At 33.8% G+C, this 42,373-nt stretch carries 38 protein-coding genes (1 of these 38 running past the window's edge); 29 read left to right on the top strand and 9 right to left on the bottom strand.

Translation table 11 applies throughout. The features are described from left to right. The first annotated feature begins 322 nt into the window (after window positions 1-322). The 5 genes from ACZ098_RS14550 (at window position 323) to ACZ098_RS14530 (ending at window position 6,447) form a co-directional block, all read left to right on the top strand. Window positions 323-1,348, top strand: coding sequence for a hypothetical protein (locus ACZ098_RS14550; RefSeq protein ID WP_487312494.1), 1,026 nt, complete (start codon window positions 323-325; stop codon window positions 1,346-1,348). Between the two features lie 167 nt (window positions 1,349-1,515). Continuing rightward, window positions 1,516-3,972: an FG-GAP repeat domain-containing protein gene (locus ACZ098_RS14545; RefSeq protein ID WP_487312493.1), complete on the top strand. Its 2,457-nt coding sequence runs from the start codon at window positions 1,516-1,518 to the stop codon at window positions 3,970-3,972. Window positions 3,973-4,179: 207 nt separating this feature from the next. Then, a complete protein-coding gene (locus tag ACZ098_RS14540; RefSeq protein WP_487312492.1) occupies window positions 4,180-5,088 on the top strand; it encodes a leucine-rich repeat domain-containing protein in 909 nt (302 codons plus the stop codon). A 212-nt stretch (window positions 5,089-5,300) separates the two neighbouring features. After that, window positions 5,301-5,738, top strand: coding sequence for a protease inhibitor I42 family protein (locus tag ACZ098_RS14535; RefSeq protein WP_487312491.1), 438 nt, complete (start codon window positions 5,301-5,303; stop codon window positions 5,736-5,738). Between the two features lie 232 nt (window positions 5,739-5,970). Next, the gene (locus tag ACZ098_RS14530) at window positions 5,971-6,447 is read left to right on the top strand and encodes a hypothetical protein (RefSeq protein WP_487312490.1); all 477 of its coding nucleotides are present in this window, start codon (window positions 5,971-5,973) and stop codon (window positions 6,445-6,447) included. Here ACZ098_RS14530 and ACZ098_RS14525 read toward each other — a convergent pair. Beyond that, window positions 6,437-6,586, bottom strand: coding sequence for a hypothetical protein (locus tag ACZ098_RS14525; protein WP_487312489.1), 150 nt, complete (start codon window positions 6,584-6,586; stop codon window positions 6,437-6,439). The two genes, ACZ098_RS14530 and ACZ098_RS14525, sit on opposite strands and share 11 nt — an antisense overlap. 307 nt (window positions 6,587-6,893) lie before the next feature. Here ACZ098_RS14525 and ACZ098_RS14520 point away from each other — a divergent pair, with 307 nt between their 5' ends. Next, on the top strand, window positions 6,894-8,123 hold the full coding sequence (locus ACZ098_RS14520; RefSeq protein ID WP_487312488.1) for a Shedu immune nuclease family protein: 1,230 nt from the start codon (window positions 6,894-6,896) through the stop codon (window positions 8,121-8,123). Window positions 8,124-8,290: 167 nt separating this feature from the next. Beyond that, on the top strand, window positions 8,291-9,034 hold the full coding sequence (locus ACZ098_RS14515; RefSeq protein ID WP_487312487.1) for an HNH endonuclease: 744 nt from the start codon (window positions 8,291-8,293) through the stop codon (window positions 9,032-9,034). A gap of 394 nt (window positions 9,035-9,428) precedes the next feature. Here ACZ098_RS14515 and ACZ098_RS14510 read toward each other — a convergent pair whose 3' ends face one another. From ACZ098_RS14510 to ACZ098_RS14475, 8 genes are all read right to left on the bottom strand, one after another. Continuing rightward, window positions 9,429-9,650, bottom strand: coding sequence for a hypothetical protein (locus ACZ098_RS14510; protein ID WP_487312486.1), 222 nt, complete (start codon window positions 9,648-9,650; stop codon window positions 9,429-9,431). A gap of 9 nt (window positions 9,651-9,659) precedes the next feature. Then, entirely contained in the window at window positions 9,660-10,055 is a 396-nt protein-coding gene (locus tag ACZ098_RS14505) for a DUF5675 family protein (protein WP_487312485.1), read from the bottom strand. Window positions 10,056-10,154: 99 nt separating this feature from the next. Next, complete coding sequence (locus ACZ098_RS14500) at window positions 10,155-10,910, bottom strand: hypothetical protein (protein ID WP_487312484.1); 756 nt, start codon at window positions 10,908-10,910, stop codon at window positions 10,155-10,157. A gap of 754 nt (window positions 10,911-11,664) precedes the next feature. Further along, window positions 11,665-12,414, bottom strand: a complete 750-nt coding sequence (locus tag ACZ098_RS14495; protein WP_487312483.1) for a hypothetical protein — start codon at window positions 12,412-12,414, stop codon at window positions 11,665-11,667. Window positions 12,415-12,799: 385 nt separating this feature from the next. Then, window positions 12,800-14,188 (bottom strand): efflux transporter outer membrane subunit, encoded by a 1,389-nt coding sequence (locus ACZ098_RS14490; RefSeq protein ID WP_487312482.1) that lies wholly within the window; start codon window positions 14,186-14,188, stop codon window positions 12,800-12,802. An 8-nt stretch (window positions 14,189-14,196) separates the two neighbouring features. Beyond that, complete coding sequence (locus ACZ098_RS14485; RefSeq protein WP_487312481.1) at window positions 14,197-17,346, bottom strand: efflux RND transporter permease subunit; 3,150 nt, start codon at window positions 17,344-17,346, stop codon at window positions 14,197-14,199. Window positions 17,347-17,375: 29 nt separating this feature from the next. Then, window positions 17,376-18,482, bottom strand: coding sequence for an efflux RND transporter periplasmic adaptor subunit (locus ACZ098_RS14480; protein ID WP_487312480.1), 1,107 nt, complete (start codon window positions 18,480-18,482; stop codon window positions 17,376-17,378). Between the two features lie 7 nt (window positions 18,483-18,489). Further along, the gene (locus ACZ098_RS14475; RefSeq protein WP_487312479.1) at window positions 18,490-18,978 is read right to left on the bottom strand and encodes a GbsR/MarR family transcriptional regulator; all 489 of its coding nucleotides are present in this window, start codon (window positions 18,976-18,978) and stop codon (window positions 18,490-18,492) included. A gap of 317 nt (window positions 18,979-19,295) precedes the next feature. Between ACZ098_RS14475 and ACZ098_RS14470 the strand changes: the two genes are divergently transcribed. From ACZ098_RS14470 to ACZ098_RS14365, 22 genes are all read left to right on the top strand, one after another. Next, a complete protein-coding gene (locus ACZ098_RS14470; RefSeq protein ID WP_487312478.1) occupies window positions 19,296-20,354 on the top strand; it encodes an NAD(P)-dependent alcohol dehydrogenase in 1,059 nt (352 codons plus the stop codon). Window positions 20,355-20,663: 309 nt separating this feature from the next. Then, on the top strand, window positions 20,664-21,347 hold the full coding sequence (locus tag ACZ098_RS14465; protein ID WP_487312477.1) for a DUF2695 domain-containing protein: 684 nt from the start codon (window positions 20,664-20,666) through the stop codon (window positions 21,345-21,347). A gap of 307 nt (window positions 21,348-21,654) precedes the next feature. Beyond that, the gene (susR, locus tag ACZ098_RS14460; RefSeq protein WP_487312476.1) at window positions 21,655-23,298 is read left to right on the top strand and encodes a SusR family glycan utilization regulator; all 1,644 of its coding nucleotides are present in this window, start codon (window positions 21,655-21,657) and stop codon (window positions 23,296-23,298) included. A gap of 278 nt (window positions 23,299-23,576) precedes the next feature. After that, the gene (locus tag ACZ098_RS14455; protein ID WP_487312475.1) at window positions 23,577-26,525 is read left to right on the top strand and encodes a SusC/RagA family TonB-linked outer membrane protein; all 2,949 of its coding nucleotides are present in this window, start codon (window positions 23,577-23,579) and stop codon (window positions 26,523-26,525) included. Between the two features lie 10 nt (window positions 26,526-26,535). After that, the gene (locus ACZ098_RS14450) at window positions 26,536-28,005 is read left to right on the top strand and encodes a RagB/SusD family nutrient uptake outer membrane protein (RefSeq protein ID WP_487312474.1); all 1,470 of its coding nucleotides are present in this window, start codon (window positions 26,536-26,538) and stop codon (window positions 28,003-28,005) included. 13 nt (window positions 28,006-28,018) lie between these two features. Beyond that, on the top strand, window positions 28,019-29,734 hold the full coding sequence (locus tag ACZ098_RS14445; RefSeq protein WP_487312473.1) for a SusE domain-containing protein: 1,716 nt from the start codon (window positions 28,019-28,021) through the stop codon (window positions 29,732-29,734). 32 nt (window positions 29,735-29,766) lie between these two features. Then, window positions 29,767-31,191 (top strand): glycoside hydrolase family 30 protein, encoded by a 1,425-nt coding sequence (locus ACZ098_RS14440; RefSeq protein WP_487312472.1) that lies wholly within the window; start codon window positions 29,767-29,769, stop codon window positions 31,189-31,191. A 15-nt stretch (window positions 31,192-31,206) separates the two neighbouring features. Further along, window positions 31,207-32,667, top strand: coding sequence for a glycoside hydrolase family 30 protein (locus ACZ098_RS14435; RefSeq protein ID WP_487312471.1), 1,461 nt, complete (start codon window positions 31,207-31,209; stop codon window positions 32,665-32,667). An 18-nt stretch (window positions 32,668-32,685) separates the two neighbouring features. Further along, on the top strand, window positions 32,686-33,486 hold the full coding sequence (locus tag ACZ098_RS14430) for a T9SS type A sorting domain-containing protein (protein WP_487312470.1): 801 nt from the start codon (window positions 32,686-32,688) through the stop codon (window positions 33,484-33,486). Window positions 33,487-33,816: 330 nt separating this feature from the next. Continuing rightward, window positions 33,817-34,485, top strand: coding sequence for a DUF4272 domain-containing protein (locus tag ACZ098_RS14425; protein WP_487312469.1), 669 nt, complete (start codon window positions 33,817-33,819; stop codon window positions 34,483-34,485). 179 nt (window positions 34,486-34,664) lie between these two features. Next, window positions 34,665-35,222 (top strand): hypothetical protein, encoded by a 558-nt coding sequence (locus tag ACZ098_RS14420; RefSeq protein ID WP_487312468.1) that lies wholly within the window; start codon window positions 34,665-34,667, stop codon window positions 35,220-35,222. Window positions 35,223-35,415: 193 nt separating this feature from the next. Then, window positions 35,416-35,907, top strand: a complete 492-nt coding sequence (locus tag ACZ098_RS14415) for a hypothetical protein (RefSeq protein WP_487312467.1) — start codon at window positions 35,416-35,418, stop codon at window positions 35,905-35,907. A 151-nt stretch (window positions 35,908-36,058) separates the two neighbouring features. Then, on the top strand, window positions 36,059-36,508 hold the full coding sequence (locus ACZ098_RS14410; protein ID WP_487312466.1) for a hypothetical protein: 450 nt from the start codon (window positions 36,059-36,061) through the stop codon (window positions 36,506-36,508). 135 nt (window positions 36,509-36,643) lie between these two features. Further along, window positions 36,644-37,366 carry an SMI1/KNR4 family protein gene (locus ACZ098_RS14405; RefSeq protein ID WP_487312465.1) on the top strand — a complete coding sequence of 241 codons (723 nt, stop codon included), beginning with the start codon at window positions 36,644-36,646 and terminating at the stop codon, window positions 37,364-37,366. A gap of 160 nt (window positions 37,367-37,526) precedes the next feature. After that, window positions 37,527-38,048: a hypothetical protein gene (locus tag ACZ098_RS14400; protein ID WP_487312464.1), complete on the top strand. Its 522-nt coding sequence runs from the start codon at window positions 37,527-37,529 to the stop codon at window positions 38,046-38,048. 176 nt (window positions 38,049-38,224) lie between these two features. Then, complete coding sequence (locus ACZ098_RS14395; protein ID WP_487312463.1) at window positions 38,225-38,914, top strand: hypothetical protein; 690 nt, start codon at window positions 38,225-38,227, stop codon at window positions 38,912-38,914. Between the two features lie 187 nt (window positions 38,915-39,101). Continuing rightward, window positions 39,102-39,827 (top strand): DUF6794 domain-containing protein, encoded by a 726-nt coding sequence (locus ACZ098_RS14390; RefSeq protein ID WP_487312462.1) that lies wholly within the window; start codon window positions 39,102-39,104, stop codon window positions 39,825-39,827. Window positions 39,828-39,997: 170 nt separating this feature from the next. Then, window positions 39,998-40,336, top strand: coding sequence for a hypothetical protein (locus tag ACZ098_RS14385; protein ID WP_487312461.1), 339 nt, complete (start codon window positions 39,998-40,000; stop codon window positions 40,334-40,336). Between the two features lie 165 nt (window positions 40,337-40,501). After that, window positions 40,502-40,819, top strand: a complete 318-nt coding sequence (locus tag ACZ098_RS14380) for a hypothetical protein (protein ID WP_487312460.1) — start codon at window positions 40,502-40,504, stop codon at window positions 40,817-40,819. A 30-nt stretch (window positions 40,820-40,849) separates the two neighbouring features. Beyond that, complete coding sequence (locus ACZ098_RS14375; protein ID WP_487312459.1) at window positions 40,850-41,269, top strand: hypothetical protein; 420 nt, start codon at window positions 40,850-40,852, stop codon at window positions 41,267-41,269. A gap of 410 nt (window positions 41,270-41,679) precedes the next feature. Next, window positions 41,680-42,030: a hypothetical protein gene (locus tag ACZ098_RS14370; protein WP_487312458.1), complete on the top strand. Its 351-nt coding sequence runs from the start codon at window positions 41,680-41,682 to the stop codon at window positions 42,028-42,030. 323 nt (window positions 42,031-42,353) lie between these two features. After that, on the top strand, window positions 42,354-42,373 hold the beginning of the coding sequence (locus tag ACZ098_RS14365; RefSeq protein WP_487312457.1) for a hypothetical protein. It continues 658 nt past the right edge of the window; the window shows 20 of its 678 coding nt (coding positions 1-20); the start codon lies at window positions 42,354-42,356; its stop codon lies beyond the right edge, outside the window.

Below are 42,373 nucleotides of genomic sequence, written 5' to 3'. Positions count from 1 at the left end.
AATTGATAAGTCTATTAACTTTGCGGGCTTGATGGTTCACTTTGTCAGTTTTGGTTGTTAGCATAAAATTACGAATAATTCAATGCACAAATCTAAAGGCTGGGCTTGCGCTTGCTATTTTGTCTTCGTGGAGAATAATCTGGTGGCTACAATTCTGTCTTTCAAAGAAATTCAGTAGATTTGTTTGGTCAGTGTTCGCAGCAGCAACAGACGCAAAGCGGCATTACGTTAAACAACCCAATTGTTAAAAAAACTTTCGCAAATACAATATTTAGCAGACACTTATGAAAATTGAACCTTAAAAACTTAATATACATCAAATATGAATGAAGAATTAATTCCGACAAATCAAAACGAAAATGCAGCTACTGTCTATAATCAGACTTTAGAACAGTTTAAATCGCTATTTTATCTTGTAAAAGGCAAAAGAGACACTCAAATTAAACTTTATTCAGATAATAAGTCATTTTCTAAATCAGCAATAATTGCATTGAATGAGAAAATTCAAGAAAAATTATCTATTCATACGATTCCAAACAAATTATTAACAATTACAGTAACTCTTTCAAAAAACCATATAAAATCTTTTGGTAATTGGAATGAATTTTTACAAGAAAAATGGGATACAGCTCAAACAACAGATAGCATTACGTTGGACTGGGATTTTGAAATGCTTATACCAAATAGAGTTCACACGTTACCACAAACACATAGTTTAAAAGTTAGATTAGGACAAGGTCTAAAACCAAATGAATTTTTTCAAATTATGATAGTTGGTGGCGATGAGTCTGAACTTGAAGAAAGTCAGGCACAAATGGTTGCAAAGGTAGATTTTGTTAACGCAACAATAGCGACAGAATTATTAGAAAAAGTTAATGATTGGTATGAAGCATTACCTCAAAAAACAGATGAAAATAAATTAAATGTTTGGCTAGGTAACCAGAGTAATAAGATCTCGCTACTTACTGAAACTTTTATTATAATTTCTGGTTTAGCACTTTTTTTCCCGATTGGTGAATATTTTATTTCAAAAACTTCAAAACTAAATGATTTATCATTTATTTTGACTTATAACTTTTATGCTATTTGCGGAATATTTTTATCTTTCACAATATTTTCTAGAATAGGTCAGTTCTATGGAAGAAAAATAAATCGAAAAATTGATAGACTTCGTGGAACACCATTATTTGAAATGACGAATGGTGATAAAAATGAATTAACAGAAATACTACAAAAAAATAAAAGTTTAAGGAATGAAATTTTTATGAAACTTTTTATTTCTACTATAAGTTCTTTAATACTAGCTACTTTGGGCTATGGAATAAAATATTTATTGGAAAATATTTAAGCGTCTGCTAACAGCTGTTTCAAGAAATGGCGAGGCACGGGATTTATCAGAAATTGGAAAGGTTTTTAATTAAAAGTTTTGTTTATATTTGTGAAGGCTTGGTCTTGGTTCATCGCAACTTCTTAAAGGCGAAACGTTAGCAACAAATTTTAAATACCAAACTACATATGAAAGTATCATTCTTTTTTTTAATTTTTGTGGCATTTCAATTGAATGCACAAATTGGTTTCCAAAATGGTTCAGTTTTAATTGATTTAACTCATTATTCTTCGGATATTACATCTATTACATCATCTGATTTAAACAATGATGGTTTTAAAGAGGTAATTGTTAGTTCTAGATATGATAATACTATAATGTTATACATAAACATTAATGGTAATATACAAGAAAACCAAAGACAAATAATATATGATAATTCTCAAGCAAATTTTGATGCAACTTATAACATTACGTCAACAGATTTAGATAGCGATGGGTTAAAAGATATAATAGTTGTAAGTGGATTTGAAGATAAAATATTTTGGTTTAAAAACTTAGGTAATTATAATTTTGGTTCTGCAATTATAATTAATTCTGCAATAGATAACCCTAAAGTAGTAATTTCTCAAGATATAGATAACGATGGAGACAATGATTTAATTGTTGGTTCATATAATAGCAAAGATGTAACATTATTTAAAAATAATGGGAATGGAACATTTTTAAATCAACAAATAATCTATACATTATCTAGTGGGGTTAATAGTATTATATTAAAGGATTTAGACAATAATGGTTACAAAGACATCATAAGTGGACAAAATGATGGTAGTATTTACTGGGTAAAAAACATTGATGGAGTAAATTTTAGCACAACAAACTATATAACAGGTTCAGCCGATAATGGAACAGGCTTTGATTTTATTGATATTAATAATGATACATATTTAGATATTATATTTTCATCAAATTATGATGATAAATTGAGATATTCATTAAATCAATTTGGTAATACATTTAATACAAATCCTGTTATTGTTGACAATAATATTATTGACCCTTATCAAGTTAAAACAATTGATTTTGATAATGATGGTATTCTTGATATTTTAATTTCAACTTATTCAGATGATAAAATTGGATGGTATAAAAATAATAACAATGGAACTTTCTCAAATTTTATACAAATAACAAATAACATATTTAATCCCAAAGATTATATAATTGAAGACTTAAACAATAATGGCGTTTATGAAATTATAAGTTCTTCATATGAAAGTAATATTTCTTCAAGACAAAAATTATCAATATTTGAGAAAGATACTTTTGGTGTTTATAATGAAAAAATAATCAACTTTTACTTTGGAGCTGTGAATTCAGTTAAAATAGCAGATTTAAATAATGATGGGAATAATGATATAATCTCAGCTTTTGGTTCAATTCTTTGGAATGAAAACAAAGGAAATAATGTTTTTACATCTCAAAAATTAATTAGCTCTATTAACTTGACTTCATTTGTTTATGACATCGAAATTAAAGATTTAAATAATGACAATTTTTTAGATATTGTTGGTGTAACAAACAATGGTCTACAGGTATATAAAAATAATGGAAACGAAACCTTTGACTTAGTATACAACTTGCCTTTATCAAACTCATCACGCGAAATTGAATTGGCAGATATTAATAACGATGGTAAATTTGATATTATTTTGACTTTTTCTGGCGGAGCTAATCCCTTAGCCAAAATTATTAATAATGGAAATTTTGGTTTCCAATCAATGATAAGTATTAATTTTTCTAATTATGGATATAAACCAAATAAAATTAGATGTAGTGATATAGATAATGATGGGGACAAAGATATTGTAACAAGTTCAACTGAATACTCAAAAATACAATTACTTAAAAATGATGGAACAGGAAACTTTTCTTACAACCTTATTCAAGAATCTATTTCTACAGACCCGATAGATTTGGCAGATGTTGATAATGACGGTGATTTAGATATTATAACAGCAGGAAGTTATAGTTATGGAAATCAAAATTTATCTTTACTAAAAAATAACGGAAATGGGATTTTTCAATCGCCTAGTATTTTAGATTCCCAAAGTTGCAAATCTATCAATTTAGCAGATATTAATAATGATGGAAATATTGATATAGTTGTTACTTCTTATGAATATTATTCTCCTTATGATGAAAAAATTTTCTATTATTTAGGTAATGGTACAACTTTTGCAAACAAAGTTATTATAGAAAGTTTGGGTGATGCTTTAAGTCTTAATAAGAATTTGTGTTTAGGAGATTTGAATAATGATAATAAAATTGATATTGTTTCAAGTTATTATTTTATAAATACTGTAAAATACTTTTTAAATAATTCAACTTTATCAATAGAAAAATTTGATATAAATAAAGACAATTTCATAATTTTTCCTAATCCAAGTAATGACAAAATAAATTGGTTAAATGAGCTTGGTATAAATAGAATAATAATTTATAATTTAATAGGTGAAGTTATTTTGGATAAAACTGTCAATTCTAGTAGTATTGATATTAGTTACCTTGGAAAAGGTACTTATATTGTTAAAGGTATCTCAGATAAAAGTATATATTATTCAAAATTAATTGTAAATTAAATCTGTTGCTAACAGCAGTTAAATAAGATTTGGGTTTTAGGCTGAATTTAATCAGGTTTTGTGCCTAAAAAATAAGTCTTTAACCGAAAGATTAAGGCATCCTTTTTCCCAATCCTCGTGTAGCTGCGGAACGTTCTACAACCCAATTTTTACATAAACTTTCGTTAATATAATAGTTAGTGGCAAGGCTACCGAAAATGCTCAAAAATGAAGAACATTTGTACAATATTATTATTGCTGAATTTTTCAATTCACTCTTTCTCTCAAGACAAGTTTTTTTGTCCAACTTATGTTTACGAAGGATTTATAAAAACCGACAAAGATGAAAAACTAGAAATAAAATTGAATTTTTTAGTCCTACTCGACTCTACTTTAGTTGGCTCATATTATTACAAACCTCAAAACGGTTCGCTAAAACTAGTTGGACAACTTAATAAAAATAACACATTTAATCTTGTTGAAAGAGATATAAACGAAAGCATAACTGGTATTTTTAACGGACAAATAACTGTTGATAAATCAAAAATCTCAGGATTGTGGACAACACCTAATAAAGACAAAACATTCAACTTTGAACTAAGTCAAGTTAAAGGAAAATCTTATTGGGATTTTATACAAAAAAACAGAGATTTATTTGAATATAAAGATTTGAAACAAGCGATAAGAAAGAGAGAAAAAGTATTAAGCATTGACGTTGCAAGTCAAGGTTTAAAGAAACTACCTGAAAAACTTTATAAATTGACAAATATAGTTTCAATTAATCTGCTTGGAAATCAATTTACTGAATTCCCATCGGTTTTAAGTAAATTGAAAACTCTTGATGAAATTTCTTTAAGTTCAAATAGATTAACCAATGTTGGAGCAGAGATTGGAGAATTGAAAAATTTGAGAATATTGATAATGAATAATAATCAACTTAAATCTTTGCCGAAAGAAATTGGAGAATTGACAAACTTACTCTATCTAGAAATTGGAAATAATGAGTTGAAGAGTTTACCAAAAGAAATTAAATATCTAACAAGTTTGCAAGAATTACACATCGAAAGAAATAAATTAAGTGAAACAGAAAAGATAGAGATTAAAAAATTACTGCCAAATTGTATAATACACTTTTGACAGAAATAAGCCCAGCCACTAACAGCCGTTTCTCGCAATTGCGAATTTTGTAGTAAGTTCACGTTTCGCAAGAAATTTTATCTTTGATAGAAAATAATCGGTTCCGAAGTTCGCAACCTCGCCAAGCGCCGGAACGATAACACAAATGTTACAGAAACTTTCGCAAAAACATTAGTTGGCAGTAATGTTACCTCAGAATACTACAAAATGAAATGCTTAAAAGGAAATATTTGAAAATATTCGGAATATTAATTGCAATCATAATTCTGATTGGCACTTTTTATTACATAAGATTTTGCAACTATTACAAAAGTGGTGAGAATAAAAACTTTGAATTAAAAGTTGGTGAAACTTTGGAAATTAGATTATATGAAAATGGTTCAACAGGCTATTCAAATTGTTGGCTAAACGAAAATAAAAGCAAAAAATTAAAATTAGTTGACCGAAAATATGAAAATAGTCTATATGCAAAACTTGGCTATGATGGTGCTGGAGGAATAATAACACTATTTTTTAAAGCCCAAGAAAAGGGAATTGATACAATAAAAATAGCGAATTGTCCACTTGGTCCAGAAAATAAAAACTGTAGTAATTATTCTGAAAAAAATACAGAAACTGAGAATGAATTTATGATTGAAATAAATGACTAATAATTGAAAACACTACTGCCAAAAGCGGTTTCAAGAAATGGCGAGGTTCGAGATTTATCAGAAATTGGAAAGGTTTTTAATTAAAAGTTTTGTTTATATTTGTGAAGGCTTGGTCGTGGTTCATCGCCACTTCATGAAGCCGCAGAACGTTAAAAAATCCAATTATTACATAAACTTTCGCAAATACAATAGTTATAGCCAATACCTAAAAAACTGAACTAAAACCAAAAGTATGGAAGAAATTAAAGAAGGTTTTGAAATGAATTATAAATTAACTTATCATTCTGAACGCCAAAAAAGAGTTTGGGATTCATTAGTTTATGGTCATCAAAGAATTGACATATTAATTATTGCATTATCAAGTGCAGGAATTTATGTATGCTTAGAAACCTTAAAATATCTTTACGAAAAAAATTTATGCGTTAATCCAATTATAAAAATTTCCGCTTTCCTCCTATTGTTAACAATAATTTTGAACCTTATATCACAATGGTTTTCAACTAAGATTCACTTTAATGATTATGAAATTTGTGAATATTGTATTACATTATCTGAGGAAGATATTCAGAAATGTCTTGATGAAATAAATAAAAGAGAAAAAATAATACTCAAATATGATAAACTAGCAAATTATGCAACTATAGGTAGTTTTATACTTTTAGTAATAGGATTATCAAATTTGTTGATATTTTTTACATTTATTTTTTAGTTGGAGGAGTAACCGGCACTCTTGGCAATGACCTTCCTGGATCTTGTTTAGGAATTGGTGCTGATGGAGAATTAGGTCTACTTGGATTTGGATTGTTAGGTCTTGGAGAATTCGGATTTGGTTTATTATCACTTCTCATGCTTCTATTATTAAATTAGTTTAGTACACAAATATATAAATTTTGATTAAAGTACTGGCTATAACACTTGTTTTGCGCTATTGCTGGGCTTACGCTTGCTGTTTTGTTCTTCGTGGAAAATAATCTGGTAGCTACAACTCTATCTTTCAAAGAAAATTTGTAGGTTTGTTTGGTTCGTGATTGCAGTAGCAACAGACGCAAAACACGGTAACGTTAAATAACGCAATTGTTACATAAACTTTCGCAAATACATTAGTTATAGGCAATTTTAGAAATCCGCAGTGAATTCACAACTAAATTCTACGATATGAAACAGTTTAAAGAGACTGAAAAATTATTACTTTTTGAAGAGATTAAAGGGGATATTAAAAAAATTTACCGCCAAAATAAAGAAGATATTGAAGAAAAGAAAGTTTTAATATTTGCTTATGTAAAAGGAAATATCGAATTAGAATTTGAAAGTGATACAATTAAAAAAATTATAATTGAAAATTCAGAAGAAATTCCAGCTTTTCTGAGTTCATATGGTTACGGTTTTTCAGAAAAAAGTCTAAATAATTTTTTTAGGTATAACTTCACAAGCGATGAAATAGATAAAATTGTTTTAAGTCAGACTAAATCTTCAACTAAATCTGGAAAATCATTAATTTTTAACTACTATGATATTGAAACGCTTTTGTCGTCAATTAATCAAGAACAAAGAGCTTGTAATGACACAAAAAAGATTCTAATAAAGAATTTAATCGTACAAGCATTTCCTAAAATAAATTTTGACTTTCAAGAAACAAATAATAACAAAGAATTAATTCTGCGAAACTTAAATGATAAATTAATCGAAAAATTAACTGCATCAGAAATACAACATATCGGAGATTTTTATGTGAAAGCTGCAAGAAAATTTAAAGCTAGTCACATAATAAAAAAAATGACTGCCGGATTATTTAAAAATGCGCAAATTCTATCGTTACAAGAAATTATCTTAAGATATGAAAAATTATTAAAAGAAAATCCAGCTGAAAGTGAATGGCAAAAATTTTTCGATGAGTATATAACATTATTTGATAGTCGCTATGTACATAAAATTAATTACAAAAATATTGCAACTGGGCTAACAAAATACCCAGATTTAGTTTTAGTTGACATTTATGGTTATATAGATTTTTATGAACTTAAAAAAAGTGGTACAGAATTAATTCAATACGATAAAAGTCATAGAACTTGGTTTTGGAGCAAGGATGTTTCAATGGTTATCGCTCAAGCATCAGATTATCTTCAAAAATCAAAAGAGAATGCATTAAGTTATGCAAAAGCAATAAAAACTGAAACCGAAACCGAAACTGAAGTTGGTCTTGAAGTCAATATAATTAATCCAAGAGCAATAATTGTTATTGGTTCAACAAGTCAATTAGACACAGAAAAGAAAAAGCATCATTTTAAAAATCTTCGTGAAAGTTTAAAAGATATTGAATTTGTTTTGTATGACGAACTATTAGAAAGACTAAAAAACCTTTTAGACTCAATTAAAATCGAAAAATAAAAACTTAAGGCGGTTTCAAGAAATGGCGAGGTATGGGATTTATCAGAAATTGGAAAGGTTTTTAATTAAAAGTTTTAGTTATATTTGTGAAGGCTTGGTCTTGGTTCATCGCCACTTCTTGAAGCCGCAAAACGTTACCTGCCATATTTAAACACGTATCTATAAAAATGGACGAATTACAAGATTATAAATTCAACGAAATATATGATTTAGCTGCTCTAATTGATTCATCAGCAAAATATGAGAGTTCATTTTTTAATTATGATAGAAATTTATTTATAAATCGAGCTAGCAAGTTTTCGAAGAAAACACTTTTACATCTTTACATTACCTCGACATCATTAAATCATTTTAGAACACAATTTGGAAAAGAAAGTGATTTTTTTCATGAGGATGGCGTCATGGATTCTTGGTATAATTCTTTTGAAGAATATAATATCAATTTATCAAAATTCAACTTTGAAGGCAAACAAACCATTTATGACTGGTTCAAAAAAAATGAGAAAAAATTTGAGCAGCTTTTTGACAAAATGGCTGATGAACTTTTTTACATTCTTTTCTCTAACAGAGGATTTCTTTTAAATTTTAATTATCTAGTTTCTGAAACTGTTTGCGATAATATTTTCCCTGAAAAGGATTTAAATCCAAAAGGAAAAATAAAAAGAGTAAACATTCCGCAATGGGTTAGAAATGCAGTTTATCACAGAGACAAAGGGCGTTGTGTATTTTGTAATACTGATTTAACAAGGTTAATAAACATTTTAACTTCTAGTAACTTTGACCATATGATTCCTTTAGATTTAAATGGCGCGAATGATCCATGTAACATTCAATTGAGTTGCGAGAAATGTAATAAGTCGAAAAAAAATAATGATGGCTCAACAAGCACGCAGTATATTCCGTGGTGGTAAAAATACGGCAGGTAACAGCCGTTTCTCGCAATTGCGAATTTTGTGTAAGTTGACGATCACGTTTCGCAAGAAATAGTATCTTTAACAGAAAATAATCAGTTCCGAAGTTCGCAACCTCGCTAAGGGCCAAAACTTTACTCAATAAAAACACACAACTACAAAAAAAAAGCCAAATCTTCCGACTTGGCTTAAAAAGTGGCTTAAAAAAAAGAACACTTTTAAATTAAAACATTATTTTTTGTGCTTCCTGCTGAGGTATTTCAGAAGTATTGAAATTGAAAAACTAACTACCGCACCTACCGCTGCTAAAACGACAGTCTTAACAAGGTCGTCAGAATTCAAATTCGGTACCATACTCAAAAAAGTACCTCCAGCAGTACCAACCAATGTTGGATTAGTTGGTGGATGCACCATCGTCTTTAGTCAATTGACTAACCGCAGAAACCACACCGCCAACAACTGCAAGATAACCCCCAAGCGAGGTCACAAGCACAGGCAAGGCAACAGGCGCCGACACAACAGCACCACCAACAGCTACCAAAGCCAAACCGATATTTCGAAGCACTCTAAAAAACCGTGGCGTGGGAGCAGTAATTCTACTTACTATTTTTTTCATAATCTTAAATTAAGAGGTTATAATTAATTCGACACAAGCATTCCGATCTAAGAATGGGTAAAGCAATGCTTTCAAGGCAGCAAACGCTTTTCGGGATTGCAAACCCAATCCTGCGCCAGAAATTTTGGTGACAGGGGCAATACAGCCGTGCAATTCATGCAACGCATTATTGGCGGGATGAAATAAAATCAAACTGCGTTGGGGTACGCCCACCACCTCCAAATGCCATTTGAATTGCGCGCTGTAGCGCTTTCGTATAAAATACTTCCCTTCCGGAATGCAGGAAACCTTCTTTTCATTCATCTTCCAAGGCAATTCAATCGTGTTACAAAGGAACTGACCATTACATTCGAGTGTTCCATTCGTTCCTTCAGGGAAATAAGTTCTAGTTAAAAGTACATACATAGTACACTAACTGCATAACGTGCATTCAAGCCTTCGCGCCGCGAACACGTTCAAATCCATAACTGAATTTTTCAAAGCAAGTTCCCGACCTGCGAACGACTAAACGCCACTAATTTCAATAAGAGACAAGGCATTAAACGACCCATTTTTCAACGGATACTGAACCCCATTAATCTCCTGATAAAATTCAACGCCAAGCGCCAAAAACAAAGGATTCGTGCTCGCTGCGGTAACCGTACTAACCAACGATAGTACAGCAGTAGCAGCGTCATTGTAAGGCAAAATTGCACTAGAGCTTTCGGCCACTACAAAGGTCCCTGCCTCAAAATCAATGGCAGCTCCCGAAGAAACAATTTTAAAATGCGTGGTGCCACCCGGTGCACTAACCATCTTGTTCGGGATAAAGGACGGAATAGAAACACTCAAAGTTCCCAACACGCGATCAATACTTCTGGTAAAAGGTGCATACAAAGTCGTAGCCAACTTACCATTGATATTAAATTCAAAGCCAGTCAAAAGCTCCAATTCGCCATCCAACACATTCCGCAACCCGCGAAGACTAACTGCATCTTCTTGCAGCACCTTCACCATTTCACGGGTCAACCTACTCACCATTCTGAAGTCAGAAGCAGTGATCAACAACGTTCTAAATGCAGTGCGCAAGATTTTACCCGCTACGCCTGCCCTACCAAATTCCGAACCATTCTCACGCGTCCGCTGAAAAGCAGCATCGTTCATAATTCTACTCTTGTCGACACCGCCCTTTTCTCGAGCCAAGTGTCCATCTTTTGATTTGTAAAAGGAAATACCTCCTATGGTTCCTTTCAACTTAAGAATTCCGGTCTGTTTTGCCATTTTCATTAAGATTTTAAATTCAACATTCAGAATGTTAGGTACATTCCTTCAAACCTCATAAATCCTTCCTTGATGCATCTCCGTTAACAGATTTAATACCACAAAGTTGTAACATTACCAACAACCAAAAAAACGTTTGGTTCCACAACAGACTAAAAAGGCCTATTTTGTTCACTTTCATTCTTTTTTGACCCATACAAAAAGTAGAGCGTCGAACCTTGAAAGGTTAAAAAGCGACTGCAAACGACCATTATTTTGTAAAAAAAAAAGAAGACAGTAATAAAAAAAAACGTACATTTGATGGTATAAACAAAGAGGTAATAGTACGTGAAAGCCGACCAAAAAAGAGTTTGCATTTACCCAAAAGACGTTCAAAGAATTACTGGAAAAAGTTATCGATACGCTCGATTACTGCTCATAGAGATCAAAAAAGAACTAAAGAAAGAAGACCACCACTTCTTGACAATTGAAGAGTTCTGCCAACACAAAGGTCTCAACATAGAGCTAGTACTTCCATTAATTTTGGGGTAACAACTAAGGCAAAGTTCCTTAGCACTTCAACTCACAGTAAGACAACCAGTTCAACAAGCAGTTCAAAAAATAGCCGCCGAATAGCAAGATAAACAGGAAAACATAAAAAAAGCCCCAGCAAAATACAATGCAAGGGCTTGGTTCAAAAAACTAGTAAACTTCAAATTGCAGCAGGACAAGCATCCAGCAATACGAAATACTAAAAAATAAGGGCGCTACTACGTTACAATACGTCCAACAAATGCAACACATTATGAGCACCATTATGAAGCGGATAACGCACACCATTAACTTCCTGTGAAAAGGCAATCAAAATAAAATAAAGGGAAACCCCCAATCCACTAGGCACAGCTACCGGTGTCAAAGTAGGTTGCTGCGCCGTCATATCGAGTACAGCAGTAAGAGCCGGACTATAACAAACTTCAAACAAACCAGTTTCAAAATCAAGTTTCGCATAAGCACTCTGCAACGTATAATGCGTAGCACCATCGGGAAGTTGCAGCTGTTCAACCGAAAGCAAATTCGCAATACCAACGGCTCCAGTAGCAACGTCCAAATCAAGGGGAGCACTCAAAATACTAGATAACGGCGAACGAGCATTAAAATCAAATCCTTTCAACAACTGCTTGCCACCAGCAGGTACCAAACCCTTAGCAACAGTCCGCTGTCCTCGAACACTCGTACCATCCAACTTTTTAATTTGAGCAAACACCGAAAACAACCGATTACTCAACCTGCGGTCCTTTGCTTTCAAAACCAGCAGACTTACTGCACTGCGAAGCCGCTTAGCGGCAAGCACACAGTCACTAAATTCCTGATTATTCTCTCGAGTTCGAACGTATGCAGCTCCTTTAGCAACCTTTTGCTTGCTTACACTACTCTTTCGTTTCACCAAAAATCCAGCGTCACTTTTATAAAAAGTAAGAGTGTCAATCGTGCCTCGAATTTGTAAAATTCCATCTTGTTTTGCCATATCATATCCATTTTAAATTAAACAATCCACCAAAAGTAAAAGGATAGAAATTCATACAAAACTACTTGGTTCCATAAACGACCAAAACAGACCATTTTATCCCTTTTTGTACTACAATCAACCACCAGTAGAATTGAATGAAGCTAAAGTACAGTTAGTGTACAGCTACTGTAGGGATAGTATAGGGATACTGTAGGGATACTGTACGGATAGTGTAGGGATAGTGTATGGATAGTGCATGAATTGTGAACGAAATTCAAGAACAATACAACATACCGTTATGCTATACTATAAGCCAAAAGTACAAGCTTACTACAACGAACAATTGCGCATAAAAAAGCCTGTACTAATCAAGGTACAGGCTTTTTCTATTGTGAAAATAAAATTAGTTGCCGCCACCCAAGGCTTTATAAAGTTGAATTACGGCGTTCATCTGCTTGTATTTATTATCAATGTAATTGATTTCGGTGTTCAATGCATTGTCTTTAGCAGTCAACACTTCTAAATAAGTAACCAAACCATATTGCAACAACTCATCAGAATAACCTGCGGCCGTACTCAAGGCATCCAATTGATTCTTTCGAATAACCAATTTATCCGTTTCATTGGCATACAAAGCCAGTGCATCCGAAACTTCTTTTCCAGCAACCAGAATTGCTTTTTCATACTGCAAATACGCTTTCTGCTGGTTGGCTTTCGCAACTTCCAAACGGGTTTTATTCTGACGTTGCATAAAAATAGGCTGAGCCAAACCCGTAATTACAGTAGCAAACAAAGATCTGGAACTGAACCATTCTTGCAAATCCAAACTTTGCAAACCACCAGTAGCATTCAGAGTTAATGCAGGATAAAAATAACTTCGTGCAACATTCGTTTGCTCAAATGTAGTTCTGAAATTCAATTCGGCCGCGACTACATCAGGTCGTTTGCTTAACAAATAGACAGGCAATCCCGCCGAAACTGTGGCATCAATCTTTTGAGATTCAAAAGTGGAACGTTGTATTGCTCCTGATGTTTTACCCAATAAAATGGAGAAAGCATTTTCTGTAATCTTTCGATTGTAGTTCAAATCTTTCAAAATAATTTCAGTAGCATATTGCTGCGCTTCGGTTTGTTTTACCGCAACTTCATTCACATTTCCAGCATCTTTCAAAGCTTTAATCACTGCAACACTTTCAGTTCTGTTCTTCATGGTATTGGTAACCACAGCAATTTGTGCATCGAGTGCCAACAATTGAAAATAAAGCGATGAAATACTAGCAATCAATTCTGTTTGAACCGCTTGTTTGGCTGCATTAGTTTGCAAATATTGCGCTACAGCGCCTCGTTTTGTACTTCTAATTTTTCCCCAAATATCAGCTTCCCAAGAGACTTTTGCCGATAATTCATAACTATTTAAAGTACTGAACAAACCGCCAAACTGACTGTTTCTAGACAATTCTTGGTGCGTATACGTAGCATTTGCAGAAACTGACGGAAGATAACCTGCTTTGCCTTGCTTCATCGTAGCTTCAGCAGCAGTAATATTCTGAATGGCAATTTGAAGATCTAAATTGTTTTGTAGGGCATCAGTAATGTGCTGTTGCAAAATAGCATCAGTAAATAATTTATCCCAAGAAACCATAGCCAATGAGGTGGTATCAGCACTTTCGGTTCTAAACAATTTGTCCGTAGTAACTTGTGGTGTTTGATAGTCCTTAGCTACAAAACACGACTGCAGTAAGAACAACAGTGCAACTAAAACTACACTTTTTATGATAGAGTGCTTTTTCATATTTTCAATTATAAATTTTCATCGTTTTGTGAAGAGGCAACTGGTACTGGTTTTGAACTTATTCGCTCTTGCAAGTTCTGGAATACCATAAACAATACTGGAATGACAAAAACTCCCAAAACAGTTCCAATTAACATACCTCCAATGGCGCCAGTTCCAATGGCATTGTTTCCAACTGCTCCTGCTCCTTTGGCCAACATCAACGGCATCAATCCCAAAATAAAGGCAAAGGACGTCATCAAAATAGGACGCAAACGCGATGTTGCTCCTTGCACTGCTGCTTGGGCAATCGTCATGCCTTTTCGCCTAGCATCGGCGGCAAATTCTACAATCAGAATAGCATTCTTGGCCAGTAATCCAATTAACATAATCAATGTGATTTGAAGGTAAATATTATCACTTACATTAAAGAAATAAGCAAAAATATACGCGCCTGCCAATCCAACAGGAAGAGAAAGTAATACTGCAAATGGCAACATATAACTTTCATATTGTGCGGCCAATAAGAAATAAACAAAAATCAAACACAGCATGAAAATAAAACCGGTTTGTCCTCCAGCACTAATTTCTTCACGAGTCATACCCGAAAACTCATAACCGTAACCAATAGGTAAGCTGGTACTCGCAACTTCTTGAACTGCTTTAATCGCATCACCAGTACTGAATCCTGGTTTAGGCGCACCAGTAATTTTTACTGATGTAAATAAGTTAAATCGATCAATAGCCTGCGGACCAAAGACTTTCTCCAATTTGACAAACTGTGAAATAGGTGCCATTTGACCAGTGTTATTTCGAACCATCACACTGTTTAACGATTCTGGATCAGCTCTAAATTGCGGTTCCGATTGATAAATAACGCGGTATTGTTTTCCAAATTTATTGAAGTTGGAAGCATAAACACCACCATAATATCCTTGCATGGTTCCTAAAACATCGCTTACCGTTAAACCCGAATTTTTAATCCTAGCAACATTCAAGTCAATTCGATATTGCGGATAGTTCGGAGAAAATGAAGTGGCAGCATATTGAATTTCCGGACGCGCATTTAATGCAGCTAAAAATTTGTTATTAACCTCACTCAATTCCTTGATTGTACCTCCTTTTTGATCTTGCAGTTGGAATTCAAATCCGTTGGTAAAACCAAATCCTACTAGTGTGGGACGCGCAAAAAATAAAACTTTTGCATCTTTAATCGTCGCAGCACGTTTGAATAATTCTCCGACTATAGCCGAAATTTCTTGGTTCTTTTCCGGTCGATCTGCCCACGGTTTCAGTTTCAAAATTACCATTCCGTAATTACTTCCAGTACCACTAATCAAACTTCGTCCCGAAATACGAAGCATTTCTTTTACTTCAGGTAGATCTTTTACTTTATTTTCAATCTGTAATAATACTTCTTCTGTTCGTTCCAATGAAGTTCCAGGTGGAAGCGATACATCCGATAAAATAGCACCAGTATCTTCACCCGGTACAAAGGCTTTCGGAGTCACATTCAATAGCAATACAAAGATTCCAGCAAAAACGGCGATTCCTAGAAATCCAACCCATTTATTTTTAATAAAAAACTCAACTGATCGTTTGTATTTAGTTGTAGTCGTTTCAAAAGCAGTATTGAATGAAGTATAAAACCGTTGTAAAAATCCTTTTTTCTTTTCTTCATGATCGTGTGCTTTTAAGAAAATAGCACATAAAGCTGGCGAAAGTGTCAAAGCATTTACAGCCGACAATACAATGGCAACTGCTAAAGTTAAACCAAATTGCTTATAAAAAACTCCAGCCGAACCACTAATAAAAGATACCGGAATAAATACCGCAGACATGACCAAGGTTATCGAAATAATGGCACTACTGATGTCGTTCATCGCGCTATGAGCAGCTTTTCTAGGGTCTTTTTCTCCAGCTTCCATTTTGGCGTGAACGGCTTCGACTACCACAATGGCATCATCAACTACAATTCCGACCGCAAGAACTAATGCGAATAACGTCAATAAATTAATCGTAAATCCGAACATACTCAAGAAAAAGAACGTTCCGACAATCGCGACTGGAACCGAAATCGCTGGAATTAATGTAGATCTCCAATCTTGTAAGAAAACAAAAACCACTAAAAATACCAGTAAAAACGCTTCAATTAAAGTATGAATTACTTTGGTAATCGATTCCTCTAAAAAGTCGTTCGCATTGATTAAGGTAGCATATCCTACTCCATTTGGAAAACTAACTTTAGCATCGTCCATCACTTTTAACGAACCTTCAATAACTTCTTGCGCATTCGAACCTGCCGTTTGTGCAATGGCAATGGCTATAGATTTGTTTCCATTGGTTTTAGAACTTCCAGCATAATTTACCGCACCAAGTTCTATTTTGGCAACATCACCCAATTTTAAAACTTCGCCGCTTGGAGTGGAACGCACCACAATTTCTTCAAATTCTTTGGTACTTTGTAAACGACCTTTATATTTTAAAGTATATTGAAACGACTGATTACCGCTTTCACCTAATTGTCCTGGCGCCGCTTCAATATTTTGTTCCGCCAATAATGTGGTAATATCGGAAGGAACCAAGCCGTAGCTTGCCATAACCGATGGTTTCAACCAAATACGCATCGAATAATCTCTTTGTCCAAATATTACAGCATCTCCAACCCCAGCAACACGTTTAATTTTTGGTAAAATATTGATGTTGGCATAATTCTGAAGAAAGGTATCATCATAATCAGGGTTTTCACTGTATAAGGATAAAATTAGAATGTTATCACTTTGTCTTTTCGAAGTGGTTACTCCTGATCTTGTAACTTCCTGTGGCAATAAGGGTGTTGCTCTTGAAACTCGATTTTGAACATTTACCGCTGCCAAATCAGGATTCGTACCCAATTTAAAGTAAACGCTTATTGCTGCCGAACCATCATTGTTAGAAGTAGAAGTCATGTACGCCATATCTTCCACTCCATTGATTTGTTCTTCCAACGGAATTACAACAGAATTCATTACAACTTCAGCACTTGCACCTTGATAGTTTGCAGAGACGGTTACAGTTGGCGGCGCTATTTCTGGGTATTGCGATACGGGAAGTGAAATTAATCCCAAAACTCCCAATATCACGATGATAATGGAAATCACCGTTGACAATACAGGTCTGTCAATAAATTTTGAAAACATAATGTGTTATTTCAAGTGTTAGTCTGTAATTATTTTTTAGGAGTTTCTAACGATTTCAAATCGACTACTTCTGGTTGAATTGGCGTTCCTTCGGTAATGATTCCAATGCCTTCTACCAAGAATTTATCACTAGTTGTCAACCCTTTATCTACCACAAAAAACTTTCCTCCTGGAACTTCACGTACTTCAATCGGAACAAATTTTACTTTGTTGTCTTTATCAACAATCAAAGCAATTCGCTTGTCTTGCAATTCCAATGTGGCATTTTGCGGAATTAAAATTACATCCTTCAAATTGGTAGGTATTTGAATTACGCCACTTTCGCCAGAACGCAACAATCGGTTAGGATTTGGGAATTTTGCACGTACATTAAACGAACCTGTTTGTGTATTGGCTTGACCACTAAACGTTTCAATTCTTCCTGATTGTTCGTAAGCTGAACCATTACTTAAAACTAAGTTCACGGCTGGAATTTTTCCAATTTTATCTTGAAAGGTGGTTCCAGCAGCATTCATCATGATGTCCAATTGCTGTTTCTCGTTGATAGAAAAATAGGTGTAAACCGAACTCACATCAGATACTCGCGTCAACGGTTCGCTTGTAGCACTACTCACATAGCTTCCAATACGCAACGGCAATGTTCCTACAATTCCGTTCACAGGGCTTTTAATCGTGGCATAATTAATACGTGCTAGAATACTTTGATACGTACTCACCGCACTTGCTAAATTGGCTTTGGCAGTTTCCAGTTGTACATCGCTAATAATTTTACGATCTACCAAAGGTTTTAATCGGTTTACTTCTACTTGTGCAGCGGTTACTTTCGCTTTTGCTGCGCCAGCATCTTGGGTCGCCGACAACGTTTCCAATTTAAATAAGATTTGTCCTTTGCGCACTTCCTGACCTTCATCTACAAATATTTTTTCGATATATCCATCCACTTTTGCGCGAATTTCAATGTCGGTAACACCTTCGATTGTTACAGGATATTCTGCAAGTAAAGTAGTATTAGTTTTTTCGGCTAAAACCACTTTATAGGGCATTACTGGTGCTTCTTTAGGTGCTTCCTCAGTTTTTTTACATGAAAATAAACTGACAGATACAATCACAAGGCTAAAAAAATAGTGCTTTTTCATAGGATTTTTATTGTGTTGATTGATTTTGAGTTTCTATTGATTTGAATTTACTTATTGTGGTTTTTAAAAGTTCTTCTACCTGAATCAAATGCTCTTGGTAGGCAACCATATTGTGAAAATTAATTTCCTCTTTCACGCAAGAAATATTCTTTTGTCGGTATTGTTTCAATTGGTCTAACAATGTTTTTTCCTCGTCAATTAAAGTAAGGTAATTTATTAACCGCTGACTTAAAGGCGCAGCTTTAAAATATTTTTTTCGATCACCAACAAGAGTAAAATATTCGATTCTATTTGTTTTTAATAACAAATTCAAATTCGTAGAAACCGAACTTTTACTTGCTTGCATCAGCTCGATCAATTGTTCAAATGTCAAACCAAACTTACAACCATCAATGATTAATGTCGATAGTATGCGTCCTGCAAGCGGCGGAATGTTATAAATGTGTTCAAAATGAACTCCAAAAGATTCAATTAATTCATTTTTTTCAGTATCCATGAATACAATTTTTTGGCAAAAATAAATTTAGTTCGCTAAACACCGAACTAAACGAACATAATTTTTTGTTAAATTTTAAACGATTGTTTAATAATTATGGAAGGTAAAAACAATACAACTAGATAAAATAAATTAAGTAATTTGTTACAAACTACTGTAAAAGAATATTTTACAAAATAATTGAAAAAGATGAAAAAATACTATTTATGAAAATGTTCAAAATATAACCTAATAGTAAAATATAAGAACGAAATTAAATAACAGAAGTTTCGTAAATTAGCCTAAATAAAAAGTACTAATTTAAAAATAATTGCAAAATGACAACATCGAATACAAAAGCATTTGGAACTCAAGCACCTGATGCTCCTTTATTAGAAATGAATATTGCACGACGTGAAGTTGGAGCAAAAGATATCGAAATTGATATTTTATATTGTGGCGTGTGTCATTCAGATCTGCATACCGCTCGAAATGATTGGGGTTTTACTTCCTATCCAGCAATACCAGGACACGAAATTGTGGGAAGAGTGACCAATATAGGTAGTGAAGTTACCAAATTAAAAGTAGGCGATTTAGCCGGGGTTGGCTGTATTGTAGACTCATGTCATACATGTGAAAGTTGTAAAAAAGACTTAGAACAATACTGTTTAACTGGATTCACAGGAACTTACAATGCTCCAGACACCCATCTTGGTGGTATGACGTATGGTGGTTATTCTGAAAAAGTAGTAGTTGACGAACACTTTGTACTAAAAGTACCTACTAATTTAGATTTGGCAGCCGTTGCACCGCTATTGTGTGCAGGAATTACAACATGGTCGCCATTACGCCATTGGAATGTTACTAAAGGAAGTAAAGTAGCCGTGGTTGGGCTTGGTGGATTAGGACACATGGCAATTAAACTTGCAAAAGGTTTGGGTGCCGAAGTTACCTTGTTCTCTAGAACACCAGATAAAGAAAAAGATGCTTTAGATCTTGGCGCCGATGCGGTAATTATTTCGACCGATGCTAAACAAATGCAATCTGTGAGCGGTAAATTTGATTTAATTATTGATACCGTTCCTTATGTTCACGATGTGAATCCGTACATTGCTACTCTTGGAATTAGTGGAACATTAGTATTGGTTGGCTACCTTGGAGGATTGGAACCTTTTTTACAAACAGTTCCAATGATTTTAGGAAGAAAAGCAATAGCTGGTTCTGTGATAGGAGGAATTGCAGAAACACAAGAAATGTTAGATTTCTGTGGAAAACACAACATTGTTTCAGAAATTGAAATCATCAAAATGCAAGATATAAATGAAGCCTACGAGCGCATGCTGAAAAGCGATGTTCGTTATCGTTTTGTAATCGATATGGCTTCGTTGAAAGGATAATTTATTGATTAAATAGTAAAATCCCAAATTCTATATAATGTAGCATTTGGGATTTTTTTTTATCAGTTGGTAGAAAGACACTTTTGAAATAGTAAAAACTTTGTTATTTTAGCTCTAATGATTTATCATGCAATAAAATCCGTTTTGTTTACATTTAATTACATCATCACTGTTTACACTAACTATTCAAGTGTCAAAATACAAAAATATCCTTTGTAAGAGATAGCAAGTAAAAAGAGTAGTATTAAAAGTAACAGAAGATGTTTTGAGTTTTACTTGAAAAAAATATTTATTATAATAACCTAAATTATGGTAGTTTTAACAGAAAATCAAGCCCATATATTGATGCAGTTTATTGCAGAAAAACTAGCAAACACCTCTTGTAATAATAAATTAAAGTTTGCTAAGCAATGGGCCATGACTCATAATGTAGACCAAGATGATTTTGAAGATGCCATGATTGAACACGGCTGTGGTTGTGATTGCGAAATTCTGTTAAACTTGCCTGAAGAAGGTGTAATTGAAATAGATGAAATAGTACGAACGACTGATGAGGTCAACCCTTTTAAAATACCAAGTCTTTTTATTGAAGACACGTTGCGCACTTATACTAAAGCATTATTTACAAGCGAAGATTTAGATTATAACAGGTATACCAAACCAAATGAATTACTAATTCCGGCGCCTTATGGTCATAAACCCAAAAAGAAAATTGCCAAAAATGATTGGTTTTTTTTAAGTACGAAAAGTGAATTACCCAATATAATTGGATTTGTAAAAGAAATTGAACCTGTAACAGCAATTGAATTTGCAAAACAAGTTCGAGCAACTGAGATAAGCTGCTTACATAAATTTTCTCCTAGAGCTGCTGCCTACTTTTTATCGAGAATCGATTTAATTCCCGTCGGTACTGGAGCATGGTGTCACTTCTTGGAACGTACAGGAATTGGTGGCTTCAGTGCCGATTTAAAAATTAACAAAGTGGTCCGTTAAAGTGGTTCGTACTTGAATGAAAATTCGATTGTACCAAATTTCAATCAAACCTAGTACTTACAAAAACAGCTAATAAGGTCAGGCTTAAATTATAAGACTATAGCTTTTTGGATGCAATTTAAAAACTTTAAAAATAGTAGTTACATTAAAAAAAGAGTATTTAAGTTTGATTTTTAAAGTACAACTTTTAGTGCAACCATTTTACTAACAATTTTAAATATCAAGATTCAACTAAATAATTTAACTTTGAATCAGTAATTTCGATCAAAAAAAAACCTCCCAACCAATCGATACTATTTTCAAGATTATGAAGAACAAAATACTAATTGCTACCATCTTCCTTTTAAACATGCACCTCCTTCAAGCCAATAACGAAGTGGACTCGCTATTACAAGTGTTAAAAAATGAAATAATTAAAAGCAAAAACTACATCAAACTTAAAGAAAATAGAATAAAAAATTTAGAAGCACTAGCCAACGATACCAACGCCAGTTTGACCAATCAGTACTTTATTACCAACAAAATAATCGATGAATACCAATATTATAGCTTCGACAAAGCACTACTTTTCACCGAAAAAAATTTAGATATTGCTAAAAAAAGTAACGATCAATATAAGATAACCGAATCGCAACTTAAACTTAGCAGATTACTCACCGACTCGGGAAGGTATAAAGAATCCTTAGATATCTTGAAAAGCATTAAGCGAAAACATTTAAGCAATACCCTTTTAAACGACTACTATTTTGTTCATAAAGAAGCCTATTCTGGATTGAATTTTTACACGATGGTGAAAAATAGCAAACTTGTTTATTCCGAACTGTATAACAAATATCAAGATTCACTTTCTAAACGACTTGGTGTAACTTCTACAGATAATTTAGCGCTACTAGAAAAAAAATACCGAGACCAACGCAACATCAGTAAAGCACTTGAAATTAATTCACAAAGATTAAAAAGTTGTACACTAGGTACTCGAGAATACGCTATGGTTACTTTTGAACGCTCCATTCTGTACAAGTTTGAATCGGATGTAGAAAATCAAAAAAAGTATTTAATTCTATCGGCAATTTCTGATATCAAATCTAATGTAAAAGACAATGCCTCTTTAACAGAGCTAGCCATGATTTTGTACTCAGAAAAAGATATTGATTTGGCTCATCAGTTCATTTCCTTCTCGATGGAAGATGCTAAGTTTTACAATTCACAACTACGTTATGTAAACATATCCAATATTCTAACCTCAATAACGAAAGCCTACGACGTGCAAAGTAACGAACAGAAGTCGCAACTCAAAGGTTTCTTAATTGTAATCAGTATTTTGGTTTTACTCTTACTTGGCGTGGTAGTATATGTATACAAACAAAATAAAAAAATATCTTTAGCCCGAAACAATCTCAAAATGGCTAATAAACAACTTACTTCTTTAAACAAGCAATTGCATCTGAATAACGAAGACTTGAACAGTTTATACAGTCAACTTACTAAATCTAATGAAGTAAAAGTACATTACATTGGGACTTTCTTAAATCTGTATTCCGAATACATCGACAAACTTGATGTATATAGAAAGCTGGTTACCAAATACATTGTGACCAACAAAACCAATGATTTATTGGAACTAACGAAATCCAAACAAGTAATCGATTCGGAGTTAAAACTATTTTACAAAAACTTTGACGAATCGTTCTTAACCATCTACCCTAATTTTATATCCGAATTCAATGCTTTGTTAAAAGCAGACGAACAAATAACTATCAAAAATAATGATGAGATTTTAAATACCGAACTGCGCATCTATGCACTCATCCGATTAGGAATAACCAACAGTAGTAAAATTTCTGAAATTTTAAGATACTCGGTGAATACAATTTACAATTACAGAGTCAAAATTAAGAATAGCGCAAACGATAGAGAAGAATTTGAGAATTTAGTAAAAAAAATAGCTTAAAATTGTATTTTTAACTTCTACCGAACCTTAAATTAACCGTAAAATAACAAGATAAAGTATGTAAATCACTACTTTTTTTTGTGCTACGTATTTTATTAATTAGTTATATATCAATTAATTAAAATTTAACAACATTGTATTTTATCCACTTTTTTATTACTTAAAAAATTTTCAACATACAACACGATGTATTTTTGTGATTACGATATTTTAACCTAAACTAAATCGATTTAGTTTGTGGATATCAAAAAATAATCCTAATCAATAGATAGTGTTTTATGAATCTAACCAACCAAAAAATTAACTTTTTTTCAATAGCATTTCTGCTATTATCCTTTACCGTTTTTTCGCAAGAAAAGAGCATCAATGGTACTGTAAAAGATGGACTCGGATTACCCATTCCCAGTGTATCAGTACTGTTAAAAAATTCGCAAATTAGCACAACTACTGATGTTGATGGTAATTATCAAATCAGCGTACCATCAGAAAACGCAGTACTAGTATTCAGTTTTGTTGGTATGAAAACTGTTGAAGTCGCTGTTAACGGAAAAAGCACCATAAATGCAACATTAGAAGATGATGTGCAAACTTTAAACGAAGTAGTCGTTGTAGGGTATGGAACGCAGAAAAAGAAAGATTTAACAGGATCTGTTTCAATTGTAAAAAGCGACGATTTAAAGAACAGAACCAACACTCAAATAGGCAATTTACTTCAAGGTCAAGCCACTGGTGTTCAAGTACTAAGTAGTTCAGGAAAACCTTCACAAGGTCTAAGTATTCGTATTCGAGGAACTAGTTCTATAAGTTCTGGAAGCGAACCTTTGTATGTTGTAGATGGCGTTCCTACCAACGACACTAGATCGATAAATCCGTCAGATGTAGAAAGTATCACCATACTTAAAGATGCCGCTTCTGCTGCTATTTATGGTGCTAGTGGTGCTAATGGTGTAGTATTAATTACCACTAAAAAAGGAAATTCTGCCAAACCTAAGTTTACTTACGAAACCTATACAGGTTTCTCGCAAGCTTGGAAAACATTACGTGTTCTAAATGGAGAACAATACCGCGATTTGATGGAAGAAAATGGTCAAACACCGCCAGGAGGTTGGGCATCGTATACCAACAATACCGATTGGCAAAAAGAAATTTTCCAAACAGGCTATTCCCACAACCATCAATTTTCAGTATCTGGTAAAAGTAACGAAACCAACTACTACCTTTCGGCAGGTTACTTAACGCAAAATGGTGCGGTTAAAAGTGCCGAATTGAAACGTCTTAATTACAAAATCAATCTGGACCAAAAAATCAACGATTGGCTGTCCGCAGGAACAAGAATTGCTTATACGAAATATTCTGATGTGGATATTAAAGACAATACCAACGTGAACGCAGGTGGTGTTCTATTAGGAGCTTTAACAACCCCATCGGTAATTGGTGTTTTTAACCCTGATGGTAGTTTTACTAGCAATCCGTTTCAAAACTGGGAAAACCCGCTTGCAAGCACCGACGGCTTGGATCGAGGTTATGAAAACAGCCGCTTTTTGGCGAACTTATTTTTACAAGCCAAATTTTTGAAAGATTTTACATTCAAAACCAATTACGGTATTGACAACAGTAACGGCGTCTATGCCGCATTTTTAGATCCGTTTAGAACTGGATACGGTCGTGCATTAAAAGGTCAAGCTGTTCGTTCGTCCGACCAAACCAATTATTTTATCTTTGACAACACACTTACTTATGCCAAAACGTTCAATAAGCACAAAGTTGACGCTTTAATTGGAACGGTAATTCAGAAATTTGAGTACGAAAATTCAAATATTGAAACCCGAAACTTTGCTAGTGCAACCATCACAACGCCAAATGGTGGTTCAGAACTATTCGCCGCTAGTGCTTCTAAATCAGAAAAATCAAACACAGCATTCATAAGCAGATTAAATTATAGTTTTGACGATAAATACCTAATTACTGCCAATTTTAGAGCCGATGGTTCTAGTGTCTTTGGACCAAACAACCGTTGGGGTTATTTCCCATCTGTTTCTGTGGGTTGGAAAATGTCTAACGAAAATTTCTTAAAAGATAGCGAACTGGTAAACGATTTGAAACTGAGAGCCAGTTATGGTATTGTAGGAAATGACCAGATTGGTACTTATGCCTACTTAGGTCGTATCGGTTCTGGCGCAAATTACCCAATTGGTGGTACTACACAACCTGGTACTTTCCCAAGTACTTTAGAAAATTTAGATTTAAAATGGGAACAATCAACTCAAACCAACATTGGAGTTGATTTTGAAATCCTAAAAGGTAGAATACGATTGACAGCAGATGCTTATGTAAAAAATACAACCGATTTACTTTTAGATGCTCCACTACCAACTACATCAGGATTTGATAGAGCGATACAAAATATCGGAAAACTCCAAAACAAAGGTTTAGAATTCGGATTGAAAACCGTCAATTTCAAATCAGATTTTAGTTGGGAATCCGGCTTTAATATTTCATTCAATAAAAATGAGGTAATAGATTTAGTAGGACAAGAGCTTTTCCTAGGAGGAATCTCAGGTCGTGGAGAAGCTATATTAGTTAAAGAAGGTTTGCCGTTGGGTAGCATTTTTGGTTACGTTTACGGTGGTGTTGATCCAGCAACTGGTAATGCTTTTTACATCGACAAAGATGGCGCTTCTACCTTCACTCCTACTGAAGACGATAGAAGAATTATTGGTGATGCCAATCCTGATTTTATGTTTTCGGTAAACAATACATTCAATTACAAAAATCTAAGTCTGCAAATATTCTTAGAAGGAACTTATGGCAACGACATGCTCAATGCAACACGCATTGAAACTGAAGGTATGATTGACCAAAAAAATCAAAGTACTGCAGTTTTAAACCGTTGGAGACAACCAGGAGATGTAACCGACATTCCTAGAGCTTCTTTTGGAAATACTGATAATTCAAGAATTTCAACCCGTTTCGTAGAAGATGCTTCCTATATGAGATTTAAAGCAGTATCACTAAGCTACAATTTTAATAAAAAAACAACCGATAAATTAAATCTTGACAACCTACGATTTTATGTAACTGGAGAAAATCTTTTCACCATAACCGACTATTCTGGTTTTGATCCTGAAGTCAATGCATTTGGTGGAAGTAACACCGTTAGAGGTATCGATTACGGTACCTATCCACAATCTAGAACAATCATTTTTGGTTTAAATGTATCATTTTAATTTACTACCTATGAAAAAATCACTATTCATACTTGCCAGTTTTTCGTTGTTTTCATTAGCATCTTGCGATGATTTTCTCGACTTGCAACCTATTTCTGAAGAAACAAGTTCTAACGGTTACAATACCGCTAGTCAAATTGAAGCTGCACTAGTTGGCGCTTACGAATCATTTCAATCTGCAGAATATTACGTTTGGGATAACATCAATTATTCCGATGTACGAGCAGACAATGCCTATGCTGGTGGCGATAATCCCGAAATTTTTGCTATCGATAAACTGCAAATCACACCAACAAGCGGTCGTCTCTATAAAAATTGGTCCAACCTTTACAACGCTATTGCCAAAGCCAATTTAGTGCTGGCCAAAGTTGATGGTGTGAACGATGTACTTTTTACTGAAGAGCGAAGACAACAAATAAAAGGTGAAGCATTATTTTTACGTTCGCATCATTATTTTACCTTGGTTAAACTCTGGGGCGGTGTTCCACTAGTAACAGCATATACCTCGTCTTCTGATCCATCAAGTCTTAATGTTTCAAGAAGTACAGTTGACGAAGTGTACGACAAAATCATCGAAGATTTAGAACTTGCGGCAACTTTGTTACCAGATACCTACACCAATGCCGATATTACCAAGGCGAGAGCGACTTCTGGAGCTGCGCACGCTTTAGCTGCCAAAGCCTATGCGCAACGACCTACACCAAATTATCAAAAAGTATTGGATCACATCACTGCTTTAGAAAGTAGCGCTGCTAACTACACGCTCATACCGTACAATGAATTATTTGCGACCAATTACAACAATGCCGAATCGATTATTGAGGTACAATATCTTGGAGCTAACGAAGGAAATTACGGACCGCAATTGTTATTACCACCATCGCTAACTGGTGATTCTTGGAGAAAGTTTGTAACGCCTTCGCAAAATTTAATCAGTGCTTTTGATGAGCAAGGCGATGTAGTTCGAAAAAATGTTTCCATCCGATTTGAAAATGCACCATGGGTTGATGAATATTGGAACAATGCAGCAGGAAGCACCATTCCGTTTTCATACAAATGGAAAAATGCGAGCGGTTTTGCCAGTTCCAACCGTCAGTACTTGTTGCGTTATGGTGATTTAGTACTGCTAAAAGCGGAAGCTTATAACGAACTAAACAACATTTCGGCTGCAGCAACCGAAGTTGATCGCATCAGAACAAGAGCATCGTTACCAGATCTTACTGCAGCGCAAAAAAGTTCAAAAGAGGTACTAAGACAAACCATTCTTAAAGAAAGACGTTTGGAATTGTTTCAAGAAGGTCAACGTTGGGATGACTTGGTACGTTACAACCAATTGGTTACTACGATGAACTCACTAATCGAAATCGATTTGAGAAACGGAAACCCTATTAATTACAACATGACTCAAGCCAAAATTTTACTGCCAATTCCGCAACAAGAATTGGATCGAAATCCAAACTTAGTTCAAAACCCTCTATAAAACCAAAGTGATTATGAAAAATATTAAAAAATTAAGCTCCGTAGTAGTACTGCTTTTTGCATTGATCGCCTGCGAAAAAGACAATCTAGATGAACTGGGAAACTGGGATTTAGAAGCCGCTACGATTGAAGCTCCAACTGCCGATGCATCTATAGTTTTAGATGAATTAACACCTAGTGAAACTGTTACATTCAGTTGGTTACCCGCTAGATCAACTGCCGGATATGCCGTAACCTACGCAGTAGTATTGGATACTGTTGGTTCTACCAATTTTGACACACCAATCTTAGAACTTCCATCTGGAAATAATGGAAAAAGTTTGTCGTTATCGTTATCACACCGCACAATAAACGAATACCTTTCCTACAGTGGCTATCCTGTAGATGCAGTTTCTAATGTAACTTGGGCTGTAAAAGCGATGAGTTTGGATAAAGTAGCTTATGCAAGTGCGCCAATTTCGTTCCAACGATTTCCAACTGAAATTATTCCAACTAAACTGTTTATCTCTGGTTCAGCAACCGAAAACAACGGTGTATTGAGTAATGCAATCGAAATGTTACGCTTAAAAAATGCCAGCGGTGGTCTATCCAACACACATGAGATCTACACTAGTTTGACTGCTGGAAATACCTATAAATTTTATAGTGAAAAAATACTTCCTTGTCACCAATACGGTGGTGAAGATGGCGATTTGGAAAAATCAGGAACCGCTATTGTTGCCCAAGAATCGGGTCAATACCGCATCTCAGTTAACCTGGATACGAAAACCTACTCGCTACTAAAAATTAATTATTGGAGCGTTGTGGGAAGTCCTATCAATGGCGGTTGGGGCGGCGATGAGCCACTGGTATATCAAGGTGGTGGTATCTGGAAAGCGTCAATTCAATTGATAAATACTGGTGGTTTTGTTTTCAGAGCGAACGGCAACTGGGATTATTTATTGAAAAATGTGGTAGGAACTAATAAATTGGTTATGGAGTCGCAAGCAGCATCACAAGGCGCTTCGGTACAAGATCTTCAATCGAACCAAATCGGTAAGTATTTTGTAACTTTAAATCTTTCTGCTTCCGGATATTCGTTCAGCACCGAAATCGACAACACTACGCCAACAGTAATTCCTACGCCAAACCAACTATTCTTAATGGCTAATGGAGTAATGATTGAAGAATTCACAAAATCTGGAGATATATTTAGCTTGAACAAATTTGTGCCATTACAAGCCTCGGTTAATTATACTTTAAATTCACAGGCCAATGGCGCAGGAACCAGCTATAGTGTAAACGGACAACTTGGTGTATCGAATACGCCAACTGCCGATAAAGTAACTGGAAATAACGGTTTAAATTCAACTAGTTCCGCTATAACTGTAGCATCTGATCGAGCTTTAAAATTATCCGTCGATTTTAGTCAACCGCGATTGAACTGGGAATATTACAATTTCAAATTATTCCATTGGCAAAATTGGGATACTCGAAACGAATTCCCAATGACGTACCAACATCCAAATAAATATACAATTACTACCAATTTGAATGCGAATTACGAAATGAAGTTCATCAGTCCGTGGGATTTTGATATTGGTGCTTCTACTCCAAATGCCCTAAGCGGTGACTTGGTCGTTGGCGGAGGTTCCAACCTAACAAATGTAACCACTAACGGAAATTATAAAGTAACCATCACGCTTAATGATACGTATCAAGCTGGAACTTACGTTTACATTTTACAATAATAAATTACTCAACCATGATATCTAAAAACATAATGACATCTTTTAAAATACTTGTGGCAACCTCAGTATTGTTTTTGCAAAACAGCTGTGATAACAAAGACATGCCCAACTATCAGCCGCCAGTAGCTGGTACGACTGAAGCTAAATTTTATTTAACTACACCTTCCAAATCGAGTTTACTCGAATTGCAATCAACTGGAATTACTCCGTTGACACAAAATGATAATTTCACCATCAATGTAGCATCGGGAACCACCTACCAATCGATGGATGGATTTGGTTATACACTTACTGGTGGTAGTGCAACATTAATCAACAACATGTCGCCAGCAGCCAAAGATGCCCTAATCGAAGAATTATTCGGACAAGGCGAAAACAGTATTGGCGTCAGCTTTTTACGAATCAGTTTAGGTGCTTCCGATTTAGATCCTGCGGTTTTTTCATACAATGATTTACCAAGTGGTCAAACCGATGTTGCATTGAACAACTTTTCTATCGCACCTGATTTAACCGATTTGATTCCGATTTTAACGCGCATCAAACAAGTAAATCCAAACGTTAAAATTCTAGCTTCACCATGGTCTGCTCCTACTTGGATGAAAACCAATCAAGCTACCGTTGGAGGCGAATTGGCAACAGCCTATTATCAAACGTATGCCAACTATTTCGTAAAATACGTTCAAGCGATGCAAGCCAACGGCATTACGATTGATGCTGTTACCATTCAGAACGAGCCAGAAAACCCATACAACAATCCAAGTATGGTCATGACGGCACAACAGCAAACGAACTTTATCAAAAACAATTTAGGACCAGCGTTTCAAAGCAACGGCATTACTACTAAAATCATCACCTTCGACCACAATTTAGACCATCCTGAATATCCTATTTCGATATTGAATGACGCTGCAGCCAAACCGTTTATCGATGGTTCAGCATTCCATTTGTATGCCGGTCAAATCGACAATATGAGTCAAGTACACAATGCACATCCTGATAAAAATGTGTATTTCACCGAGCAATGGATTCAAGCACCAGGAAATTTTCAAGAAGACTTAAAATGGCACTTTAGAGAATTGATGATTGGAGCACCAAGAAACTGGAGTAAAACGGTTTTAGAATGGAACCTAGCTTCCGATCCGAATCAGAACCCACACACACCAGGAGGATGTACCGAATGTCTTGGCGCAATTACTATTAATGGTAGTACCGTTACAAGAAATCCTGCATATTACATTATTGCACATGCATCTAAATTTGTAAAGCAAGGTTCGTTACGCATTGAATCCAACACTTCGGTTGAACTGCCCAATGTAGCATACAAAACTCCAGAAGGAAAAATTGTAGTGATTGTGTTAAACAATACTGGAACTCAAAAATCATTTAATATTAACGCTGGTGGTGAACCAATTTCGACCGTACTTGCTGCAGGTGCTGTCGGAACTTATGTATGGTAAATTTTATAAAAAGCTATGATTAAAAGAACTTTTCTTGCACTGACACTACTCACGTTAGTTTCATGTTCAAAAAATAATTACAACGCTACTTCTACTTCTAAAAAAGAAGTAGCGTATACCAATGCCACCATTTTTACAACGGCTGAAAACTCTAAACTTAGAATCACGAAAACCGATTCTAAAACCTTTGAAAATTCGACACAACCTAAAGAAACTGAACTTTTTGTATTGGTCAATCCACAAAAAGAACATCAAGAATTTCTTGGCATCGGTGGCGCAATTACTGATGCTTCGGCAGAGGTTTTTGCCAAGCTAAGCACCGACAAGCAAAGCGAATTACTGAACGCCTATTTTGGTGCCAATGGCAACCAATACAACATCATTAGAACCAACATCAACAGCTGCGACTTTAGTTCTGAAAGCTACACCTACATTACTGAAAATGACAAAGAATTAACTTCGTTTTCTATTGATGTGGACAAGCGTTTTAAGATTCCGATGATTAAAAAAGCAATGGGATTAATCCAAAACAACTTGGTATTTTATGCCAGTCCGTGGAGTCCGCCAGCGTTTATGAAAAGTAACCAAAACATGCTGAAAGGCGGAAAATTGCTACCCGAATTCAACCAGGCGTGGGCAAATTACTACGTAAAATTCATCAATGCCTATGAGAAAGAAGGCATTCCGGTTTGGGGAATTACAGTTCAAAATGAACCGATGGCAGTGCAAAAGTGGGAATCCTGTGTGTTTTCTGCCGAAGAAGAACGCGATTTTCTTAAAAACTATCTTGGACCTACTATGGTAAAAAGTGGTTTGAAAAGCAAAAAAATTGTGGTTTGGGATCACAACCGCGATTTGCTTACACACCGCGCCAATACTATTTTTGACGATCCAGAGGCGGCAAAATATGCTTGGGGAATTGGCTACCATTGGTACGAAACATGGAACGGTACCGAACCAAAATTCGACAACATCAAAACCGTTCACAATGCGTATCCTAACAAAAACATTTTGTTTACCGAAGGTTGCCAAGAGCAATTTGACGCCAAAGACTACCAACGATGGAATATAGCCGAACGTTATGGCAACGCCATGATAAACGACTTTAACAACGGTGTTGTAGGTTGGACCGATTGGAATATTTTATTAGATCAAAATGGCGGACCAAATCACGTGCAAAACTTCTGCTTTGCTCCTATCCATGCCGATTTGCGTACCAACGAGTTGATCTATACGCCAAGTTATTACTACATCGGACACTTTTCGAAATTCATCAAAAAAGCCGCAAGAAACATTGAAACATCGACTAGCAGAACCTCGTTAGAAAGTACTTCGTTCAAGAACCAAAACAACGAAATTATCACCGTAGTGTTGAATAAAACCAATGAAGAAATTAAGTACAAAGTACTCCTGAACAACAAAGAAATACAAGTTGCAATTCCGGCACACGGTATTCAGACTATTGTAAGCAAGTAACCTCTAAACAACCAAAATATGAAAAAGAAGTACCACATTTTAAGTTTAAGTTTTCTTTTGTGCTGCGTTTCAGCCAGCTCGTTTGCACAAATTATTGCCAACGGAACCTACAAAATTTTGTCTTCGGTACACAACGAAGTCATGACTTGTGCTACCACTGCGCCACATGATGCTAACATGGCGCAACCAAATGCTACCAACAACTACCAACTGTGGACGTTTACGCACCAAGGTAACGATACTTACAAAATTATGAACGTGGGTAACGCAAAGTATTTAGGAATCAACGACGGCTGGTGTGGCAATTTTGGGGATGCCACAGCCAATTTCACCACCAACGATGCCAACATCTTATTGAAAGTAGGGGCAACACCAACGGCAGGAAAATACACGTTCGAGATTGCGTTTACTACTTGTAATTTTGGTTCGGTTAATGCGCCAGTAAAAGCGTTTGATGTGCAAGATGGCAATGCTGGAGCACAAATTCAAACGTATGAAAAAAACAACACCAACGCCAACCAACAATTCTCGATTGTAGATCCTGCGACGTTGGTTAACGACACATTTTTAAAAAGCAATTCGTTTGCGGTTACGGTTGATGCAGCACAAAACCTGCACATTTTAAGTTCCTCCGCAACGAGCGACCCACTTACAGTCACTGTTTTTGAAATTAACGGAAAGAAAGTACACCACTCTACCCACAACAACGCAACAAACAATGCAACGATAATTGGATTAACTGGCTTGAGCAAAGGAATTTATTTAGTTCAAATTACTGGAAGTGAAGGAAACAAAACGGTAAAAAAAATCGTTTTGTAAGAATTCGGCAATACTTTAAAAACATGGATTATTTAAGTTAGATTTAGTTATTTTCCATTGTAAACTCTGAAACGAACCCTTGTTTCAGAGTTTTTTTGTGTCTGAAACTCCTTTTCTGACCGCTTTGACTGGTTCTGAATGGTTTTACATGGTTTTCATTAAGCGTAATTTTATATGTTTGTGTAAAGAGAAAGAAATCATCGTAGTATTTTTTTAATTAATTTGCTGCTATTTTAAGTTGTGCACTATTTTGGGAAATAAACATTAAAAATTTAATTTTAATCAATTATAATTTTATTAAGTTGTTAAAAACAAAAAACTGAAAATAATATGTTTGGAATATTTAAAAGAAAAAGAGAGTTGACCCGAAAAGAAAAAACTGAAAAAATTCTCAAAGAAAAAGGAATAAAAATTAATTTTAATTTGCCCAATGTTGAAACTGAAGACGAAACGGTACTACGAAAACCCAAAGATATTGCAATTAGAGTTACAATTTTGGCTGTTACGAATACTGTAGCATTTGACGGAATGACAGGTAACGAAGCAATTGCATATTTGAAAAAATATAACTTGTGGAACGAAACTACACCAGATGAAAAGAAGTTTCTAGAAAATCCAACGGAAGAAAAAAAGTCGGAAGAAAGTTGGAAATGTGAAGGAATTTGGACTTTAATGTGGGCACTAAAAATCGTAAATAATTTAGATTTTCCAAACGAAATGTGTGATTTAAATAAAATTCCAGCGAATAAATATCCAATAAGTCAAAATGTTGATCCGAATATTTTTATTAAAAGTATAAATGAAATAAGAAGTAAAACAGAGATTTTAGACCAAACAGATTTTTATTATAGAGCAAATTGGGCTTGTGTTGATGCCAGATTAAATGGATTAGAAATGGAAAAAATGAATCCAGGTATTGTTTATGAAAGACAATATGCATTGAATTGGCTAATAAATTATATGGAACAGGAATGGGATGATATTTCTTGTGATACTTAATAAATAAATAAACATCACACAAAAGCGGTTTCAAGAAATGGCGAGACACTATATTAATTAGAAATTGGAAAGGTTATTAATTTAAAGTTTTAGTTAAATTTGTAAAGGCTTGGTCTTGGTTCATAGCCACTACGTGAAGTCGCAAAGTTAGCTACAAGCTTAAAGAACTTTTATCTAAAATGAGAAACACTATAGACAAACATAACGATGGAATAAATTTTTACGCTACATTTAATGTAAAAGCAAATCCATTCGGAAAAGTTGTTTTATTAATTATGATTCTGATTTTAATGACCGTTTTTATTTTTGTTATTTCAACAATTACAAAAAATGAGATACGAGAAATGCTATTTCCAATGATTTTGATTTTTGTTTTAATTTTAGTTTTTCCCATTCGTTATTTACTTTGGAATTTTTTTGGAAAAGAAACTCTGATTGTGAATACCAAAACAATAAGTTTCTGTTATGATTATGGAATTTTAAAAACTAATTTAAAAACGATTCATTTTGAAAGACTTGGAACTGGATTTCAGATTATAAGAGAAGAGAATGAAGTTGAAATTGGAAAATTGGTATTCTATAATTATCGTAATGAAGATAATTTACCAGAATTAATTCATCAAACCTCTGTCCTACTTGATACAATTTATATAAATGAAATAGACACGGAAATTTCTAACTTGTTTGAAAATGAGTTTAATGAAAAAAATGGTTTTATTCCATATTCAGAAAACTAAAAGCCAGCACACAACAGCCGTTTCGCGCAATTGCGAATTTTGTAGTAAGTTCACGTTTGCGTTTCGCAAGTATTTTTATCTTAGTAGAAAATAATAGGTCATGAACTTCGCAACCTCGCCAAGCGCAGGAACATTAGAGGCAAGCTTCCGAAAAAATTAACGAATTACAGAATAAACAAGTCTAATAGAAAAAATGAAAATTATTATTTCGATATTATTTGTAATGGCATTTCTAACTTTTCAGTCTGAAAATTTTGTTGGAGAATATTACAATAATTTTGGACAAACCTTGAAAATTAATCAAGACTCAACTTTTATATGCAGATGGAACTTTCATATGAGTAGAAGTTGGACGAGAGGTAAATGGAAAACAAATAATGATACACTTTATTTTACAATAACTCCAATATTTGATACTTTGCGTTTTTCAGGAAAAAAAGACACTTTGATTTTATCAATTAATGAAAATCCAGAATTAATAACAGAAAAAAATGCTTCTATTTCACAAATGTTATCAACCTATACTCAAAACAACCGAGAAATGGATTCTAAATTATTTTATAAAAACGGAAAATTATTTTCTATTGACAAAAACGGAAAATTAATAACTAAAAAGCAGAAGTTCATTACGCAGAAAAAACATAATCCTTGGTTTATAAAAAAAGAGGAAAAAGCCAGCCTCTAACAGCAGTTTCTCGCAATTGAGAACTTTGTAGTAAGTTCACGCTTGCGTTTCGCAAGTATTTGTATCTTTAACAGAAAATAAAAAGTTACGAAGTACGCAACTGACGAGATGCGGAGGAACGTAAGCAACAATTATCACAAAAATTCTTAAAATGAGAAGTAACAAAGAAAAGAAAATAATTACTTTTAAAATAGGCTTACTAACTATTAGCTTCTCGCTATTAATTGTATCATTAGCTCAAAATGCATTTTATATTGGAAAGAGTGACGCTCCTGAAGAAGTTGCTTCATTATTTGCTTTTCTGTTTGGATGGTTTACAATTATCATGGGAAGTGGTGTTTCATGGCTAGCTAATCCTTTATTATTCTTCTCTTGGATATTACTATTTATCAACTCAAAGTTTTCCTTATATTGTAGTATATTGGCAGTTTTATTTTCTATTTCTTTCTTGATGCTTTCACGTGTTGTAACTAATGAAGGTGGCGTTTATAGAGAAATCGTATCCTATGATATCGGATATTGGATTTGGTTATCAAGTTGTATTGTAAACTGTGTTGGGATTTATAGCTTAAGAACTGTTTCTAAGAGCAGTTTGCGATAATGGCTGGTTTTGTTTTAATCGGAAATCTATTCGCTAATTGAAATTTTAGTTATATTTGTAATGGTCAGTAAATAAAGTACGCAGCTTCATGTAGTTGCGAAACGGTAGGCACAAGCTAAAACAACACGAATAGAAATGACACCGAAACAACAATTAGAATCAATCCTTTCCAACCAATACGAATCGGAAGAGGGAGATTTGTATAAGATCGAATTGCTGGACGGAATGACCGACAGTGAAATAGAAAACTTGAAAAATCAACTTCCAAATAACAACTTACCGAATGAAATCGAAGAATTATTAAGATTGAGCAAAGGTTTTGAGTTTTATGGACTTGAAGAAGTACGTTTTGATGCATTCGGTCATTTTGGATTTGAAGAAATATTTCCAAAATCAATCCAACTTGCAGGAGATGGGTTTGGGAATTTTTGGATGTTAGATATTGATTCTAATGGAAATTGGAATTCAATTTATTATGTCTGTCACGACCCATCGGTGGTTGTAAAACACTCTGAAAATTTAGCAGAGTTCATAAGACACGTTGACGAGTTCGGACAAAAAGGAAATCAATCCAACTTGGACATTATTCACGAAAAGACCGTAATGGATATTTGGAATGAAAAAGTCGGAATAATGGAAAAAAATGAAACGGATTATGACTTTGAAAATGGACAAGTTGAACTGCCAGAAATGTTTTTAGTGGCGGACTTGACTAATAAACCTATAAAAACAGGATTTCCTTGGGGCAAATCAGGTCCCAACACAAAAATCATAAGACCTAATGATGAACCAATTTGGATAATTGAGAAACGAGTGAAACAAGGTTTTCTATCAAGATTATTCGGTGGAAAGAAATAAATAGCCAGTGTCTATAAGCCACTTCAACAGATTTGGGCATTTGGCTTAATGGAAAGTTGGTTTTTTATTTGGAATATTTGGCAAATCCTAATAATGGGCTTAATTTAGTCCCAAACCCACTGTAGTGCCAAGACGTTGTGCTACATTTTAAAACCCTACTATGAAAGCAACATTTATTTTTTTCTTTTTCGTTTCTATTTGTTCCGCCCAAAATGGAGAAATCTACGGAAAGTTGCAATTGGCTAATAACGAATTTGGAGGGAAAACGATAGGAAAAACTTATGTTGTTTTTAAGTCAAAATTTAATATCGACAGTGTACAAGTCAATGAAAATTTAGAATTCAGTATCAGAAATTTACAAGCAGCAACTTATAATTTATCCATTTCACCTCGAAGTTATCCCACTCGACAATCTTTTAAAATTAAACTAAAAGACAGTGAAAAAGTTGCCGTTAATTTACCTTACTCGCCAGTTTGTCCATATAAAGAAGAAAAAACAAATTGTCCAAAATGTGATAGCCAAAAAGATGTTATTCCTATTTCTTATGGACTGAGAGTTGAAATTTTAAGTCCAAAAGAAAGAATACAAGGAAAGAAAATACAGAAAACAAAAGCTGGAGGATGTATTGTATCAGATTGTCAACCGAATTGGCATTGTGAGAAAGACAATGTTGACTTCTAAAAAGACGTCACATTACATCGGTTCCACTCTATTGCTGTTTTATCTTGAATTGAACTTCTTTGTTCACAAAAATATTTTATCTTAGTAGAAAGTACGCAGTTCGCTGGAATCGCACTAGACGCTAAGCTGCAACGTTAGTGGCTATTTTTAGAGACGCCCGAAGAATTCGAGAACCTATGACACAAAGTAATTACATCAAATTTCTAAATGAAATAAAGCGGTGTTCCTTGATAACACTTCCTATTGCATTAATTTTTTACTTTTCATTAAAACAACTTTTTGCATGCATTGCGATTTATATTGTATTAACACTAATTGTAGCGCTTTGGTCATTCCTTGCAGATATTACTGGTTATAAAAGGCATTGTACTATTGTCGATAGTGAGGCATTTCGAAAACTCATTCAAAGCGGGTTTTCTATTGAAAGAGAAAATGATTATGTTGGAATAAATGGAATTTACAAAAATTACCTGTTTGATATTTATTATGATTGGCTAACTGTATCGAATAATAAAAACAGTAGAGCTATTGTATTAAATGTATATTTTGATCCTCCAAAATTTGTCAATGGTGAAACAAATCATAAGCTTTTAGAAGAGATTTCAAAACGAAATAGTACTTCTACTTGGAGTTTCAAACCATACAATTTTCGTTGGAGAGAAGGAAATATAATGATGAATAACACTGTTGGGCCAAAAAATCCAAAATATGAGTTTATAGTAAAGAGAATGGATTTATTAATCGACATTTTAAAAAGGGAAAATTTGCAGTCTGTCGAAAAGTCAATAATTTTGGAAAAGCGAGAGGTTATTAAACATGCGTTAGTTCCTGAAATTCTAGTTTATTTTAATAAAAACAGCAACTAACAAAGAACTGTACTTAAAAACAAACTTAAGGCGGTTTGTTCCGATAGCTGGTTTTAGCTTTCTTGGAAAATACTCAGTTCACTCCTATTTCGTCTTTCTTTTACTATTTTTCGTAAATTGCCGCTACCGTATCAAGCAGCGGCACGTTGGCTGTAATTTTTTGCCCGAAGTCCATTAGATCAAATTTATGAAAAACATATTAATTTTATTTCTCGCTTTCGTTTTGTCCTCATGTAATGGACAAGACAACATACCCAAAGAATTAAAACTATCTTTTGATTATCTCGATAAAAATTGGGATTTAAAAGAAATTGAAATTTTCAAAAACATCTCGGAAAAAGACACAACCAAACCGAGAAATTATCATTTCGGAATTGGAATGTATTTACGTAATAACTTATTGAGACATAACGAGCAATCAGAAAAAATAACCAAGTTTTTCGATTCACTTGGAATTCATCATTATGATGATATGTCTTCAATTATTTTGACTTCTTATCATAGATATCTTAATAACGAAGATATACAATTACAATCCCAAGTAAACAACTATGTGGAATATTGGAAACCTATAATTGATTGTGAAAAGAGACAGAAAATAAAAGCTGTTGAAATTTATACTAAATACAAAGTTGGAGACACACTGAAAATAAAAATGCCAGTTAGTGAAAATAATAGTGTTGTTGATTATCCTTGTGGTAACGGAACTTTAGAATGGGAATTCGACGAGACAAAAGACTTATTTATAAAAGGAATAATTACTGAAAAGTATAACATTAACAGTAAGTCTAATGTATTTTTTAAACTTAAAATTATAAGTAAAAATCATTTGGAAACTGAAATTATGATGAATAAAGTAAATGTAGGAGACGAGTTTGATTTTAGCCTTTCAACTGCGTGGAAGATAGAATAAAAACTACTGCCAACAGCCGTTTCTCGCAATTGCGAATTTTGTTGTAAGTTCACTTTCACGTTTCGCAAGAATTTTTATCTTTAACAGAAAATAGAAAGTTCCGAACTTCGCAACTGACGATAAGCGGCGGAACGCTGGCGGTAATGCGTGTAAACCTAAAGACAACTTTCATGAAAAGCAACTTATTATTATATTTATTTCTTATTGGAATATTTTCTGGTTGTGAAGGTATTATGCACATTAATGGAAAAATTATATCTAACCAAACCAACAAACCTATAGATAGTGTAAAAATTATTTATAAAGAAGATCGACATACAATTGTAGTTTATGATACGCTTTATTCAGATAAAAATGGAGAATTTGAATTTATTAATCCTACAATGGCAGTTCCAAAAAGTCCGAAAATTACTCTTTATTTATATAAAATTGGATATAAAGAAACTGTAATTGACTTTCCAACCAAAATGCTTGACACACTATTGGAAGTTAAAATGACGGCGAAATAAATTCGCATAACCTCTAACAGGCGTCAAAAGCAATCGCTGGTTTTCTGTAAATTGTTCGTTTCTTTTTCCTATTTTCGTTTCCTCCTAGTGGAGAAAACTCGGTCGCCAAGACGCAACTGCTGCAGGCGCCGAAACTTTAGCAGTAATTTTACCAAAAAAGACACAATGAAATTTTTTACAATAATAATTTTAACAATTTTGATTTCCTGTAACTCAAAACAAGAAACAGAAAAAGGAAATGATAAAAATAAAACAATTAATCATTCAAATAAAAAAGCTTCAACTTCCAAACTTTCTATAACAGACAGCTTAAACACTTACATAAGTGAAATTTTTATTGATAGTCTTAGTATTGGAGAAAAAGGAAAATGCAAAATTGAGTTAATAAAAAATGAGGTTAATTATGACGAAAGTAAAATAATAATTAATTTTTACGTAAAGAGTAAAAAGCCTAACAAAAAAAATAAAACTTGGATAATTTAGAACAGTTATACTTACAAAAGTAATTCATTGATGGGATTTAAACCTAATATTTCGGACTTTAATAACGATAAATTTAACGATATTAATTTCATTTCGGCAACAGCTGCAAGAGGATCAAATGAAGTGAGAAGATTATTCATTTATGAACCCAAAAAAAAAGAATTGATATCAATTGTAAATTCTCAGGATTATCCAAACATGCTTTATAACAAAGAACTTGACTGTATTGATGCATTTTTGATTCATGGAACTTCAACAATAGTATTTGCGAAAATATCTGGAGATAGTTTAAAAACATTTGCAAATATTCAGAATAGTATAGATTTTCATACAATAAACTTGATTGATAAAAATGGAAACGAAAGAGAGCTTTACAAAGTGAAAAGTAAAGGAGATTATATTAGATTTAAAAATTTCAAACCTTTGATTGAATATGCTGAAGAAGAATAAAAAACTTCTGCTAACAGGAGTTTGACAAGATTGCGAATTTTGTAGTAAATTCACGTTTATATTTCGCAAAAAATTTTATCTGCGATAGAAAATAAAAAGTTTCGAACTTCACAACTGACCACATGCGGTGGAACGTTACTAGCAATTTTATGGAGAAAACTACCAAGACAAAACGCTCTTTAATTTTAACAACAATCGTCTGTTGCGTTTATCTTTTGTTGACCATATTTTACCATCATATTGACAAGTATTTATCAGGAATACTGTACATATTTTTGACAATTCTAATTCCAATAGCGTTTATAACAATTGTCATTTTTGAAATTAAGGGAATCATTAAAATTATTCGCAATAGAAAGTATTTGAATTTTAAACTTTGTTTACCAGCTATAGTTTGCTCAATAACACTTTTGTACACGATTTTTTGTCCATATACAATTGACTCTGAAAATCTTGAAAGCGAAGTAGAATTTAGAGCATGTTATGAAGGAACTCAAAATCAAGCTTATATTCTTTTCCGAAAAGACAAAACATTTGAATTAAACTGGACAGGAGTTTTTGGATATAATGAATGGTGGACTGGAAAGTGGGAGAAAAAGGGAAATGTTTTATCGCTTAAATATGATGATGAAAAGACTGAACAACTTGGAGATACAATTTTAATAGCAAATGGTTACTTAAATCCTATTGGAAAATCATTCGATAAAAAGAAATATCCGTATCCAATGTTTTATCTTGGATATTGCAGACATGAAAATTAATGCGTCATAAAAAAACTACTGGTAACAGCGGTTTCTCGCAATTGCGAATTTTGTCATAAATTCACGTTTACGTTTCTCAATAATTTTTATCTTTAACGGAAAATAAATGGTTCCGAACTTCACAACATCGCTAAATGGCAAAACGTTGGTGGTAATTTTACCAGAACAAAATGAAAAATTGAAAATTGAACAAACTAACTGCATTTTCTAATGAAAAAATATTCTCTCGATTATTAAAAAATAAGTCGAGCGAAAACTATTGGAAATACATATGTGAATTAAGAAAACGAAAAAGTAAAGATATTTTCGATAAGGCAATTGAATTGACCAAATCAGAAATTTA

This window comes from Flavobacterium sp. SP2, from assembly GCF_057626655.1.
This window is presented reverse-complemented; position numbering and strand designations above follow the sequence as displayed.

Bases quoted from the DNA above. Each gene is read 5' to 3' on its own strand.
- ACZ098_RS14550 (WP_487312494.1), top strand. From the start codon at position 323: ATGAATGAAGAATTAATTCCGACAAATCAAAACGAAAATGCAGCTACT.
- ACZ098_RS14545 (WP_487312493.1), top strand. From the start codon at position 1,516: ATGAAAGTATCATTCTTTTTTTTAATTTTTGTGGCATTTCAATTGAAT.
- ACZ098_RS14540 (WP_487312492.1), top strand. From the start codon at position 4,180: ATGAAGAACATTTGTACAATATTATTATTGCTGAATTTTTCAATTCAC.
- ACZ098_RS14535 (WP_487312491.1), top strand. From the start codon at position 5,301: ATGCTTAAAAGGAAATATTTGAAAATATTCGGAATATTAATTGCAATC.
- ACZ098_RS14530 (WP_487312490.1), top strand. From the start codon at position 5,971: ATGGAAGAAATTAAAGAAGGTTTTGAAATGAATTATAAATTAACTTAT.
- ACZ098_RS14525 (WP_487312489.1), bottom strand. From the start codon at position 6,586: ATGAGAAGTGATAATAAACCAAATCCGAATTCTCCAAGACCTAACAAT.
- ACZ098_RS14520 (WP_487312488.1), top strand. From the start codon at position 6,894: ATGAAACAGTTTAAAGAGACTGAAAAATTATTACTTTTTGAAGAGATT.
- ACZ098_RS14515 (WP_487312487.1), top strand. From the start codon at position 8,291: ATGGACGAATTACAAGATTATAAATTCAACGAAATATATGATTTAGCT.
- ACZ098_RS14510 (WP_487312486.1), bottom strand. From the start codon at position 9,650: ATGAAAAAAATAGTAAGTAGAATTACTGCTCCCACGCCACGGTTTTTT.
- ACZ098_RS14505 (WP_487312485.1), bottom strand. From the start codon at position 10,055: ATGTATGTACTTTTAACTAGAACTTATTTCCCTGAAGGAACGAATGGA.
- ACZ098_RS14500 (WP_487312484.1), bottom strand. From the start codon at position 10,910: ATGGCAAAACAGACCGGAATTCTTAAGTTGAAAGGAACCATAGGAGGT.
- ACZ098_RS14495 (WP_487312483.1), bottom strand. From the start codon at position 12,414: ATGGCAAAACAAGATGGAATTTTACAAATTCGAGGCACGATTGACACT.
- ACZ098_RS14490 (WP_487312482.1), bottom strand. From the start codon at position 14,188: ATGAAAAAGCACTCTATCATAAAAAGTGTAGTTTTAGTTGCACTGTTG.
- ACZ098_RS14485 (WP_487312481.1), bottom strand. From the start codon at position 17,346: ATGTTTTCAAAATTTATTGACAGACCTGTATTGTCAACGGTGATTTCC.
- ACZ098_RS14480 (WP_487312480.1), bottom strand. From the start codon at position 18,482: ATGAAAAAGCACTATTTTTTTAGCCTTGTGATTGTATCTGTCAGTTTA.
- ACZ098_RS14475 (WP_487312479.1), bottom strand. From the start codon at position 18,978: ATGGATACTGAAAAAAATGAATTAATTGAATCTTTTGGAGTTCATTTT.
- ACZ098_RS14470 (WP_487312478.1), top strand. From the start codon at position 19,296: ATGACAACATCGAATACAAAAGCATTTGGAACTCAAGCACCTGATGCT.
- ACZ098_RS14465 (WP_487312477.1), top strand. From the start codon at position 20,664: ATGGTAGTTTTAACAGAAAATCAAGCCCATATATTGATGCAGTTTATT.
- susR (WP_487312476.1), top strand. From the start codon at position 21,655: ATGAAGAACAAAATACTAATTGCTACCATCTTCCTTTTAAACATGCAC.
- ACZ098_RS14455 (WP_487312475.1), top strand. From the start codon at position 23,577: ATGAATCTAACCAACCAAAAAATTAACTTTTTTTCAATAGCATTTCTG.
- ACZ098_RS14450 (WP_487312474.1), top strand. From the start codon at position 26,536: ATGAAAAAATCACTATTCATACTTGCCAGTTTTTCGTTGTTTTCATTA.
- ACZ098_RS14445 (WP_487312473.1), top strand. From the start codon at position 28,019: ATGAAAAATATTAAAAAATTAAGCTCCGTAGTAGTACTGCTTTTTGCA.
- ACZ098_RS14440 (WP_487312472.1), top strand. From the start codon at position 29,767: ATGACATCTTTTAAAATACTTGTGGCAACCTCAGTATTGTTTTTGCAA.
- ACZ098_RS14435 (WP_487312471.1), top strand. From the start codon at position 31,207: ATGATTAAAAGAACTTTTCTTGCACTGACACTACTCACGTTAGTTTCA.
- ACZ098_RS14430 (WP_487312470.1), top strand. From the start codon at position 32,686: ATGAAAAAGAAGTACCACATTTTAAGTTTAAGTTTTCTTTTGTGCTGC.
- ACZ098_RS14425 (WP_487312469.1), top strand. From the start codon at position 33,817: ATGTTTGGAATATTTAAAAGAAAAAGAGAGTTGACCCGAAAAGAAAAA.
- ACZ098_RS14420 (WP_487312468.1), top strand. From the start codon at position 34,665: ATGAGAAACACTATAGACAAACATAACGATGGAATAAATTTTTACGCT.
- ACZ098_RS14415 (WP_487312467.1), top strand. From the start codon at position 35,416: ATGAAAATTATTATTTCGATATTATTTGTAATGGCATTTCTAACTTTT.
- ACZ098_RS14410 (WP_487312466.1), top strand. From the start codon at position 36,059: ATGAGAAGTAACAAAGAAAAGAAAATAATTACTTTTAAAATAGGCTTA.
- ACZ098_RS14405 (WP_487312465.1), top strand. From the start codon at position 36,644: ATGACACCGAAACAACAATTAGAATCAATCCTTTCCAACCAATACGAA.
- ACZ098_RS14400 (WP_487312464.1), top strand. From the start codon at position 37,527: ATGAAAGCAACATTTATTTTTTTCTTTTTCGTTTCTATTTGTTCCGCC.
- ACZ098_RS14395 (WP_487312463.1), top strand. From the start codon at position 38,225: ATGACACAAAGTAATTACATCAAATTTCTAAATGAAATAAAGCGGTGT.
- ACZ098_RS14390 (WP_487312462.1), top strand. From the start codon at position 39,102: ATGAAAAACATATTAATTTTATTTCTCGCTTTCGTTTTGTCCTCATGT.
- ACZ098_RS14385 (WP_487312461.1), top strand. From the start codon at position 39,998: ATGAAAAGCAACTTATTATTATATTTATTTCTTATTGGAATATTTTCT.
- ACZ098_RS14380 (WP_487312460.1), top strand. From the start codon at position 40,502: ATGAAATTTTTTACAATAATAATTTTAACAATTTTGATTTCCTGTAAC.
- ACZ098_RS14375 (WP_487312459.1), top strand. From the start codon at position 40,850: ATGGGATTTAAACCTAATATTTCGGACTTTAATAACGATAAATTTAAC.